This is a genomic window from Moorena producens 3L, assembly GCF_000211815.1.
Taxonomy (GTDB): domain Bacteria; phylum Cyanobacteriota; class Cyanobacteriia; order Cyanobacteriales; family Coleofasciculaceae; genus Moorena; species Moorena producens.
Genome location: NZ_GL890841.1, coordinates 13,519 through 71,189 on the forward strand (window position 1 = coordinate 13,519; position 57,671 = coordinate 71,189).

Sequence of the window (57,671 nt, forward strand, 5' to 3'; positions counted from 1 at the left end):
AATAAATTGTGATAATTTTTGCTCCCAGATCCGCTGTTCCCAGATCCGCTGTTCCCTGTTCCCTTTTGTTTTTGTAACAATACTTTACACAATAGCTATGAATCAGACATTTGAACAGTTAAAGCAGCATAACTGGACTAATTTTATGACCCATCATTTACATAATTGGTATGGGTCTTGGACAATTTATTCCCCTGAAGGTGAAGTGATGGAATCCTTTGTCGGTAGTCGATGCTCTATTAGTGATTCTGAACAAACTCACATTAACCAAACTAACGTATATATGTATGACAATGGAACTGAAGAGGAGAAGGTTTACCAGAATACTCCCAATAGTTTAATCAATGGTTTAGCTGAACAAACCGATCAAGCATCCTTTATGTATATGTTTGATCAAGGCTCGGCTATTTGGACGGTAAATCGATTTGAACCAGGAGAGTTATTTGCAGTAGAGTTCTGGTTTAGATATCAAGAATTACGTCATAGTCTGCTAGTAATGTATAACTCAGATGGGGAATTAACTAAAACAGTCAGTGTCCGAGAGGAGGATTTGCAAAAGCCCTGTGATCATTGGACACTTAACCCATATTTAATCCCCGATCGAGATATCCTTAATGGGGAAGAAGGATTAGCAATTACCCTTACCCCAGTCACTCAACTATCTCAGCCAACACCAACTCATTTAGCTTGGGAATATCCAGACTATCAAACCTTTTATTATCCAGATGGGATATCATTAAGTTATCCCCCCAAACTAAAACCAGAAATGTCTTTCGTTGTGATTGGAGATTGGCAAGTTAATCCTAATATTAGACAACAACTGCTAGTTGACTATAATTCATCCGGTGAGTTATCCGGTTTAACCTTAAAGAGTAATTAATCAGAGATGGGGAGATGGGGCATAGTTTGATTAAGGGTAATTATACAGACATTACCTAACACATTAATAATGTAACATATAAAAACCTATACTACCGATTTTTGGTGTTAAAGTCGAATATAAAATAAGTAAAATAACAGTTTTGATTGATAGCCAAAATTAAACTATATAACAACTATATAAGTAGTGATGATACAGCCTTTATTATAGATATGAGGTACACATAATTTTTTCAGTCTTGCTTCTTACCTTTTGCCTCTTGCCTCTTGCCTCTTGCCTCTTGCCTCTTGCCTGCTCCCTGCTCCCTGCTCCCTACTCCCTAAAAACCATAAATTTGTACCTCAACCAATTTCAAACTGCTATATATAACAGAATAAACCTATGGATCGAAAACTCCAAAATTGGAAGAAGTTCTGTCGATATTATTCAGGAGACTTCTATGGGATTTGGACTAGATACTCAACCACAGGAGACGTCATAGAATCTTGGCGCTGTATTAGAAGCTTTCGTCCCACAGCAGATTGTCGTGAAATACATCACCAAAATCACTATACTTATGCTAATGGCAAGACGGAGACAAAAACCTTTAAACCCTACAAGCAACCTATCACAACCGGCTTGTTTTTAGACAATGGCTTTTCCTGGGGTTCAACCACAGTAAAATCCGGCTCCACGTTTTTTTCCGATATATGTTTAAGATATGAAAATAGTCGTGCTACTGCGATTGCCAAATACGATGAAAGTGGCAGCTTAAAACGCTTTACTGTCTTTCCGGAACACCTAGGACATTTCGTGAATGTGCCTGCTCTACCTCCCGCCCATGAAATTAGTAGCGACTGGCAAGGAACAGTGCAAACAATAACCCCGGACTGGCAAATTTCAGGCCCAGTAGTAACCTCATGGCAACCGTTAGACGATTTAGCTGAAGATTACCTGAGGTTACACTTTACCAACCGTATTGCAATCAGTTGTCCGGCACAGGTAGAGAGTGGAAAAGCGTTTTTTGTGGCAGTGGATTGGCTGGTTAACCAGACTTTATTGCAACGAGGCACTCGCCACTATGATCGATCGGGCTTTACCAGTTTTACCGTAGAAGTATTTACGATTCAGTAATATCATGTCCGGTTGAATACTTATACTTTGGGGAAAGCAAGGCAGAGGGCAGAAGGCACCCACCCCTAACCCCTCCCAGGAGGGGTTAGGCAGAAGTAAAGGAGTAAGGTTTCAAGGATAATGGTGTTTTATAAATAATTATCCGAACATGATATAAAACTATGATAAAAGATATATTTAAAGATACTCTTAAGCTCCCAAAACTACTTCTTACCGATTACCGATTACCGATTACCGATTACCGATTACCGATTCCCGATTACCGATTCCCGATTCCCGATTCCCGATTCCCGATTCCCGATTCCCGATTTAACACTAATGAACTAGTTAAGTCAGCCCGGTACTCTAACTTCATAGTTTACGGTTCCTAGCCAGGACATCCCAGGTATTTGGTATGGCTTAAATAGTAAACCATCTAAGTTGCCATACTTGACTATATGCTTGATAAAATGTTGAGAACCTTTAAAAATATCAACACTATTAGGTATAGAGTTATCTTCTGAACCTAAATTTAGAGGTAATTTAGCTAAATCCTTGATAGACTTTAACGACTCATAGGCTGAAGAAAACTGGATATAAGTAGAAATAGCGCTACGCATTTTTGAATCAAGTCCAGCTGGATTCTTAAGTTTATCTTCTTGAATAACTGCGCCAAAACGCTTTTTAATAAACGTCCTAACATTTTCTGAGTAGGACTTAGAATTATACTGATAAATCGCCTGAGTAATGGAAGATTGCTTACGAGAGTTAATCATTTCTCCTACTACGTAAGCTGCAATATCCGCAGTATAATCAGAATCTCTGGCTAACCTATCCAAAGCTTCCTCGACACTGTTAACATCTATGTTGTCATTGGGGTCTCGATAGGCCACAATCGCCGAACCAATATCTCCAGCCCATGAGGTATGGTCACCAGTCCAGCTAGTAAAATCTGACCATTGGAATCCAGGCTGATCAATTTGATCAGAAAGGGAACCGATAAAATGACCAAAGTCGGTAATTTCACCACTTAATACCAATTCATTGATATTGAGTTTTCCTTCAAATTCATCTCGAATATACTCTTGGTGATACCCCGTAGCTGTACTCCATAATCTACTAGTATATGCCTTCTTAGTGTACCCACGCAAATGATTAACAATTTCATAAGCCGATTTACCAGGGTTATCACGTTCAATTTTCTCGATGAATTCCAATGCTTCTTGTAGTTTAGACATAGGTTTAAACTAGATTAATCCCTCTTAGTCATACTGTAACCTACGTCTTGAATTTGTTAGATTCCGGATTTGTTGGGCAGATTTAGGTTGAATGGTTGTTCGCGTAGCGTGGCCGTTCGCGTAGCGTGGCCAAAAGGCCAAAAGGCCAAGGTTGTTTGGTTGTTCGCGTAGCGTGGCCGTTCGCGTAGCGTGGCCAAAAGGCCAAAAGGCCAAGGTTGTTTGGTTGAACGCGATGGACAAAGTCCCGCTTTCAGCGATCGCGTGGCCTTTTGGCCAAGGTTGTCAGGTTGTTTGGTTGTCAGGTTGAAGGTTGGATGGTTGAAAGTTTGGAAGTTTAATAACCTGTAACCTGTAACCTGTAACCTGTAACCTGTAACCTGTAACCTGTAAGCTTCAACTGCGTCACCTGTAACCTGTAACCTTCAACCTTCAACCTTCAACCTTCAACCTCTAACCTTCAACCTTCAACCTTCAACCTTCAACCTCTAACCTTCAACCTTCAACCTCTAACCGCATTTCCAAATAAAATTTCTATAATCTATCGCATCGCAGCAGCAGGGGGCAAAACTAAGTTAGGGTTTGAGCCCTGGCCATGACCGTTAGCGGTGCCATTGTCAGGATTATCCTGGAGTAAAGCATCCCGAATCATCCGAGCAATTACTCGCTGTGCTAAACCACCAGCAATTTTTTGTCCCATTTCCTGGGTCTCCTGTTTGATCAACATTTGAGGAATAACTGGCAACAATTGCATTAGGTCAAAACCAGGAGTGTCTTGTAAAATTTTCCAAATCCGCTGGATATTCTCAGTAGTTTCGGGTTGATCTTCTGGCTTCTTGTCTTGATTATCTTTATTATTTATTTCTAAGCCTAGACGTTCCTGCAAGGCATAACTGACGTTATCCAATGTCCGTCTTCCAAAGCTATCGATCGCCTTGACAATTTCATTGACCAACTGCTCCCGGATGAAAGCTCCTCGATCTGAAAAAATAAAGTCTAGGGTCTGATCTAAGACTTGGTTGATATCATAATCTGGAGAATTTCCAGCATTGCGCAACAGGTTTTCCAGACGGTTCCAACGGAAACCGCCATCCTTAAACAGTAAATCCTTCAAGGATGCCCGTAATTCCGGTGATGGATCTGTCAATAAGCGCTTGGCTACATAAGGATAGGCTTTACTGAGTACTTTGAAATCTGGCTCAACATTCATGGCAATCCCTTCTAAGGTGACTAGGGAGCGAATAATCAGGGCGTAGTAAGCGGGTACCCGGAAGGGATACTCATACATCAAAGCTGATAACTGGTCAGTGATACTCTTAAAGTTGAGTTCTGCCACACTGGCTCCCAAGGCGTTGTTAAAAACCTTGCCTAGGGCAGGAATAATCGGTGTCAGGTCTGTATCTGGGGTGAGAAACTCCAGCTTCACGTAGTCCTTCGCCAAACCAGGGAAGTCACGATTGACCAGATGGACAACAGCTTCAATCAAACCATAGCGCTGATACTTCTTGACTTGGCTCATCATCCCAAAGTCAATATAAGCCAGCTTGCCGTCAGAAGTGGCTAACAGGTTTCCAGGGTGAGGGTCAGCGTGAAAGAATCCGTATTCCAGTAGCTGTCGCAAGGAACAGTTTACCCCAACTTCAATCAAGTGCTTGGCATCAATGCCTTTAGCCTTGATTGTCTCCATATCCGTCAGCTTACTACCCGTTACCCATTCCATAGTCAGGACACGACGCCCGGTGTAGTCCCAGTAAATTCGGGGAACATAAATTTCCGGTAGTTTGCCGTAAAGCTTGGCAAAGCGTTCAGCATTGCGCCCTTCATGCTGATAGTCCATCTCTTCAAAGATCCGGGCACCAAACTCATCCATGATGGCAACCAAGTCACTGCGCACCCGCTTGACATTGCTTTGTACCCACTGTGCCAGACGGCGTAGAATGTAAATATCTAGGGTAATTTTATTTGCCAATCCTGGTCGCTGTACCTTGACCGCAACAGTTTCCCCAGTTTTGAGTTTGCCCTTATAGACCTGTCCTAAGGAAGCCGCTGCCACAGGCTTTTCAGTCAGTTCAGCGAAAATATTTTCCGGGCGATCGCCTAATTCTTCCTCAATAAATTTATAAGCCACCTCATTCTCAAAGGGTGGGAGTTGGTCTTGTAGCAGCGTCAACTCATCCAAGAAAATTTGTGGGACTAAATCCGGTCGTGTGGAAAGAGCTTGTCCGATTTTAATGTAGGCTGGTCCTAGGTCGGTTAAAATTTCCCGCAGCTGAATCGCTCTGCGCTGGTTCTCGGTAACATCCCGACCCCGAAACCGATCCCACCACAGACCTAGAGCAAACGATATAAATGACGAAATGATGGTAAAAGACCGCCCTAGAACTGACAGGTATGCGTTCTGGTACTGGGCTGCGATCGCTGACGGGTCGTAGCGTGGTTTGTCTGTTTCCAAGACAGAGGATCCCGTTGTCGAGCTCAACTCTTCCTCAACTGTGATCTGAGTTCCCGACACTGGTACCACTGACTTGTCCGCATCAGCCTGTGAGTCTAGTGCTTGAACAGAAGTTGGGGAAACTGTTTTAGGATTCATAAGAAGATATTTCCGACGGACAAACAGAAGCGATTCTGTAAACTATTGTAACAAAAGGGGGATATCATTAAAACTTAATAAAGGTTCGGCAATCTTCATACCAAAATGGTGGAATAACCCATTCCTGGGTAAGAATACGTAAGCCATCAGCTATCAGCCATCAGCTAGCCATTAGCTATTAGCCAAAGGCCACGCTACTGTTCGCGCAGCGTGCCCGTAGCGCAATCGGTGCTTTTAGGTGCAACCCGTGGCAAATTTAATTCTTAATGGTAAGAGCGCACCTTTGAATAAAATAAGCTGACGGCTGACGGCTGACGGCTGACTGCTTAAAGGAATACTGATTTTTAGTGGACACTTGACGATAAACTGAATGGTGAACGGTCAACGATTACTAGAGTTAACCCTTAGACTTCAATTGGGTATTAGGGTGTGACTTTTTCTAAATTGTTACAAAATGTGTTTACTATCACAATTTTCCCAACAGTGAATTTTGCTCAATGTTAGTTTATTTGCGAATTCACAACTTTGCCTTAATTGACCACCTAGAAGTGGAATTCGGTGCTGGCCTAAATGTGTTGACTGGGGAAACCGGTGCGGGTAAGTCCATTATTTTGGATGCCATTGATATTGCCCTGGGGGGAAAAGTAACCAATCGGCTGATTCGCACAGGGACTAAACGGGCTTTGCTAGAAGCCACATTCTCGGTAGATAACCCCTTGATTGCCTGGTTGAGTGAGCAAGAGATTGACTTACTTGATCAAGCCGATTTAGTCTGTAGCCGAGAGATTACCGCAACAGAGAAAGGCATGCGATCGCGTTCTCGGGTCAATGGCACGATAGTTAATCGGCAACTGATGGAGGGACTGCGTGAGCGCTTGGTAGAAATTACTGCTCAGGGTCAAACCATACAGCTAATTATGCCAGCACGCCAAAGAGGGCTACTCGACCTTTACGGCGGTTCCCTTGTGATCCAACAGCGAGATCGAGTTGCATCTGCGTATATAGCTTTTCAAGAGGCCAAGAAAGCTCTAGAGACACAGCAAAAGTCTCAGCAAGAACGCCTACAACGTCTGGACTGGTTAGAGTATCAAATTCAAGACCTCAGTGCTGCCAACCTTAGCGCTCCTGACGAACTTGAACAGCTTGAACGTGAACACCAGCGTCTGAACCATGTTGTGGAACTCCAACAGAGGAGTTACCAAGTCTATCAAGCACTTTACCATAATGATCAGGGGACTTTAGCTAGTGCTGACTTATTGGGTCAAGCGGAAAGTACCTTACAGGATATGGTAGACTATGATAGTCAATTGCAACCTCTACTAGACTTAGTCAGTGGAGCATTGGCTCAAGTGGTGGAAGCTGCCCATCAGATTAATGCCTATGGAGATGGACTAGAGACTGATCCGGAACGTCTCCAAGTGGTGGAGGAAAGAATTGGGGTTCTTAAACAAATTTGCCGCAAATATGGACCAACCCTTGCTGAGGCAATCGCTCACTATGAGAGCCTACAGGCAGAACTGGAAGAATTAGGCAGTGAAGGTGCATCTCTAGAACAATTAGAGAGAAATTACGCATTGAGTCAGGAAAACGTGACCGATGAATGTGATCAACTGACCAAATTGCGCTATAGGGCTGGGTCAGAACTGGAAAAACAGCTGGTTAACCAGTTAAAGCCCTTGGCTATGGAGAAGGTAAAGTTTACAGTGGAAATCAGCCCCATTGTCCCCACGGCAGCTGGTGCTGATCAAGTCACCTTTTACTTCTCTCCCAACCCCGGAGAACCCTTGCAACCTCTTGCTAAGACGGCTTCCGGTGGAGAAATGAGTCGATTTTTACTGGCACTGAAAGCCTGTTTTTCCAGCAGTAACCAGCCAGGAACAACCTTAATTTTTGATGAAATTGATGCTGGGGTGTCTGGTCGGGTAGCAGGAGCGATCGCAGAACGACTCTACCAACTCAGTCAACGCCACCAAGTTCTTTGTGTGACTCACCAACCGTTAATTGCTGCGATGGCAGACCAACATTTTAGGGTGGATAAACAGGTGATTGCTCAACCGATTTCTAGCATTTTGAAACAACCATCTTCCCCTCAAGTTAACCGCTCTGGCAGGACTCAAGTAGTTACCCAAATCCCGGAATCTGGAATGCCCGAGCTTCGAACTGTAGTAAGGATTAGTCTCCTGAATCATCCCCAAAAGCGGCAGGAAGAAATCGCTCAGTTAGCTGGTGGACAGTCGGCTCAAGACGCTATGAATTTTGCGGCTTCCTTGTTGTCCCAAGCTGCTAGCTGGCGTAAGACATGCACAGTGGGAAGACAGGACTAAGGCCAAAGGCGTTGCGTCAGTCTTTGAATGAATAGGAGATTAGTGGGCATCCTGCCCGCCCCAAAAGATCGCCGAACAGGCAAGATGCCTATTCTACAAAACTCTTAAAATCATTCCATTATTAAGCAACGCCAGGCCAAACAGCTAAATGTTAAAAATTGTGAGGTTGTGATGCATTAGTTTAATAGTTGGATCGCAATTGATTAATTAAGCTACTGACAAATTAATCTAGAATGCACTATAATCCAGTCAGGCCATATTTAACTCTCAATCAGAAAAAATCTACTCAGCGGCCAGCATAGAAGGTGCTCTCTAGGTAATCAACAGATTAGCCTTAAACTCAGATCAATTCGGTTAACTGGCTCTGACGAGTCAATAAGTATCAATGTAAGAGTAAATAAGTATCAAAAACACGCCATCATTAGACCGCTTCAGCAAAACCAAAGCTTTAGCGCAGGATAATTCTATGGTAGCTGCATCTGTTGATCAACACAATTCAAATCAGGTGGAAAAGGGGAGCATATCTGAGGCAAATTCCTCAGCAGCCGGTTCGCTAGTTGCGGCGGGACAAGGGATATCTAACTTTCTGGCACCTTTAAACCGGAAAAGTTTAAAACAAGTAGTCCCAAGTGTAGAGAAGGCACTCCAGATCGTCAATCAAACCCTGTCGATGCTGGAAGCTCTACTGGAAAACCAAGATTTTGAGAAGGTTCTCCAGGAGATTTTGACTGCGATTACTATCAAGACGGCAGAGTTAATGAATGCCGACCGAGTAACAATATTTTTTCTGGATGAAGACAAGAAGGAACTTTGGTCGGTAGTGGCAAAGGGAGAGGGAAACAACACCTTAGGAGAACTGCGATTTCCAGCTGATCAGGGCATTGTTGGTGAAGTAGCTACTTTCAAACGGGTGGTTAACGTTCCCTACGATTTTTATGATGACTCTCGTTCTAACACTGCCAAAAAGTCTGACAAAAAAACTGGATATCGCACCTATACCCTGCTAGCATTGCCCCTGTTGAATCGACAGGGAGATTTAGTTGCCGTAGTCCAATTACTGAATAAGGTCAAAAATTCCTATAGACAGAACGCTTCCTTAAAGGAAAAAATTGATCAACAGGGCTTTACTGACGAAGATCAAAAACTGTTTAAGGATTTTGCCCCTTCGATGCGGCTGGTTCTAGAATCTTCGAAGTCGTTGTACCGAGCTACCCAGAGACAAAGAGCAGCAACAGCACTGATCAAAGCTACAGAATCCCTCAATCTCAGCAGTTTGGATCTAGACGAAACCCTCAAGCGGGTGATGGATGAGGCGAAAACGCTGATGAAAGCCGACCGTAGTACCCTGTGGCTCATTGACCGAGAACGTAATGAACTGTGGGCGCAAATTCCCCAAGCGGATGGTTCCTCCCAAGAAATCCGGATCCTAATGGGGGTTGGCTTTGCCGGCAAGGTAGCTCAAACAGGTGAAGCTCTAAATATTCCTTTTGACCTATATGATCATCCCAATTCATACAATTCCAAAAAAGTTGATCAGGAATCTGGTTATCGCACCTGTAGCCTCTTGTGTATGCCAGTGTATAACTCCAATCAAGAGTTAATAGGTGTCACCCAACTAGTCAACAAGAAAAAGACCGGTGACTTTGAGCCCTACAATCCGAATGATTGGCCTAAAGCTCCCGAATGCTGGCAAGCAAGTTTTAATCGCATTGATGAAGAATACATGAAAGCCTTCAATATTCAAGCTGGGGTAGCCATACAGCGAGCGAAACTTTTTGCCACCATCAAACAGCAGGAACAAATTCAGCGGGATATGCTGCGCAGTCTCAGTAATGGGGTTATTTCCACCGATAAAACCGGTAAGATTATCGCTACCAATGAAAGTGCCAAGAAATTGCTGGGGTATTACCCTGGAGACAGATTGGAGGGGTTATCGGTTAGTCAGTTGATTAACATCAAAGGGGGAAATTTTGCTCAATGGCTCCAGAACGCTTTAACTGCCAAGACAGAAAAAGACAGCCGTCAGTACTACCCCGACCAAACCCTGATCTCACAGGGGTTAGAATCAACCAAGCATTGTGTGAATCTCTCGATTAACTCTATTGCTGATGCCAGTGATCAAACCCATGTCTATGGTGCGTTGGTAGTCATGGATGACATTAGTGATGAAAAACGCCTCAAGACTACCATGTATCGCTACATGACCCAGGAGTTAGCAGAGGAATTACTTAAGCTCGATGACCATAAATTAGGAGGCGATCGCAAAGAGGTATCAGTTCTGTTCTCGGATATTCGTGGCTATACTGCTTTGAGCGAAAGTTTAAAGGCAGAAGAGGTCGTGGGTATGCTAAACGACTATTTTGAGTCGATGGTGGATGCAATTTTTGAATATAAAGGTACCCTCGACAAATACATTGGGGATGCGATTATGGCTGTTTTTGGTTCGCCCTTGCCCCAAGAGGATCATGCTTGGAGAGCAGTGCAAACAGCCTTAGAGATGCGCCAACGTCTCAAAGAGTTTAATCAGCAACGTGTTAAAGCTAATCGAAAACCTTTAAAGATCGGCATTGGCATCAACTCCGATAGCGTCATTAGTGGTAATATGGGTTCGACTAAACGAATGGAGTTTACCTCTATTGGTGATGGAGTCAATTTAGGTGCTCGCTTGGAAACGGCTAGCAAGCAATACGGTTGTGACATCCTAATTAGTGAAAATACTTACAGAGCCTGTGCTGACCAGATCTGGGCTAGGGAATTGGACAAGGTAATTGTTAAGGGCAAGACCAAGCCAGTATCCATTTATGAACTGGTGGGCCTAAAATCTGAACCGATTTCGGAGGACAAAGCACGAATCATTGAACATTACTACAAAGGCCGTCAGTATTACCTCCAGCGACAGTTCGCCCTCGCCATGGGTGAGTTTGGCACCATTCTACAAAAATATGACAAACATGACCAAGCGTCTGTATTGCACCTGAGCCGTTGTCAGCGTTTTCTTCAAGAACCTCCTAACGATGACTGGGATGGTGGCTGGAAGTTGTTAGAGAAATAGTCGTTAGTCCTTAGTGATTGGTCAAAGGATAATTGTTAAGACCATAGCGCCCATACAACAATGCCCATATCCCATACACTAGGCTTGAGCAACGGGTGCAAGCCTAAGTCTTGTTTCAATTAACTAAGGACTAATGGATTAACGATTAGAGAACCTTGTGAGTGTACTCATGCTGTTTTACATTATCTTCCTTAGTAACAACTCGCTGCATATTTAGCAACCGCTTGCGTTCTGTGGAAAAGTTGAAGTTATCAAACGTTGTGCCGAGGGGAATATGAGCGATCGCTTCTGGACAACTCTTGTAAGTGCGTGCAGCCGCGAGGGCTCGGTTAGTAAAATCATCGCAAAACTGAGCATCCTCTGGAAACTCAGCGGGTTTGACAAGGCTATCCCCTGAGATTACTTGACCTAGAGTTGTACCAAAAGCCACTGAGTAAGATGTAGGAACGCTTTTAAGCAGTGCTTCTAGGGAGGCTGAGGGGATGGGTTCAATAATTTGAACTTGATGAACTTCCCCCTCTTCTTTGATAAAGCAGGTGGCTAAGCCCACCACCAGGTAGTTATCGGTAGATAAATCGGGAGCATTAGCTAAGGGAGTTGCAGCGGTCATAAGACTATTTCAGTACAGGATTTGAAACCAAGTTGACACTCCCCCGTCTAAAGACGTGGGGATTCCTAGATCAGCGAACCACCTTAAACCGTCGTGTCTTCGGGAGAAGCAATACTTAACCAAATATCGGTAGAAAACTACCAAATACCCAGTTAATTCACGGCAGACCTAGAGGGCAGTTCTCCTTAGGCGTTCAGGTACTTTCTTGAGAGTGCCGACTCTTTTCCCCATGTTTCGGTGTGCCCCACCGTACACTACGGTGCAATCTGTGGCAAATTCAATTCGCCAACGGAAAGCGCACCGGTTTTTCTTGGAAAGTTTTCTGTTCTAGGTTCACACGTCAATTGTTGGTTGACGATTGGGTTTTTAGAGAGGATTTTCCCTACCCTCTGAGCATTACTACTTTCTAGGCGGTCAAACTTGGTTCCCTATTCCAGCTGTCCTAGCGGTTTTTCAGCCTGTACTCTATAATACTTTATTCTACACAGGCAAGGAGAAGATTAGGGAAGCTTACAATCTTTTTTTTTCACGGCGACTAAAGTCGCTCTCGAGCTTTCATCCACGCTCTGAAGAGGCGTGGTTTTCAGCTTGGTGACTCTCACATATAGCAGCAACCGAAGTATAGTTGAGGACAGAGTATTTTGGTTGAAAGGGAGCAGGGAGTAGGGACTAAGGCCGTAGGCCACGCGGGGCGCGTTCGGAGCAGAAATATGTCTTAAGCTTTACTTCGACTGTTATTAATCACGCGCCAAGATAAATCAAATCAATAGCTTTGGTGGCATTCTATCAGCAGAGCAGGTCAGCTGATACCTACCCGGTGCGCTTACAGTCGTTGAATTAAATTCGCGCTTAGGTGAGCGCCGTTTAATCCAACCGCCGCTGACCTAAGTCTTCTCTATTCTGCTGCTTTGTAAAACTGATATAACGCGGTATAATCAGCACGTTAACGTTTACTTCCTGCTTCTTCCAAAAACTTGGGTTGCGTGAGGGGTCGGCCCTACTCACTTACACAGGCTATCACCAAGAAGCCCTCGGCTAAATGCTGTAAATTCACACTTGCGTTGTAATCTCTGTCCTTGACGGCACCGCAAGCGAAGCAGCTAAAAACTCGTTGTGTTAGTGGCATTTCTTGATTGTTTCCACAACTAGAACAGGTTTTAGAGGATGGAAAAAACCGATCGGCAAACACTAATTCACAGCCGTACCATTCGGATTTATATTCCAGTTGGCGACGAATCTCATAGAAGGCAGAATCAGCAATAGCACCTGCTAGTTTATGATTTTTCAACATACCGGACACATTCAAGTCTTCTAACCCTATGACAGCGTGGTTCTTGCTAAGCCAGGAGGTTAATTTATCGATGGCATCTTTCCGGATGTTAGTGACTCGTTGGTACGTTTTGGCTAGTTTCAATCTGGCCTTATCCCTATTCTTAGAGCCTTTTTCTTTTCTAGCCAATTGTCGCTGAAGTAATGCTATCTTCTTTTGAGCCTTTTTGTACGCTCTAGGATTAGGAAATACAGTTCCATCTGAGCAAGTCGCGAGAACTTTTACCCCAACATCAACACCTAAATAGTCTCGGGTTTTAACTGTAGGTTCGGGGTCAAACTCATAAGCTACAGACAAATACCAAGAGTCCGCCACTCGACTGATGGTTATTCGTTTAGTCTGTATTTCAGGTAAAGCTTCATAAGTCCTAACCCATCCAATAAAGGGAAGCTTTAACCTTCTCCCTTCAAAAACCATAACCTTACCGCAGTTATCAATGGTAAAGCGATCATTTCGTCCTTTTTTCTTAAATTTAGGATGTTGAGCCGTACCTTTAAAAAAGCGCTTGAATGCTTCACCTAAGTGCAGAAAAGCAAACTGATAAACTCTTGAACTTAGGGTAGACTGCCAGGGATAATCAGGCTTGATGTGATTGGTATAAAACTTTTTGAGCTTGTTAGTTGACAGTTTTAGTCCCTCTTTATAAGCGGAGTTCCACATCCGAAGTGCCCAATTCCAAATCCATCTTGAATAACCGGCGTGTTGAGCCATTAAGGTTTTCTGTTTGTTATTCAGTTTTAACTTGGTTTTGAAGGCTCTTTGCATAATTCGGGATCATTATTCAACAGAGTCTTGTATTTTCTTAGTCCATACAATCGACTTGAAAAACAGTGAAGAATTGCCAGGATATCTTCTACCATTTCTGCTTGTGGTGAAAGTTCTTTTTCATTGAGAACAATCAACTCACACTTATTTTGTTCACAAAGCCAGTTAAACAAATCAAAACCAAATCGAGCCAGCCTATCTTTATGAGCAACAACTACTCGACTGACTTCACCTTTAAGAATTTGACTGAGAAGTGCTAGTAGTTTTTTTCGCTTAAAGTTTAATCCTCCACCAACTTCTTTAATAGTTCTGGCTTCTGGGTATAAAGCTTGCAATTGGGCCACTTGCCTGTTTAAATCTGGCTTCTGAGCATGACTATAAACTCGACAATAAAGCACTGTTTCTTTTTTGACACTGAAGGAGTGAGTATAGGATTCTACATCATATCTCCGTTGTCCTGATGGTGTTTTAATTGCTTGGATAATTCCGGCCTTTTCCCATCTAGCTAAAGTCCTGACGTTAACGCCTAGTAACTCAGAAGCTTCTTTAGGTTTAAGATACTTGGTCACCTGACTAACTTTGACAACATACTTATAGTAGCGTGTTGTGCCGTAAAATGTCAACTAAGTTTTGTCTCTAAGTATTTTAGTTGAGTGATGGCTTTTTGGGATTAAAGCAACCGATCCATCAGCCAAGCAGGAACCATATTTGACTGGATGTGGATGACGTATAACGGATTGAGCTGTTATTTGTAGATTTAAGGATGGCTGGGGTAAATAACTTGGAACCGTTATGATTAGGTTTCAAAAAGCAAAAGCAGCTTTTGGCTACCTGCCATTATGTGTTTTTGTTTGTTTATACCGTTGATGATATGGCGTTGGACAATATTATATAGTAAACTATAATGCTACGTGAACATCATGACATAACACTACTAAAGTTGCGCCAGCAAGTTGGCTTAACTCAGCGAGAACTTGCTGAGGCTCTTGGAGTAACCCAAAAAACCATTTCCATTTGGGAAAGGGGTAAAATGCAGCCTAAGCTCTCCTTTTGGCAGACTAAGTTAATGATGGAAAAGCTCAACTGCACCCTTGATCAGCTAATCATTGCCACTGAGCTGAAACACCAGAATCATAATGAAATTAAATCAACCAAAATTAGACCACATAATCCCAGATTTTTCTAAAACTCAAGGGTGCAATCTTGGACTTTGGCTAGGTCTGAATGATGCACCTTGGGGGGCTGGCTGCCTAGAATTGGTTGGTTAGCGTCAGCACTAGGGCACTAGTCGTTTGAATCTATGAGGATTAGCACAATCCTGGTGCCCTTTGGTAAATCCTCGTTTGGAATATAGCTGAGTCAAAACCATCATTCAATCTCCTTGGGGACTCCCGTTATACCCGTGTTAAGCAGCGTCTGGCACTGCCAGTAAGGGTTAGCGGGTTAGAAGTTACCGTAAGATCGGGTCGCCTTTATGGGTGATGCTCGCCCATAGCCGCTCCGCGAAAGGTCTTGCATAAAATAAAAGGGTTAAGTCTTTTGTAATCAGGCGACCCGATCTAAGGCGCGCGTCTCCGGGGAATTGGAGACGGAAACTCTTGCGATTATTGATAATTTTTACTAGTAGATAGAGATAATTAATCAACTATAAAGTGCCGATTTGCGCGCCAGCTGAAAAGCCTCACGGTGCCCTTGACCCGTAATTAAATTCGCCACGGGTCAAGGGCACCGCTGCTAGAAGCGTAAGCCAAAAGACAAGTAAAATCAATGATTTGATCTCAGAGTGTAGAGGCTATTTGGCGCGCGCCAGTAAGGATTTATGTTCTTAGGAATCTCTCGCTATAATATTTGATTTAGCGACGAGAGTAGTCAATTCGTTACCAAAACTGTTACGAGGACTATGCCCACAGTTAGCGTACTCTACGATCAAATGTAGTTAATGCTCCTTAGACCAGTCTAAAAGCTGTGGAACTCTTAGTCCCATGGCTTTTTGTTTGTTATCAACTTTTAGGATTTCCGGATAGCTTTTACAAAACCCCCTTAGAGCTTGGAATCATCCCTGCACGACGAGGATCAATTTCCACAGCCATGCGCATTGCTCTGGCCAATGCCTTGAATGTCGCTTCAATAATATGATGTGAATTGATGCCATCTAGTTGGCGGATATGTAGGGTGATCTGACTATGGTTAACCAGTGCAACAAAAAACTCTCGCACCAGTTGGGTATCATAGGTTCCGACACGCTGGGTAGGAATTTCCAAGCCATAGCTTAAGTGAGGACGTCCAGAAAAATCTAGAGATACCAGAATCAATGCCTCATCTAGGGGAGCCAGGAAATTACCGAAGCGGAAAATTCCTTTGCGATCGCTTAATGCTTTTGCCAAGGCTTGCCCTAGGGTAATCCCAACATCTTCGTTAGTGTGGTGATCATCAATTTCTAGGTCTCCCTTTGCCTGCACCTCCAAGTCAATCAGTCCATGGGAAGAGATTTGATGCAGCATATGGTCTAAAAATGGGATGCCTGTATTAGCGGTGCAGATACCTGTACCATCTAAATTCAGTGACACTTGTACATCAGTTTCCCCAGTAGTACGCCTGACTGAAGCTGTTCGCGCCTTTAACGTAGACTCTTGAGTGTTGAGAATTATCGGTCCGCTCTCGATCTGCGTCCGGTTATTGCTTACTTGCATTACATCTTTGCTCCTGTCTAACTTAACTTCATCCGCTCAATTGCCTCACAACGAACATGGGCAGCATGAGTGTGAGATCAATTGCGGACAGGGTTTATATCGTTTATACTAGATATAGTAGGGAAGACAAATTAAGAGCTAACCGCCACCTACGTGCTTAAAAATAGAACTTATTGTATTGTTCCGGAGGGTCGGGGCATCCCGTGTCGTTAATAAAGTAACCCGTGTATCCTAAGCAATAGCTGGAGTTGGTAAGAAGCCCACACTGAACCGATAGGTCAGTGTGGGAGTATGTCACCTACATGCCCATTATTTCGTAACCAGCGTCTACATATAAAACCTGACCAGTGATGCCACTGGCTAAATCACTACACAAGAAAGCAGCTGCTTTACCCACTTCTTCCTGAGTAACCGTGCGGCGCAGTGGTGCTACTTTCTCTACATGATGAATCATATCCATTATCCCCCCAACTGCTGAAGAGGCTAAGGTCCGGATTGGCCCTGCGGAGATAGCATTGACCCGAATCGTTTGAGGTCCGAGTTCTGCTGCCAGGTAACGAACACTCATTTCCAGTGCTGCTTTAGCAACACCCATCACATTATAATTGGGAATTACTTTAACACCCCCCAGATAGCTGAGAGTGACAATGCTACCGCCATCAGTCATCAAGTGCTTCCAAGCCGCTGTTAGTCGATTGAGGGAGTAAGTGCTAATGTCTAAGGCTAGGGAAAACCCCTCACGGGATGTCTGACTAAACTCTCCCGATAGATCTTCTTTATTGGCAAAGGCTAAACAGTGAATCAGGATGTCCAGTCTGCCCCATTGTTTTGCGATCGCATCTGCAATCGCTTCAATTTGGGCATCGTTTCGGACATCACAGGGCATGATAATGCTAGGTTCGAGGGGCTCTACCAGGTCTCGAACTTTTTTCTCATAGCGACCTTTTTCGTCAGGCAAAAAGTTCACACCTAAATTTGCCCCCGCGTTGTGCAACTGTTGGGCGATCCCCCAAGCAATGGAGCGGTTGTTGGCGATGCCAGTGACAAAAGCATTTTTTCCGTTGAGATCGAGCATGGTTTTTAGGTTGAGTCGCGCTATGAGTCAGGGTTGAAGGTTACTTAGCCGTGTATGACAGCCCAGCTATTATATCCCTGAATGCAGCAACATTGAGTTTTTCAGCTCCATGTCTTGATGCAACGCTGACCTGTGGGGTTTCCCCACAGGTCAGCGTTGCATTGCTTTTGACCTTCAGGCTTACCTCCTGAGATTTTTGGTTTTTGGTAGCAATTTTTACAAAAAATTAGCTCAGATTGATATTAAGTAGTGGGAAATAAATTTGTCTATGCCACGATGATTGCTACGAATTGCCGCTTCTACCTGACGGGGTTAAGGGAAAATCAAGTCAAGAGCTTGCTAAGATATAGACTAGCAGTTAATACTGTTGGCCTGTTGGCAAATTAGCTCAAAACTTGCCCGGTGCCCTTGACCTAGGCAAATTAAATTGGCCACCGGTCCCACCGCCGAAATTGATGGGCAAGGGGAATTGGAAACGGTTGTAGCAGTTCACAACAAACTCAAGAAAACTGTTTAAAATCCGCTAAAATAGCCTAAATATACCAGATTAATGAGGTAATCCGTGGCTTAAAATCCCCGGAAGTCTCTTAAATGTAAATAGATAGGGGCATTTGTACAAAGAAATAGATATGGATAGGGTTGTGACGCAGGATACACCACTAGCGGCTGTGTTTCGTCAGATTGGTAGAGGAGCGTTTCCACCAGTCGTAGAAACCTATGAGCGAGGTAAGACGATTTTCTTCCCAGGAGATCCAGCTGAACGGGTTTACTTTTTGCTAAAAGGTGCTGTAAAACTTTCTAGAGTATACGAAGTAGGGGAAGAAATTACTGTAGCACTGCTGCGAGAAAATACGGTTTTCGGTGTTCTGTCTCTGATTACTGGTCACCAATCTGATCGGTTCTACCATGCAGTTGCCTTTACAACTGTAGAGTTACTCTCTTCCCCGATTGACCAGGTCGAAAAAGCACTGAAGGAAAACCCGGAATTATCAATGTTGATGTTACGGGGGCTATCGTCTCGGATATTACAGACGGAAATGATGATCGAAACCCTAGCTCATCGGGATATGGAGTCTCGATTGGTTAGTTTTCTATTAATTCTCTGCCGTGACTTTGGCATACCCTGTGGGGATGGGATTACCATTGAACTGAAGTTGTCCCATCAAGCGATCGCAGAAGCTATCGGTTCGACTCGGGTTACTGTCACCCGTCTACTGGGAGACCTACGGGAAAAAGACATGATTTCGATTCACAAGAAAAAAATTACTGTCCACAAGCCAGTGGTTTTGAGTCAGCAATTTACGTGAAAATTAGCGATTGCAACAACAATACACCTGATTGCGACCATTAGATTTAGCGATCCGTAGGTTCTGGTCAGCAGATCGCAGTAGGCTTTCCCCTCTATGGTCGTCCGTATTGTTAAGGGCAGCAACACCCAAGCTAATGGTAATTGGGAGCACCAATCTTCTATCAATCTGAAACGGTTGATCGCTAATAATATGTCGCACTCGGTTAGCCACTGCTCGGGCTTCTTCACAGTCAGTGTGACTAAGAATGATCACAAACTCTTCTCCACCATAACGAAAGAGGGAATCTTGAATACGTAGGTTATGTTTGAGACGACTTGCCAGTAGCTTGAGAGCGCGATCGCCTACCGGATGTCCGTAGTTGTCGTTGATGGACTTGAAATAGTCTACATCTAGGATAATCAGACTCAGGGGCCTTGATTGACTAAACGCATTTTTGACTTGTCGGGGTAACTCCGATTCCATTGCCCGACGATTGCTCAATTCTGTCAAGGGATCAACCAATGCTATCCTTGATAGGAAATCATTAGTGTGCATTGCTTCCCGGTATAGTCGCACTCCTCGTAACCCTGCCTGAATTTGTGCCTTAAGCAACCGATTTTCTGCTACAGCTATGGCTGAGTCTTGATTACTGATTGAACTGATCCGTAAGTAGGCATCTGCACCGTTTTCTAGGGCTTGAGCACATTCTCTTAACTCCCAGTTTGGGTCTAGTCCCATTGCTGTAATCGCTATTTCGGGCAAGTCATTGATCAAAATGCAGTATATCCAACCGAGCAGCTTTTGTTCTTTAATTTGACGACATAGTTGTAAACTAGCCACCTGGGTTGCCTGCAAAATTAAAATAGCGGGTTGTCTAGTCTTGATGTGTTGTATGACATCATCAAGTTCCAAAGATACCTCGAAAGTGCTAGACCTTATATAGCAAGTCCGCTTCACAAATGTAGTGATAAACTGTTTATTTCCTACCACTAATATAGAAGCATTTATAGAAGCATCGTTTTTATTTATAGTTAGCTCTACAGAGCTAATACATTCACCCGGAATTAATAATCTTAACACTGCTACTTCTTCAAGAAAGTATTAGCTAATACGTTTTGCTCTAAATTCACCAGTAGACATCTCCAGAAACTCGGTTTTGACCCAGGCAGTGCAAGGGTTTGAGGTTAATTTTTGGAGATGTCTAGTATATGGGATTGGCTATGGAATAGATTGATGCTAGATAACTAGATAAATTGATCCTATTGCTGACTATCGTTTAGGAGCTCAAGTACAGTTGGATCAGTTACCAATTCCCCATTGCCGATTCCCCTCCCCGATATGGATTGTGAATCACGAGCTGTGGAACTTTTGATAAATTAGGTGATCTTATAACAATCATTTCTAAACTAGATTACTGTATATAGCAATTATAAATAGGTTGTGAACTATCAAGAGGCCAGGATGCCAATAATACCATGATTTTGGGTTTCTAGATTTTCACAACTCGTTTATAATTGTTATATCGTTTTTAGCTTAACGAGTTTTGTTGAATATAAACCTGAATAACAACAAAAATTAGTTTAATCCCCGATGAATCCAAAGCCAACTTAGGCACATCTTAGGCACATCTTAGGCACATAGTTAATTAGGGGTTACTCAGCAGAAGCTGAGCACAGGGATTATTCTATTTATACTTTCCTCTAATACTCTCTTGTTTTTATCACAAGTGGCAGTAGCAATTTCCTGGTATCCGGGTAATTTTTCTAAATCTTTATCGAACATGGTGAAAACACCTAACTGTTCAACTAAGTGAGAGCATTATTATTCCCACTAACCTCTATATCAAGTCAGGTTGAATACCCATAATTAGAGGGAGGGTGGGGAGACTGACAAGGGTAGGTTTTTTACTTTGGAGATAGGTAATCGGTAATGGGTAATGGCTAATCGGTAATGGCTAATCGGTAATGGGGACCGGTCCCCTAACCCCCTCACAGGGGTAGGTTTTTTACATTAGGGTCAAACATGGGGCGACCCAGAGGGAGAGGAAAAGGAAAACAACTTAGGTGCGCTTTCCGCATCTAATTATTAAATTCGCCACGGGTCGCACCTGAAGAAGGGATGCAGCTTCGGAACTGGGGGTTTCCCCCGGAGACGCGCGCCTTAGACAGGGGAGCCTTTATGGTTGGTAGGCTATGCAGATGCATGGTTAAAACTTGAGGCGCGACCCCGTAATTTAATTCTTCACGCGGAAAGCGCGCCTCCATTGATTAAGGGGCGTTGCTTAATAATCAAATGATTTCAAGAGTTTTGTGGAACTGGCATCTTGGCTAGAACTGGCATCTTGGCTAGAACTGGCATCTTGGCTAGAACTGGCATCTTGGCTAGAACTGGCATCTTGGCTAGAACTGGCATCTTGCCAGTTTCCTCCTTATTTTCGCGCGGGCAGGATGCCCACTCTACTCCTATTCATTTCTTAATTCAGCAACGCCTTTTTTATAACTGAATAATATCCAATTTAAATGCGCAACACCTAGTTAACTAATACTTAAGTAAACTAGACACTATTTAACCAAAACAATATAAATGTAAGCATTCAGCCGTCAGCCGTCAGCCGTCAGCCGTCAGCCGTCAGCCGTCAGCTAAAGTAACTCAGCATTATTCCAATGCTTACCTGTTGTCTTGATCCCAAGCGCGAGTGGTTTGAATTTACCGTAAGATCGGGTCGCCTTATTAAAAAATATTTAACCCTTTTCTGCATAACCTGCTAACTATAAAGGCGACCCTATCTAAGGTTTTGTCTCCGGGGGAAACCACGGCAGCGCGGTCATGGGGGGAACCCCCTTTGGCGGCGCTGCCTCCCCAAGACCGTAATGGTGCGTTTGACCCGTAATTAAATTCGCCACGGGTCGCACCTCTGCATCGCTTATTCAAAAGCACCATCTGTAGCACCTCAAGTAGCGTGCGCATTAGCTGATACGCGACACGCTGATACGCGACACGCTGATAGCTGATACGCGACACGCTGATAGCTGAATACTTACATATACATTAATGATGTATTGTCGAAGTGCGGCTCGTTCCAACTAGGAGCCTTTAGAAAATAAAGGGCCATTGAAATCACACTAGCTTACCAAAAAATTTGGGTAATCGCGCCCCGTCCTTATAGGAGACGCGCGCCTCAGAGTTAAGAAGCATTTATTGGGAGCAGGCTATGAGCAAAAGGGTTAAAACTTATTAATTAAGGCTTCTTAACTCTTACGGTAGGCTTTTTGTTAAATTAAGACTTGACGGTTTTTTCGCATCGTGTTAAGATAAAAACCTAACGAAAAAAACAATTAATGTTCTAGATAAACATGATATTAAAATAAGTAGATGATGTAAAAAATCAGCTAAGATATCAGCTTATTGCATCATCAAATTCTTAGATTTGGAGATCTCCGAAAACATAAGATCAAGAAAAAGTTTATCTAACTTGTTAACTAGATTAGGTACGGTGGGGTTAGAAGTTACCTTAATCAGAGGGTCGCCTTTATAGTTAGTCGGCGCTTGTGTAAAAAGTTTTAACCTTTTTTATTAAGGCGACCCTCTGATCAGGTTTCGTTTCCGGCACACCGAAACCTAGGTCATAGACCAAATACGCTTGGGTCGAATCCACCTCTATTTTTCCTGGCTCCGGCAAGGGTTTTACAAGTCACCCCGTTGAACGCGATCGCGTGGCCATAGGCCAAGCAAGAATCCCCGTCCTTCCAGGGCGGGGAGTGTCAATTGGTAGCTTACTCCACGCTGTGACCGACAGTCGTTATGATCTGTCTAATTGACTCTTCAGATGCTTCGGTTTCAACTCTAACCGTCTTTGATGTTACATCCACTGCGACTTTAGAATCTGGCTCCTGTTGGAGTATACCTTCGGTAATGGTCTTGGCACAGACATCACACGCAATACTGGGAACTTTTAACTGTACTACTGCCATAGTCAATACTCCATCAGTTTTTCTTACAGCCGTTAATCAGCTTGCCCTTAAAGCTCGCAGCCCAAGCTAGGAATGTTAATCCTTACCAATAACTTAGATCGATTGACGACAATACTCAATGGGCCTAGCCAGGATTGACTAGACCCATTCGAGTGGAAAAAGACAAATTTTCAACGAGTTAACTTTCTGACTACCAGTTTTGAATCACTACTATGGTTGGCAAACTACACAGATACACCTAATACTAAATCTCACACAGTCGTGTCTTTCCGGACTTTGGTTTGGCTTCTTCCAACTTCTGTTGGTTTCTCGCCACTTTTTGCTATGTTCGATTGGTGCCTACTGTGGCTGGGTCATAGACCGGTAGAAATCATCTTATCTATGCCCATTTAGTTTCTGGCTTCAGGTTCTTCTCTGAAGGATGACTTCCACTCTTTAAAACTAACACGGCCTTCTGGAGATTCCGAATACTTGTTGTTAAAGTTAATCAGTCTTTACAAACTGCAACGATTAGATGAAAAAGTATGAAGCATGTAGGGTCAAGGGTGAAGTGTTAATTGCTTTGTCAGCTATCAGCGTGTCGCTTATCAGCTATCAGTCATTGGCCAAGGGCTTTTCCCCAGACTTGAAATTATCATTAATCTCGAACTATGAAGCTGATGGCTGATAGCTGACGGCTGAATGCTTACATTTGATTAACTTTAATGGTACGGTACAGCAATCATTTCTAATGTGTCTGGGATTTCCCCAATACATTTCCCCAATACATTTCCCCAATACATTTCCCCAATACTCAAAGGGCCTAGCCAGGATTGACTAGACCCATTCGAGTGGAAAAAGACAAATTTTCAACGAGTTAACTTTCTGACTACCAGTTTTGAATCACTACTATGGTTGGCAAACTACACAGATACACCTAATACTTAATCTCACACAGTCGTGTCTTTCCGGACTTTGGTTTGGCTTCCTCCAACTTCTGTTGGTTTCTCGCCACTTTTTGCTATGTTCGATCGGTGCCTACTGTGGCTGGGTCATAGACCGCTAGAAATCATCTTATCTATGCCCATTTGGTTTTTCGCTTCAGGTTCTTATCTGAAGGATGACTTCCACTCTTTAAAGCTAACACGACCTTCTGGAGATTACGAATACTTGTTGTTAAAGTTCAGGAGTCTTTACACACTGCAACAATTTGATTGAGAAGTATGAAGGTTGAAGGTTGGAAGGTTGAAAGGTTGAAGGTTACAGGTTGAAGGTTACAGGTTATATGTAACAGGTTTAACGTTACAGGTTATATGTTGAAGGTTACAGGTTATATGTAACAGGTTTAACGTTACAGATTGCCAGTTATACATCGGCTTTCAGTTGTTAAGCCTCTAATCTTCAACCATCAAACCTCCAACCAACCAACCTTCAACCTACCAACCTTCAACCTACCAACCTTCAACCATCAAACCTTCAACCATCAAACCTTCAACCTGTAACCTTCAACCTTCAACTTTAAACCTTCAACCATCCAACCTTCAACCTTCAACTTTAAACCTTCAACCATCCAACCTCCAACCATCACAATGGTTTGCTCTCCTATCAAGGGTGGGCTTTCAGCTTCGCTTCTATGTCAGAATGGATCATACGTAAATTAAGAAACATAGCGATAGGGTTTTACTTCCCATAAGCCCATACCCTAAAGCTGAATTGTAGAGAACCATGCCCGATATCCCTAATTATTTGCGCGGTAACGAAATACGGCAAACTTTCCTCGATTTCTACTCCCAACGGCAACACCAGGTATTGCCAAGTGCTTCGTTAGTACCGGAAGACCCGACGGTGTTGCTGACAATTGCGGGAATGTTGCCGTTTAAACCGATTTTTCTAGGACAACGTCAGTCGGAATTCCCTCGCGCCACTACTGCCCAAAAATGTATCCGCAACAATGATATAGAGAATGTGGGACGCACGGCACGGCATCATACTTTTTTTGAGATGCTGGGGAATTTTAGTTTTGGGGATTACTTTAAGGAACAAGCGATCGCATGGGCATGGGAACTCTCTACAGAGGTATTCGGTTTGCCACCAGAACGCTTAGTAGTCAGTGTTTTTCGGGATGATGACGAAGCGTTTGGGATCTGGCGGGATAAAATTGGGATTCCAGCTCATCGCATCCAGCGCTTGGGTGAGGAGGATAATTATTGGAAATCGGGTCCGACCGGTCCGTGTGGTCCGTGTTCGGAAATTTACTACGATTTTCACCCAGAACTGGGAGACGAGAGCATTGACTTGGAAGATGATACCAGGTTTATTGAGTTCTATAACCTGGTATTCATGGAATACAACCAGGATGCGGAGGGTAATCGCACCCCGTTAGAGAAGCAAAATATTGATACGGGGATGGGACTGGAGAGGATGGCGCAAATTCTCCAGCAAGTGCCGAATAATTATGAAACTGATTTAATTTTCCCGATTGTAAAAACCGCAGCGGAAATTGCTGGGGTTAACTATAGCAAGAGTGATCAGAAGACGAAGGTTTCTCTGAAGGTTATTGGTGACCATATCCGGGCAATCGTTCATATGATCGCGGATGGGATTACGGCTTCTAACACCGGACGGGGTTATGTGTTGCGCCGTTTGCTCCGTCGAGTGGTGCGTCATGGCCGTTTGATTGGGATTGATGGGGAATTTACCTGGGAAGTGGCTCAAACAGCGATCGCATTATCTGAATCAGCTTATCCTAATGTGCGGGAACGGGAAAAGACTATCAAAGCGGAAATGCAGCGGGAAGAGTCTCAATTCCTGAAAACCCTAGAACGGGGTGAGAAGCTGCTAGCTGAGATTTTGGCTAAGAAGCCTAAACAGATTTCTGGCACAGATGCGTTTACCCTCTATGATACCTATGGTTTCCCAGTGGAATTAACTGAGGAAATTGCTGAAGAACAGGGCTTAACGGTAGACCTCGATGGCTTCGAGGTGGAAATGGAACGCCAGCGGGAACGGGCTAGAGTTGCCCATGAAACGATTGATTTAACGGTACAGGGTAGCTTAGATCAGCTAGGGGAACATATCCATAGTACGGCATTCCTTGGTTACACTGAACCCCAGTCCATGGCTAAGGTAGAGGCTTTGCTAGTTGATGGGAAGTCCGTGGAATCGGCTGGGGCTGGGAGTAAGGTCCAGGTGATTTTGGATCAGACCCCATTCTATGCGGAATCTGGAGGACAAATAGGCGATCGCGGTTATCTGTCTGGGGATTCGCTATTGGTTCGCATCGAAGATGTTCAGAAGGAATCGGATTTCTTTGTCCACTTCGGTACTGTCGAACGGGGAAATTTAGCGGTAGGCACAACAGTAACGGCTCAAATTGACCGGGCTTGTCGCCGTCGAGTTCAAGCTAACCATAGTGCGACCCATTTACTGCAAGCGGCTCTGAAAAGAATTGTTGACCCAAGCATCTCTCAGGCAGGCTCTTTGGTGGCTTTTGACCGTTTGCGCTTTGACTTCAATTGCCCTCGCGCTCTGACATCGGAAGAGTTAGAGCAAATCGAGGCTCAAGTTAATACTTGGATTAGTGAAGCCCATACTGCTGATGTGGAGGTGATGCCTTTGACAAAAGCTAAGGCTAAGGGCGCAACCGCTATGTTTGGGGAAAAGTATGGCGATGAAGTCAGGGTGATTGATTTCCCTGGTGTCTCCATGGAATTGTGTGGTGGTACCCATGTCAACAATACTGCTGAGATTGGCGTGTTTAAGATTATCTCTTCCGCAGGGGTGGCGTCCGGGATTAGGCGGATAGAAGCAGTGGCTGGACCGGCGGTGCTGGATTATCTGAATGTGCGGGATAAGGTGGTTAAGGATTTATGCGATCGCTTTAAGGCACAACCGGAAGAGTTACCTGAGCGGATTAGTAATTTACAACAGGAACTCAAGGCTACTAATAAACAGTTAGATGCCCTGAAGCAACAACTGGCTTTGGCAAAATCTGACCAGTTGTTGGCGGAAGCTAAGTCAGTAGGTGAGTTCAAGGTTCTGGTTGCCAAGATGGAGGGAGTAGAACCAGAGGGCTTAAAAAGTGTTGCGCAACAGCTACAGCAGAAGTTGGGAGAAAGTGCAGTAGTGTTGGGTTCAGTGCCTAGCCCGGACAAGGTGAGTTTAGTAGCAGCCTTTAGTAAGGGTGTTAATCAGAAAGGCTTGCAGGCTGGGAAGTTTATTGGTGCGATCGCTAAATTATGTGGTGGTGGTGGCGGTGGACGACCTAACTTGGCTCAAGCTGGTGGAAAAGATGGCAGTAAGTTAGGGGAAGCTCTCGATAGGGCGTTGGAACAGTTGTTAGAAGGGTTGCAATAGTTTTGGACTGGGGGATCCCCCCTAACCCCCCTTAACAAGGGGGGGATTTGAAGAATAGTTGTATTTGTGCGATCGCAAACTGACTGCGATCGCGTAGCGGCTCTGTAAGAGCATCGCTATTTTATGGGCTGGTGAGCAATTTAGTGTGTCAGTGCAATAGTTTTTTTAGCCACTGACACACCCATCATAATATGAGGTGTTATGCCTCGCCCTCACCTTAATCCCAGTCTATAGCATCCAGTTTTTTTAGGAGCACATCAATAAATAGGATGATTGCCCGACCAACTTCTGGAGGAGGGTCTATAAATCCGTGTGCATAAGGATTGCGAAAAACCCCCATCATACCTGCATAAAGATTACGATATGCTTGAAGATCGCTATCGTCAAGTTTGCCCTTCAATACCGACTTCTTAGGAGAAAAAATTTTGTTTACGATATCTTCACCTGTAGCATTTTTATTGCTGTTATCAATTTTTCCAAGTTTTTTCAACCGCTCTTCTAAAAATACTGTTGCTGTGCGAACATCTTTGTCCCAAGCTTTGGAATCATCTCCACAAGTATTTAATAAACAGTGACATCTTTTCAACAGTTCAGGATCTAGGTGCTTAAGTTCAGGAGGAATAGCAGACAAGTTAGGAGCACCAAAATTAGATTTAACGGCTTGATATGCTTTACTGGTTAAAGCACAATTGTATTGATGTTGAATACTTTTATTACATACTAAACAATCACTATTTTCTAGAGCATCAAGAGTTATTTTATCGACTTTAGGAACATTCCGCTGATATCCTCCTATAATTGTGCCGCTGTAAGACCAAATGAACAAGATTTCATTCTCCTTAAGCCTGTCAGCACGTACTTCTTCTACGAGCCACTGCAAAAGTTTTTTCTGGGTTTCATTTAAATTTAGATCTTGCATCTTTAAAATTTTCTATAATAATATCCATTATAGCTTTTATTTTTTAGACAGGTATCACTGTTTAAAAAATTGCTTCTCCAGTACCTTCAAAATAATCTATAGAATTTATGATAGCTATTAAAATTGGTCGTAGTGCAGTTATTTGTTACCACTTACAGTCGATTTATAACATAAGAACTACTGTCATCTGATATCTCAATCACTTGATCTGACCATCGCAAATTTATTGACTTAGGATATTCAATTTCGATCTCTTCTATGCCCTGTATTGCTGGCTTTATGTATCTTTCAATAAAAACAGAAACCACCTCTCCGGCTTCCTGCTCCATGTGCCTCCACGCTTCTTCTCCGTGATAAAAAGCGCCACCACAGGCCAGATATTTCTCTGATAACTCAGTTAACCTATTCGAGGGTGTTGGATCTAAAACCAGAAGAACTGGTATAAAACCAGCAGCTTGGCTTTCTTCAGCAAATGAAAGCTCTTCACCAAATCTCCCCTGACCACTTGCAGCAATTGTTACTCTCAGTTTAAGTTCATAGGTTCTATTATTACTTGGAACTAAACAGTCTATTTGTCGCCCTTGGTTGGTAGGATTTCCATTGGCATCAAGTCTCTTAACTGGTGAGTTTTTCGCTCCAACAGGCTTGCCACCTAAGCAACTCGCTAATAGAGGTTCAAATAAATAGCCAGTTTCCTGGGCTGACCGATTGTCGATATCATAAATCCACTTCCTCCAAACCATCCAATTCGCAAGAAGAGTGGTATTACATCCACCATACTCTAGAAGTGATCTAGGACCAATTTGATCCATGTTGGACATGGGCTGTGATGACAGAATTCTTTGATATTTAACTCTGCGCCGATGAAGAGCAGAGAGGTTTTCTATAAATAACGCAAAATCGTTATCCTGATTGAAGCAGGCTGTCAGTGCTGAGATAACATCTTCGGCACGGATATCAGATTCTGCTATGCTATCAAACCAGCTGATTGGAATATTGTAGTAGTCATCATCTGGTACATTGACTTTAATAATCTGAAGGTGATCGTGAGACCATCCAAGGTTATCAATAGCAATAGATAGTAGTGACGATAACTCTCCATCAGATATTATAACCTGAGCTTCACCTGAACCATGCATTTTACATTTAGAATACAAGTTTTTTATGAAAGCAGTATTTTTCATGGATTATCCAAACAATGTGTATTGATGGATTTTATTTTCCATCAGGCTATTAAGTAAAATTTCTGTATTTTTTAAAGCTGGGCTCATAGCCTCTGCCTTTGTCAGCAAAAAGCCAAGCATGCGACCTGGATTTTCTTGATCCCCCTCGAAGCCATAATTATCACGGATATGTTCAGCAAATACACGAGCCAAAATTGGTGGAATTGCATTGCCTATTTGCTGGATTTTCTGAGAGGCATTCCCACAAAATACAAAATCATCTGGAAAGGTTTGAATTCGTGCGGCCTCTCTTATCGTTAAAGGTCTGTTTTCCACTGGGTGTATTAACTCTCTTGTTGCAGCGCCAGTGATGGTTAAGCTCGGCTCATTCCCCATCAGTCTTTTAAGTCCGGATGGCGCTCCACCCCGCTTTTCTGTGGGCATGCCATCAGCAACGCGCCTATTTGCTCTCTTCTTAAATGACTCATGCTGTAGTTCCTCTGGCAAATCCTTCATGGTTTGACCTGGTTTTAAGGCAGTAATTCTTTGTAGCTGGATGCCGTTAATACTTGGGTAGTAATGATCGGATATTTGTGTGGCATTTCCACGAAGAAAAGAATCAAAATCATCTTGAGGAGGCGAGGTTAAAGGTGTTAGTAGGGTGCCCTTATCTTTTGTTGCTGGTGGTAAACTGTTTATTGCATGAGAAATAGTAATGTCAGAGTTACGGAATAGTTGACCGGAGACTTGAAATTTTGGTGCTGGAATTCTAAAGTCATGCCCCAACCTATTACCGATAATTAGAACTCGCTTTCGTCTTTGTGGTATACCGTATTCTTGAGAATAAATTTTCTCAATTCTAATCCAATAACCCAGCTCAATGAACGCCTTAGCGGCTTCGTATACATATTTGCCTTTGTTGGAGGTAAGTAGCCCTTCAACATTCTCCATAATGAACCATTTTGGGTTCAAAATAGTTAGTGCTTTAACGTATTGTTTAAGCAAATTATTTCTTGGATCATCCCAGAACCTTGAGCCCGCTGTGGAGAAGCCTTGACATGGAGGCCCCCCTATCAATATGTCCAGTTCCCCTGGTTTCATTACTATTTCAGAAAGAACCTGCCCAAAATCTAGGTTATCGATATCCTCATTGCTACATAACGACTCGGTAAAATTTATTCTATATGTTTCAACTGCCGCCGCATCTTTATCATTCGCATAAACAATTGAATATCCAGCTTGTTTAAACCCAAGAGAACATCCACCTGCACCGCAAAATAGACTAATAGCCGTGTGTTTCATTAATTGATCAACTTCCAAACTCGTCCTAAGACTATAAGCGTCCGCTAAATAGCTCAATAAAATTTTATTTACCATTAGGTACAAAGGGATCCCCCTAAATCCCCCTTAAAAAGGGGGACTTTGAGCTTGATAAGTGTACCTCACAACTGAAATAAACGCTAAATAAAATCCTCAATCACTGCTGTTACCGCTTCATGATACTCTTCAGAAATACCTAAAGTTCCAGCTAATCGAACGGTTTGCACCTGTCCTAACTCCGCCATCGCTATCATTTCGGCTTTTGACTTAGGTGGCGCATTTTCCGCTAATATCATTAATAAGGGCATCGGCACAGAATCTAAAAGCTGCAAAAATTCCTCCCGATTAGCTACAGGATCGATTGCGCCAGTAACAAAGGCAGCCGGGGCATATCTCCCGCCATCTTTGGAAGTGATTTTGTGTTTTTGGGCAATAAATTCGGGAGTTAGTTTGGTTTCATCCACATAGACGTGGCGTTTATACATCAAGCGCAGAAAAGAAGGGGTAGTGTTGAGATAGTATAGACTCTGACCTAACCAGGGCGATCGCACTAGGTTTTTTACTCCGTTTCTCACTCCATCGGGTAAACCCATTACTCTTAACGGTCCTTTCCAAGTGGGAGCCACTAAAATTAGTTTAGAAATACTATCTGGATTATCTTGGGTAAACTTTAAAGCGTATCCAGAAGCATGACCCGCAGCAATTACGATAATTGAGTTATTATTAAAAACAGAGTTAACAAAATCTGCTAATAACTGCTGAAATAATACGGGATTGTAATCCACAGGAGGGCATTGAGACTCGCCAAATCCTAACCAATCTAGAACGGTAACGTGATAGTTGGTAGCGAGTAGATTGGCAATACCCTTCATTTCTGTGCGACTAGAAACTGTACTAAAAGCAGGCAGTAACAGTACGGGGTTGCCTGCGCCAATGGTTTCGTAGACCACTTGATACTGTTTGTCTTGCCAATTCCAGTTGTAGAAATTTTTGGTACCGCCAATACCAGAGTTAATCTGAGTGGGATTAGTTGCTGTAGTCATAGTGATAGTTAATATAGGGTTTGTATTTGAGTTTTGAACATAGGATTGATGGGAAAAGGGAACAGGGAACAGCGGATCTGGGAACAGGGAAAAAATCCTGTTTACCTGATTACGCTAGAAATCCCTATACAGGGTGATCAAAAAACTTGGGCATGAAAACCAAGTTGAACAAGAAGCTTTGAGTCAATAAGACAATAACCACTGCTGTTGTGGCAACTGCTACAGTTTTTATTTAATATTTTGTCAAATTAAGTAACTTTTTTAAGTAAAATTTAACGTAATCAAACTTAACAGTAGCTTGTAGGGTGGGCAAAAAGAGTTTGGTGGTTTTGATTAGTCACGAAATGATGACTTTGCCCACCCTACTCTACTTAACTACGCGAACGCGCAGCGTCGGGCTCTGCCAGTAAGCGTGGCCTACGGCTAACCAAATAACCTTGGCCAATAGGCCACGGGTTCCCTGAAAGCGGGACGAAGTCCATCGCGTTCAACCTTCAACCAACAAACCTTCAACCTTCAACCAACAAACCTTAAACCTTAAACCTATGAATTAACCTTCAACTATCCAAACGTCACCACACTACGAATCGACTCACCCTTATGCATCAAATCGAAGGCATCATTAATTTGTTCCAAGGGCATGACATGGGTAATCATATCATCAATATTAATCTTACCTTCCATATACCAATCTACGATTTTAGGAACATCCGTGCGTCCTCTAGCTCCCCCAAAAGCTGTACCTCGCCAGACCCGTCCAGTTACCAGCTGAAAAGGTCGAGTATTGATTTCTTCTCCAGCACCTGCGACACCAATAATAATAGATTCACCCCAACCTTTGTGGCAGCATTCTAGAGCTTGGCGCATCATCTTCACATTACCAATACACTCGAAACTATAATCAGCGCCCCCTTTAGTTAAATCAATAATGTAAGGGACTAAATCTCCCTCTATTTCATTAGGATTTACAAAATCGGTCATCCCGAATTTTTCAGCAAGTTGTTGTTTTTTGGGATTAATATCAACACCTACAATTTGGCTAGCACCCACCATCCGTGCGCCTTGGATTACATTCAAACCAATTCCCCCGAGTCCAAATACCACGACTCTCGAACCTGGTTGAACTTTAGCGGTATTGATCACAGCACCAATACCCGTTGTAACTCCACAACCGATGTAACAAACTTTATCAAAGGGAGCATCTTTGCGGATTTTTGCTACTGCGATTTCTGGCAGTACGGTATAGTTAGCAAAGGTGGATGTCCCCATGTAATGATGGAGCATTTTGCTATCGACAGAGAAGCGACTGGTACCATCGGGCATCAAACCACGTCCTTGGGTATTCCGAATCGCCTGACAAAGATTGGTTTTACCACTTAAACAGTATTCACACTGACGGCACTCAGGGATATAGAGGGGAATCACATGGTCTCCTACCTGGACGCTAGTCACCCCTTCACCCACCTCAACGACTACACCTGCTCCCTCATGTCCTAGAATGGCTGGGAATAGTCCTTCTGGATCTGCGCCAGAGAGGGTATAGGCATCAGTATGGCATACTCCGGTTGCTTTAATTTCCACCATCACCTCACCCGCCTTAGGTTCGGCTACCTGAACCGTTTCAATGGATAAAGGCTTGCCTGCTTCAAAAGCTACTGCGGCTTTGACCTCCAAAATCGACTCCTACTTGGTTCTATCAACTGACCTATTCTATTGAAATATTCTGGCTTTGGATAGCAAGCAAAAGAGGAGGTACACAGGATTTTTACCTGTTCCCGAATCCCGAATCCCGATTCCCGAATCCCGATTCCCGTTCCCCTCCTGGGAGGGGTTAGGGGTGGGTTCCGATTCCCGAATCCCGATTCCCGATTCCCTAAAATCCAGAATGTACCTTACCTATTGCTCTCAAGCCAACCCGCGTTAATTAGGGATCATATTATTGTACAATTAAAAAAACAACAAATAGTATAATTTTTCCCAGGTTTTGGGGTAATTGACGGAATAAAAACTCATGGCAGCTGAAAGAATTGTGCTCTTATCCAGTAGAGAAATAGCTAAAATGCGTCTTGCTGGACGCTTAGCCACTGCACTGTTAGACCATTTAGAACCCATGGTTAAGCCAGGGGTAAGCACCCTAGAGATTAATGATGAAGCTGAGCGCTGGACAAAAGAGCATGGGGCAATCAGTGCTCCCTTAGGCTACCAGGGCTTTCCTAAATCTATCTGTACCAGTATCAATGAAGTTGTCTGTCACGGTATCCCTAACGGGAAGCAAATCCTTAAAGATGGGGACATCATTAATATAGACGTAACACCAAAGGTGGATGGATATCACGGGGATACCTCTAGAACCTTTTTTGTTGGTACCCCCTCACCCCTAGCAAAAAAGCTGGTGGAAGTTACTGAAGAATGTATGATGCGGGGCATTGCTGAGGTCAAGCCAGGAGCAAGGGTTGGCGATATTGGTGCTGCTATCCAAGAGTATGCCGAGTCCAACGGCTTTTCCGTAGTGCGAGACTTTGTTGGACATGGGATTAGCAAGATTTTCCATACAGCTCCCCAAATTCCTCACTATGGCACCCGAGGGAAAGGAAAACGCCTCCGGGCTGGGATGGTTTTCACTATCGAGCCCATGATTAACGAAGGTACCCACGAAGTGGAGATATTAGCTGATAAGTGGACAGCTGTAACACGCGATCGCAAACTTTCTGCCCAATTTGAACACACTATAGTTGTCACCCCTGACGGTGTAGAGATTCTGACATTGCCAGAACAAGAAATCCAGAGTAAATCTGCTTAAGTCTCAATGGACATTTAGTGAAAATCGAGCTTAAACTGTGAGATATAAGCAATAAAAGCAGGCACACTATCTGGGTAACAATTCTTAAGAGTATTTCTAAAGAAAGTTAGCCTCCTGCTCAGGAAATTAGCAAGTGGTGAACCCTCTCATGGGTGACACCGCAGTTTTGCTGTGTTCTTAAGCGTTTTGGGTAATCCTAAATTATGGCAACTCTATACGTCAATCCAGCTACTGGAAGTGATAGCGCTGATGGTAGCGAATCTACGCCCTTTAAAACTATTACTAAAGCCTTCGATTCAGCTGGATCAGGTGACCAGATTCAACTAAAACCTGGTACTTATAATACAGCCAGTGGTGAAACCTTTCCGCTGAAAGCTCCCTCCGGTGTAAAAATTATAGGGGATGAAGCCAACAAAGGCAAGGACATCTTAATTGAAGGCAACGGATTGTTCAACACCCGTTTCGGTGGTGGTCAAAACGTGACCCTTATCCTAGCTAAGGATACCGACCTCAGGGGAGTAACTATGACCAATCGTGAGCGCCGAGGCACTGGGGCCTGGATTGAGTCTGGTAGCCCTATCGTTGCTAATTGTACCTTCAAAGAGTGCAATCGTGAAGGGGTTAATGTCACTGGTGAAGCCACACCAGAAATTAAAGATAATAATTTCATTGGTAGCGGTATAGAGGGCCAAGGGATATCGATTACCAGGGATGCCAAAGGGAACATCCAAGGGAATACCTGTAAAAAAATGGGTAATGGCATTGCTGTTGATAGTAATGCAGCGCCAAGGCTGGTCGAGAACCAAACCTCTGAAAACATATTTGGGATAGTGGTTTCTGGGGACGCTCGACCGATACTGCGTAAGAATCGGATTGAAAACAACGAAAGATTTGGTCTGTCAGTTTCTGGCAAGGGTTTGCCAGATTTGGGAACCGCAGGAGACCCAGGGGAAAACGTACTGCGTAACAACGGTGAGTTTGATTTAAAAAATTACACCACGGTTAAGCTGATTTCAGTGGGCAATTTTTTAGTTGCCTCAAAAGCCAGTGGTCCGGTTCAAATTGATGACGCGATCGCTGAAGTTCCTAATCCTGTCGACCCTGTCGACCCTGTCGACCCTGTCGACCCTGTCGACCCTGTCGACCCTGTCGACCCTGTCGACCCTGTCGACCCTGTCGACCCTGTTGACCCTGTTGACCCTGTTGACCCACCTAAAAAGTTAACGGATATTGGTGGTCACTGGGCAGAGGATTTCATCGAGGGATTGTACAGTAAAGGGTATATTAGTGGCTTCCCTGATGGCACCTTTCAGCCAGAGAAAACAATGACCCGTGCTGAATATGCGGCCTTGTTGGTAAACGCTTTCAATCCTTCAAATAAAAGGGAGGCCAAGGATTTCAGTGATGTTGCTTCCAAGTATTGGGCTTACGAAAAGATTAAACAAGCCTATCGTGGTGGATTCCTCTCTGGCTACCCTGGGGGGACATTCAAACCCACAGACAAGGTTCAGCGTGCCCAAATAATTGTTTCACTGGTGAATGGGTTAGACTTAACGGCTTCCAGTCCCAATGCCTTACAAGCCTACGATGACAGCGGTTCCATTCCTACCTACGCTATTGAAGCTGTCAAAACCGCAACCAAAAAAGAAATTATCGTAAATCACAGCAATCTCAAACAACTCAACCCCACTCGCAATGCTACCCGTGCTGAAGTATCTGCCATGGTTTATCAAGCCTTGGTGGATGCTAATAAAGTCAGCGCTATTACTAATCAATATATTGTTAAATTTCCAGACGACGGGATACCCACATTCGCAGACATTCAAGACCACTGGGCGAAAGAGTTTATTCAGGAATTGTTGTCAGAAGGTATGATTTCAGGTGTTGACAACAGTAACTTTAAACCTGATGATAAGATCAACCGTGCTCAATATGCGGCCTTGATTAGCAAAGCGTTCAACCCTTCACCGAAAAGGGAAGCCAAGCAATTCAAAGATGTCAGTGATAAGTCTTGGGCTAAGGATGCGATTCAAAAAGCCTATCGCGGTGGATTCCTATCTGGTTACAGTAATGGCAACTTCGGACAGGCCGATAATGTTAAGCGAGCGGATGTGATTGTTTCCTTAGTAAATGGCTTGGGTTTAAACGAATCAGACCCCAATGCTTTGGATTTGTATGATGACAAAGACAAGATTCCCAGCTATGCCAAAGATCAAGTCATAACGGCTACTAAAAAACTGATTGTGGTGAATTCCCCTGACCAGAGGAAGCTCAATCCTGTGCGTGAGGCTACTCGTGCTGAGGTAGCTGCGATGGTTTATCAGGCTTTGCTGGATCAGGGCACACTAACCGCTGCGGTGAATAGTGAGTACATTGTCGTTGGTTGATTTATGGTTTGGACTTGACCACGGTTAGATCAACTAAATCTTTCTGAAAACATCGGTAGCCTGCTGAGTGCAGGCTTTTTTTTGTATAGCGCCATAAATGTAAGCGATTGACCTAAAGTCACGCTACGCGATGCTCCAATGGAGCCGCTAAGCGAACGCATTTGGATTTAGCTATCAGCTATCAGCTAAAGGCTGACAGCTGATAGCTTACCAGAGAAGAGGGAACAATGATTGTCAAAGAACCGATCAGAGGTACAAATCATGCAGAACAATCCTAGAGCGATGCTCTTTGAGAGCCGCTACGCGATCGCTTACAGTCAATTTTATTCCCCCTACTCTCTACTCCCTACTCCCTGCTCCCTGCTCCCTAAAACCCAGGAAGAAAGTACCTCACAGCACTTGAGAACTCCTATAGTTCACATCACTACCAATTCAGCAATTCGCTTGAGGATCCTAAGCACATTATACCAGTCATTGCCACGATAGAGGGTAAACTCATCGGAAAGAGCATACATCGGTCTACCGGATTTGGTTAGTTTGAACGCACCCCACCCAAATCGAAGATTATGGGTGGGGATTCGTGCGCTTAAAAGTAGCTAGACTCCTAAGCGTCCCCAGGACAATCGGCGTTCTCGATGTGCCGTTAGAACTTTTGCTATCGAACACCCATAAGAAATGCCTATCTCCTACAATTACGGAATACCAGTATCTGGCCCCGATATTATAACTAGCATTTAGATCGGCATGATACCGTTTTCCTGTAGAAAATTTGGCAAGTGAATAATTGATTTTACTTCTCAAGACTTTACCGCTACCATCGAAAGCTACCGCACTGGTGTATTTAGGGTTAATTGTTTGAACAACCCCACCTACTTCCGTCCACTTATCGTTAATAAGCTCGCCGATTTTGCTATGGCACCATAAATGAAACTTCTGTTTCATCAATGACCCTTTCTTACCTGCTTTAGCTTTCCAGCCAGAGAGATTTTCTAATACGATTACTTTTACTCCATGTAACAAGGCAAATTTAACAATCTCTCTGGCTACCGTTCTGCCAATCTCCAAATTTAGATTAGAAGACTTGCGTTCAAGACCTTTACAGAAACCTCTTGGTAATTTTTTCCCGGTTATGTTACTGGTTTGTTTTGCCTTTTTGGCAATTTTCATTCTCCGTCTATTGCGACAGTCTATGTCTCTGGCGGGATTGATAAATTTTCTCGCCTTTACAGTACCATCGCGACCTACGATAGCTGCTACAGCAGCGTTATTGATTCCTAAATCTACACTACATATATATTCTGCCTCCTGCCTCTCCACTTGCTTTACCTCGACTGGCATGGATAGTTGACACTTCTTATTGTCGATTACAAGAGCAGGCGAACACAGTTGATTTCCTTTTGTTAAATGTCTATTACCTCCATGTTTCTTGACTTTTATATTTTTTAGCCAGACCCAATCAGTTCCATCCCAGACCTTTATGTCTACTGTGCCATAGTTCACCCCATATTTAATTTGCTGACCTTGATATAAAGCTGGATAGCTTTTGCACATAGCCGTTAAACGAGGGGGTAATGCCTGACGATGTTTTCTAATGCCTGACTGCCACTCTCTATAACGAGTCTGAAAGCTAGAAACTATCCCAATAGCGTCAGCTATAGCTGCTCTTCTTAAATAACTAGGAAACTTTCTAAAAGAAGGATTTTTATCTAAAACTTTTTGATAATAGTTATGTTTAGGAGCTGGATTTTTTGCTGTGGCATGAATCATTTTCTCCACAGCATTTATCCGTTCTGTAGAAGACAGAGTAGCTAGTTTAGCCCATTGAGCGTTGAATATGAGAACTAGAGGCGTTAGGAAGGCACGGTACTCATTGACAGTTAGTTGCATCTGGTGCTTTTGTTCTTGTGTTGCCACAAGGCTCCAAACGTCCGTCCGCATCAGGTCAGCCTCCTTTTTCTTTTTCTTTTTAGTTCTCCTGTTACTTCTTTTTTTGCTCATGGGCTTGGGTTTAACGAACCGTCTACACTTGGTCTACCAGTTATAATCTTAGTTGTCAAGACGGTTAAGAAAATTTTTCTATGCTACCGCTAAAAACCCTCAGCAACAGTGCGTTTCGGCTTATATATCACTTTAATCAGAATCGAGCTTATACTCAAACAACTTCTTGGGAAGTGGGAGTGCGATCTAGTAGAGTTTGTTGGTGTTGCTGACCATGTACATATTCTCTTTGAAGCACACCCGTCAGTAGGATTGTCGAAGCTAGTTAATAATGTTTTGACGGTTACTTCTCCTAGGCTACGCTTCAAGTTCGCGGAGCATTTATCTAAGTTCTATTGGGGATCATTACCTCAATTCTGGTCTGGCAGTTATGCAATCATTAGTGTAGGAACACAAGGGCCTATGACCGTTTGATTGCTGATTGAGTACGTAAAAAACCAAGAGACCCCTGAATAAGGACGCTGCGCGATGTTTGTTGGTTTCGCTTACCCCACCCAAATCATAGATTATGGGTGAGGACTGCGCGAAACATTTTGTTCAAAAACCGGAAATTAGTGCCATTAGTCACCAATCCAAAACTAGGGCGCAACTGATTAGGATTAGCCATCATGTAGGTCAATGCCTGAGGAATTGCTGACTTGAGAGAGAAACCAGCTTGTTTCGATTCAATCGCTAATACCCAACTAAACAGGTAAGGGGTCTCCCGTTATACCCGCGCTTCATGGGCGGGAGGGGAATTACCTGACGGGGTCTCTTGGTTTTGGTATGATAGATTGATGGCGGTTGGACTGCCGCTCAATGGCTGTGGTAAATCGATACAGGATATCGAGGAACAGTAAGTCTCATTCGTGAGTAAGAGCGCGCCTACATCATAATCTTTGATTTGATGTAGGAGTAGTCACAACTGCTCTTGTAGCACCAACACATCAATACGTCCCCGCAGGATTTCGTGCTCCTCAACAGCGGCAATTTCTATTGCGGCCTCTGTCTTGAGGTGAAAGGGAGAACCATAAAAACCCGCTAGTCCTAACAAGGGAGACAGCACTACCATTTTGACAATGTCTTCCACCATCGGGTACTGTTCCAGGTATAGCATGTGAGCCTTAACTTGCTCTAAGGACTGCCTTTCAGTGTCGGTAAGTTCTGGTAACTCGTCCTGCCACTCTCGGAAAAATTCGTCATCCTCTGCTGGGGTCAGGTCAAATTTGACCTTCACGTCATGCAAGCTAAGTTCTGTGACTGGAATCGTCTTCACCATCAGGATTGAGCCAAGGTCTGTCTTAACCTCTCGGGAAACCTATGATCGTGCGCCGCGAAACTTAGGTGAGCTTACCACTAGCCTATCAATCAAACTGCCGATAGCTCCAGGCTCGACCTACTAATGCGATCGCTAAAATCACCGTTGGAGCCAGGATCCCGATCATCCCATTAACGGATGTAGCGGCAATGGGTACACTGGGGGCAACGTATTTAATAATAACAGAAATTATCGTGGAGAGGATGACGAGTTTGAGAATGAAGCTTAGTTGATTATCCATGTTGCCATTGCCCTATTGCTATTACTATATTATTGCCATTGGTGAATAACCACTAGGTAATGTCATGATAAGAGGTAAAACCACCAAGTCATGGGGTTTGAGGGATTCTTAAGGCAAGCTGCGGATGGAACATAATGTGAAAAAGACTAATTCTACCGACAATCACGATAATCAGCGCTTACAGCTATTTATTTACCTTGTCCCCATCTTTGGCTTGTTTCCAGCACTGTGGACATTGTACCACTCTCAGGGAAACCGACAGGAAAAAACGGTGAGTCGCTTGTCCGTCACCTTGGCCTTTGGTTGGTTGCTAGGGTACAGTTTATTATCAGCAGGAGCACAATTGTCGGAATTTTGGACATTACGCTTGCTGTTTCTCAATGCTATGCTGACATCTGGCTATTTTCTGGTCAGTTTCGCTGTGATGGTGCGCTTATGGCAGCGCCAGTCACCACGCCTGCCTTGGATTAGCCGGATCTCTGAAGGAATCCTGGGCAAGTATTTGTCCTAGTCTAGGGGTTTACTTAAATAAATGATGTACTCTAATGATGGTTTTGACTGACGGATTGGGCAAGCTTGATCGAAAATTTACCTGATCAGGCAGCAACCTGTTAAAAAACCTGCTATAGAGTATTAATACTAAACCTTAAGATGGAAGCTCCAGGTCAAGCATGTGAAACCGGTCAGCAGTGAATAGTCTTCTTCTGTCAATACCATCCCTATTGCCTGTGTGTGAGGAAGCCCAGTGCCAGTTCAAAGAACTTATCGAAAACGCCGTGTAGTGAGAAGACCTACTCGCCCCGTTCGCAGAAAAAAGGTAAAAGTCAAGGGAGGGAATTTGCTCTGGCTTTGGCTAGGTTTTACCGCAGTGGCCATGTCATCTGCGGCAGCAGGTGCAATCCTAGCTGTATCCCTGGCAAGTACCCCTTTGCTGCAAAATGAACTGACTCCGGACGAGAAATCTGTATTTAACCAAGAAGAAACCATCTCCAGCAACAGCATGCACTTGCCGGAGTTGACTCGACCAGTTAATATCTTATTTCTTGGTATTAAAGTCCTAACCTCTGATCTCAAGCAACCCCCAGAAGTAGACCTGGGATACCACGCTCTGGTCAATTCCTTAGAGGGTTTGTCAGATACCATGCTCCTGCTACGGTTTGACCCAAATGGGGAAAAAGTCAAAGTGCTGTCGATGCCTCGTGATACTCAAACTCGTATTGAGAAACATGGTAAAATCAAGCTCAATGCTGCCAATTATTTTGGCGGACCTGCCCTCACAGCAAAGGCGGTCAGTGATCTTCTCGATGATGTGCCCATTGACCGTTATATCCGAGTAAACGTTCAGGGTGTGGAAAAACTGGTGGATGCCTTGGGAGGAGTTACGGTCTATATTCCCAAGGATATGAAGTACACTGACCACTCTCAACACCTTTATATCAACCTCAAAAAAGGCAGACAGCACCTGGATGGTAATAAAGCGATGCAGTTCCTGCGGTTTCGCTACGACAAGTATGGGGATATTGGTCGAGTTCAGCGGCAACAAATGCTGATGAGGGCATTGGTAGAACAGGCACTAAAACCTAGTACTATCGCACGAATCCCACAAATCCTCTCAGTTATTCAGTCCCACATTGACACCAACTTAAGTGTAGAAGAGCTAGTGGCATTAGCGGGTTTTGCCACCAAGACTAAACGAGCCAATGTCCAAATGCTAATGCTGCCTGGTCGATTTAGCAACGATGGCAAGAAACAAGCCAGTTACTGGTTGCCAAACCACCGCCGCATCCAGCAGATGGTGGGTCAGCACTTTGGTCAAGGCTATAGCTATTACTCCAATGCCAACTCCACATCCCTGCGGATTGCGATTCAATACACTACAGATTCTTCTGAAGTCGCTAAAGCTATGCTCCGGAAACTTAACCAAGCTGGCTACCAGAATGTTCGTATTGATCAGAAATTGTCTAGGGAACCATTGCGCACCACTCGCATTATTGCCCAACAGGGAGACGATGAAAGTGCTGCCACTATCCGTAACTATTTGGGATTTGGGGAAGTGCGGGTGGAAAGCACCGGTGCTTTTTCCTCAGATATTACCATTCAGTTGGGTCAAGACTGGCTACAGAAACTGGGTTCTCAATAATAAGATAGGTTTTCCAGCTTCTAGCAAGGGCAATTATAGCAGTTTTCCATTGGGTGAGGTACTTTGCTTATCCTTTTAAGGCAGAGGGCAGAAGGCAGAGGGCAGAAAGGTAAGAAGGTCTTAAAGGCAATTAGCGCCAATAAAGACTGTACCTCATCTACTTGAAAAACCCTGTAACCATGTTCAATTAACTAATGACTCGACAAAAGCCTTAACTTGCAAATCAATACCAGTAATCGCAGTGCCGACAACAACTGCATAGGCTCCCAATTCTAGCGCAGTTTGAGCCATCTTGGGGCTGGCAATACCCCCTTCGCAAATGGCTGGGATATCTAAATGCTTCACCAACTGGCTGAGTAGGCCAAAGCCGGGAGGACAAAGATGGCTGGTTTGAGCGGTGTAGCCATAGAGGGTGGTACCAACTAAATCAACACCAGCGGCTTGTGCTGCGATCGCACTCTCAAGGGTATCCACATCTGCCATCACCGGTTTACCCAGTGTATCGTGAATCTGCTTAATTAAATCTTGAACTGTTTCCCCTCCAGGACGTTCCCGTAAGGTGGCATCAATGGCAATAATATCAGCACCAGCGGATGCGATCGCTTTGGCATGGTGAAACTGGGGAGTAATATAAACCTCAGACTCCGGTAACTGTTGCTTCCACAAGCCAATAATTGGAGCAGTGGGACATTGACTACGGACAGCTGCCACATGGTCAGGTGTATCAATACGCACACCCGATGCCCCCTGATTCATCGAAGCCTGTGCCATGGCGGCAATCACTAGGGGGTGGTGCAGGGGTGAGTCAGGGGGTGCCTGACAAGACACAATTAGACTATGACGAATTGAATGGAGAGAATTAGCTGCCATGTTGTTGGTGGTTACAGTAAGTGATTATCGATATATAGAGGTTCCACAGCATTTATAAAATAGGTGAGGTACAGAAGTTTTGGATTTTAGGGAATAGGGAATAGGGAATAGGGAATAGGGAATAGGGAATAGGGAATATAAAAAAAATTATGTTTACCTCATAAATATAATAACCGTTATATATTTATTGGTTTAAGCACTGTGGTTATTGTATTATACTATCTCCAGATAATTACCCTTAATAAAAATCTTACTATCTCACCATCTCCCCGCGCCACCGCCTCTTCCGGTGATATGCTTGGTAGTTGTGTGTGTTGTATTTTGACTTTATCGCTTTTTTTGTTCAGGTCAGTTTAAGGTAAATTTTAGCAGGTCATTAAGTCTAAATTTAGGCTGATTTTTAGTCTTTATATTTCCAGCTTTAGCTAATTAATAAAGCTTTGTTTGCCAAGGATAATATCCACCAGTTTTTCGTTGATAAATTGGCGCGATTCCTCATCCCAAAGAGGTAGAATTGCTTTACTCATCAATGGCTACTTTAAATTTTCGGCTTTTGTCAACCCCTCTACCTAAATCCTTACACTATATTTATCTACAATCAAGATTTATTGGCTTGACAAGATATTGATTTATTGTGCGTCTCTATCCAGATAATCTTTAATTAAAGAATTAAAGATTCTGTAAAACTATATTTTTTTTGCGGTAGATATCCGAAATCCAGCTATCTTAAAATTAGCAAGCAGTAATTTTTAATCTTGACTATGGGGTAAATACGGAATAAATTATGTAGCCAAAAGAAATACGTAATCGTTATTATAGCCCGTGTTAAAAATTATTTACTGGCGATAAATGAGGGACTTACGTGAAGACTTACTTTAGAGGATATCTCCCAAGTTTTTTGATACTGAATTTTGCCCCCCTGACCCCCCAACTTTGGGGGGAACAAGAGTCAATTTGCTTCTAAAAGTCCCCCAGAATTGGGGGACCAACGGGGGCTTGGATGTAGCAAATGAGACTTCTCAGACAACCTCTTAGACGAAAACCCGTGAATCTTGGGGATAACTAAAGTAAATTACCCGGTTTTAGCAAACCATGTAGCTACTTTCCAAACACCTTATTAGAAGAGATAGAGTATTTTACTGCATCTACCACATTAGCGGTTGGGATGCAATCTTAACCTAAGTACTAACCTGATGAAAAATCACTTATCTAACTTGGAAGTGGTTAGAAACTTCAAGCCTCGTAAGCTTGGTTTAGCAATAACCACTTTCGCTGCCCTAGGATTTTCCATGTCTGTGCCTGCTGCTGCAGGAGAATTTCGCACTATTAACGGATTTGGCAACAACCCCAATGACCCGACATTGGGTGAAGCCGAAACACCACTACTTCGGCTCACGGAGCCTGATTACGAAGATGGCTTCAACGCACCAAGAATAACCGATCCGGCTGGCAATCTTCTGCCTAACGCCCGTGACATTAGCAATACCATTGTCCGCCAGACTGAATTCGTGCCTAATTTCCTCAACGCCAGCGACTGGATCTGGCAGTGGGGGCAGTTCATTGATCACGACTTGGATCTCAATGAGGGAGAGGCAGCTCCTCCACCAGAGGATTTCACCCCTATCCCAATTAATCCCTTTGACATTACCACTGGTCTTCCAGATCCACTCGCCCCATCTATACCCTTTGTTAGGGTTCCTGCAGCTGAAGGGACTGGCACTGACCTTGGCAATCCGCGCCAGCAGATCAACCAGCTGACTTCTTTTATTGATGGTTCACAGGTCTACGGATCTGATCAAGAGCGGGCGGAATTTTTGCGTACTAATGATGGTACTGGAAAGCTCAAGAGCCAGATTATCAATGATGAAGAGCTACTGCCTTTCAACACTGGCGGATTGCCTAATGCCAACACTGACCGCTCTGGAGCATTAGCACCAGAAGAGTTGTTCATCGGTGGCGATGTTCGTGTCAACGAACAGATTGGGTTAACCGCAGCTCACACCTTGTTCGTGCGGGAGCACAATCGCCTGGCTGAAACACTTGCTGAAAAAATTGACGCTGGTGACCCGGTTCTTTTGGAGAAGTTAGAAGAGTCAGGACTTGATAAAGGCGACTTTATCTACGAATCAGCCCGTAAGGTGGTCGGCGCTGAGATTCAGGTAATCACATACAATGAATTCCTACCGCTGTTCATTGGCGATAGCCTTTTGGAGGATTACTCTGGCTACGATTCCAGCGTTGACCCACGTGTCAGCGTGGAATTTGCCAATGGTACCTTCCGCGTTGGCCACACTTTTCTGTCCCCAGAGATTCAGCGCATTAACAATGACGGTACTTCCCCCGGAGGGGTATCCCTTTCCGATGCCTTCTTCACTCCCCAACAGGTGATTGATAACGGCGTCGATTCACTGTTTTTCGGTTTAGCTTCCCAGGTGGCTCAAGAGTTTGACAATCAGATAGTGGACGACGTGCGGAATTTCCTTGCCTCGATTCCCACCGGTGGATTTGACCTTGCTACACTAAATATTGAGCGGGCAAGGGAATCTGGCGTTACCGGTTACAATCAGGCTCGTGTGGAACTCGGTCTAGATCCAGTCACTGCCTTCTTGACCACCGATACCGAACTGGGCATTACTTCTGACCCAGAACTAGCAGCTCTATTTGAACAAATCTACGGCTCTGTAGATCAGGTGGATTTCTGGATTGGAGGAATATCTGAGGACTCGGTCAACGGTGGATTGGTCGGTGAACTATTCAATACGGTGATCTCAGACCAGTTCAGGCGGGCACGGGATGGTGACCGGTTCTTTTTCCTCAACGATCTCGATCATCTGCTGGCCTTGGCTCCAGATCTAGAAAGCACTCGCCTCTCGGACATTATTCGTCGGAACTCAACGATTAGCAACATCCAGGATAATGCTTTTGTTGTCCCAGAAGATGTGCCGGAACCTAGCAGCATCCTTGGCTTAGTTACACTTCTAGGTTTAGCAGCTATAGCGCAGCGCTATAACTTTCCACCAACGCCATAACCCTGTACAATAATTCCATCGGTTCAATCGGTTTATATAAGTAATCATCCACTACTTCCATCATCTCTTGTTGCTCTATGTTTGGCAGGCTCGGAATCGTCAAAGCCAGAATTTTTACCTCACTAGTTGTGGAGGATTGACGCAGCCATTGAGTCATTTCGTAACCCTCCCTAGTTGGTAACTGCCAATCGATAATGATAGTATGGGGCTTAAGCAATGCAATTTGTTTGATGGCAGTGGAAGCATCGATCAGCCAAATTACTTTATAGCCTGCTGCGGTCAAAATCTCGCAAATTAGGGTAGCAATCTCTTCTTGGTTTTCCACTAGGGCCACAGTGCCTTGAGCTTTGAGAGTTAGGTTGGACTTTGGCAGGACTTTTCCTGAAGTAGCTGGTGCTATGGGTTGATTGGGTAACCAAACTGTAAAACAAGACCCCTCTGCCACTACCGATTCCACCTCAATTTTGCCCCTATGGAGTTCGATTAGCTGTTTGGTTAAGGCTAACCCCAAGCCAGTTCCTTCATACTTGCGACGGTAGGGGGTTTCTAGCTGCTGAAACTTTTGAAACAGTAATGGTAACTGGTCTTGGGCAATACCAATGCCTGTATCTTCCACTTGAAACACTACTAAGTGGTTTTCTGGCCAGACCCGTAGGATTACTTTACCCCCCTCTGGGGTAAATTTAATCCCATTACTTAAAAGGTTAAACAAAATCTGTTTAACCCGCCGTTGGTCTGCAGAAAAACAGTCCCTTTCTGGTGGCACTCGCCAATCTAGCTGTAGAGTCACCTGCTGTTGGTAGGCTTGTTCGTTTAGGCTACTCAACAGCTGATTGGCTAGCTTACTTAAGGAAAATTTGCTGATAGTCAGGACTAACTTTCCTGCCTCAACCTGAGACAAATCTAGAATATCGTTGATCAGTTCTAGCAGGTGTTGCCCATTTTCCTGGATAGTTTTTAAATAGCGCTGTTGCTTTTCTACAGGTAATCTTTGGGAACTGTCCTGACCAAAACACCAGCGCAAGAGTGTAGCTGCCATCCCAATTACGCAGGTCAGAGGGGTGCGCAATTCATGGCTCATGGTAGCTAGAAACTCACTCTTAGCAAGATTGGCTGCTTGAGCAGCTTGCAAGGCATCCCGGAGTGCTTGGGTACGCTCAATTACCCGTTGTTCAAGGGTGTTGTTTTGCTGCTGCACTTGGGCGTATAACTTCGCTTGATAGATTGCAACGGCTAGGTGTTCAGCAATTGCTTGGAGAAAGTTTTTTTCACTGTCCTGCCATCGTCTTGGCTCCAAACACTGATGGGCAATTAGTAGCCCCCACAGGTTGTTTTCGACAATAATTGGTGCGACTAACTTGGCTCGTACTTGATGTCGATGCAACAGTTTAAGTAAGCAATTATGGGTATTATAGGTTCGATCAACATCATCAACAGCAACCGTTGACCCTCGCTGATATTTATGTGTAGAGTTCGGTACATGGGTTAAGCATTCCTCCTGCTCAATCACATTCAGCACTGATGGGATAGCATCGGAGGCTTTAGCTTCGTAGGTAATACAACCCCAGCCTAATTCAGTGGCAGCAGCAGGTGCTGGCTCTACTGGTGTGAGACTAGAGGTGTAAGGGAAATCAAATTGATAGATTACTAATCGGTCTACTTCTAGGAAGTGTCGTACCCGTTCAACTGCTGTGGTGAGGATAAGGGGTAACTCTTGACTTTGACGGATTTGACTGGTCACCTGATTGAGCAATCGCTCTTGCTCAACCTGCTGGTGTAGTGCTTCTGCTACGGGTTGACAAATAGACCCATAGGGATAAGCTGGCTCTACTAATGGTGGAACATCGGTGTTGTAGTTATCCGTGTTGTAGTCACACAGAATATCAATTAATGATAGGGTAAATTCGCTCTGGATAGCTGGATTATTGGGTTTGAGGGAGGCCCCGGCCCTATTGATTAGGTTGAGAACATCCTCAGAGGTTTCAAATTTTGATGGTGAGGTTAGGTAGGAGTCTTTGAGATTGGTCAGAAAGTTTGCGATCGCATCCGGAGCGAAGGTCAATCCCACTTGGTACAGTCTCATCAGAGAGTCATACCCAGTTAAGGTCTCCGGTTGGGCTTCCCCCCACAGTAGACAACTGAACTGTTCTGATCCGATCAGGGTAAACCTCTGGCTCTGAGCCTCAGTAATCACCCTCTGATTCACCAAAAGATCAGACTTTAGGAGTATTGCCTCTTCCCCCAAGCTTGACTCCATCTCGTCTAATCGCTGATCCAGACGCTCGAAAACAGCCAAGGGCAAAATTCTGAGGAATTTTGGATTACTAAATAATTTTGTAGGTGGAATTAACGATAACACCTGCTGCCTGGTGGGCTAACTTGCCTAAATGGTGTGGATAGTAGCTTCTTTGATGGTAGTTTATTTTTGTCCACCTGCTGATAATTATTTACCTATTATACCACATTTTAGCTTTGAATGCAGCGTGTTAAATGTGTTAAATGCATTAAATGTGATAAAAATAGTAAATATGGTAAGTGTGGTTAACAGGCGCAGGGAGAGGGTAGAAGTAATTGGTTTGGTAGGTTAATAACGCACCAAACTAGATTGCGATGTTCCGTTCGCGAACGCACTAAATTTTTAGTAATCTTTAACATCGGTAATAAGGAGTAAAAATCTAATAGAATAGAATAGATAAATATATCAGATTAATATTAATCAAACATGACACCAGAAGAAAGATTAACTCAAGTAGAAAACTTGTTAGAGACAGCAGCACGATACATTAATCGTCACTCTCAGACCATTGAGCAAAATCAAGCAGACATCACTCAATTACGAGTTTCTCTGAATGAGACCCTAAGATTGTTTTCTGATTTAGCAACCTATCAACGTCAAAGTCAAGAGGAGATTCGTCAAAATCAAGAAGAAATACGACGGATTTGGGAATATTTATTAAATCAAAGCGGTAATGGACGCTCCGGAAATTAAACCTCTAATCCTTGGGTTCTGATCCCCAATAATTTCACCTGACTGTAACTGATCAATAATCGGCTGGAAATTAGAGCGGATATTACGATACTGTTTAGCTAGATTGCGTAGGCTTCTCTTAAACTCAGGTGTAACGGTGATTTCGATTTTGACTGGTTCATTCTGCATCAATCCCATCCCACAGCTGTGAAACAGGAAGTGTATTCCCTGTCATGGCTTCTTGCCATCCCTGACGAAAGCTTTCTTCTGCCGTATCCTGTGTAACACTCTCACGAAACAGACGAACTATCTGCAACAAATTGGGTAAGTATTCTTGGGGAGTTTGCTGTATTTCCTCAATAACTTGTTCCAGTATTTCTGTGGTAGTAGCGTTATCAGCTACAAAATTTTTTTCTGTCATTATCCTACCTTAAAGTTAGCAATACTCTGATTACTATAGCAGTTATCAATTGGGTTAGGTACTTTCGTTATCGGGAGTAGCCAGTAGCCAGTAGCGTGAATAGTTTGGGGAGAGGGGATAGTGTGGGAACAAGCGGGAGAGGGTAGATAGAAGAAGTAGTTGATAGGGTGGGTTAATAACGGACCAAAATTAAACGCTATGTTCCGTTCGCGATCGCACTATTTTTTTAGTAATACTTGACTTCAGTAATAATGATAAAAAAAAGAATATAATATATAAATATATCAAATCAAAAGTGATCAGACATGACACCAGAAGAAAGATTAACTCAAGTAGAGAACTTGTTAGAGACAGCAGCAAGATACATTAATCGCCATAGTCAGAATATCGAGCAAAATCAAGCAGAAATTACTCAATTAAGAGTTTCTCTCAATGAGACCTTAAAATTGTTTTCCGATTTAGCAACCTATCAACGTCAAAGTCAAGAAGAGATTATTCAAAATCAAGAGGAGATTCGTCAAAGTCAAGCAGATATTCGTCAAAATCAACAGGAAATACGACGGATTTGGGAATATTTATTAAATCAAAGTGGTAATGGACGCTCCGGGAATTAAACCTGTAGAGGTTTGGGAGTGTAGACAGAAAATTGATGGATAAAGGGCACCATCCCCCTGTCGTGATCATAAAACGTGAATTTTTATTGCATTCGAGAGCAATAATTTGATCACCTAGATAGAATTTAGACTGACAAAGTGAAAAATGTGCTGGCTACTCGACCTGGGTAGCTAGAAAAAGTCAATCAGGGAATCTCTATCTCATTTCTTTGTTGACGTTCGAGTAGAAACCTCGATGATAAACAATAGCTGTTCTGTGCTTGATTCCCTTTGCAATCTACAAGCAAATCCAAACCAAGGAAACCAAACTGGTGCTACTAGTCAAGGGATTGTAGTGATTTCTCCCCTAGATGACCTTGAAACTGGTGAAGATTTGGCTACTACTGGTGATTTGGACATCACCGATGGCCCGATTAACATCGATTTTGATGACATTGATTTTGATGACATTGACCAAGTGTTTGATGTCGAAATTCAGCCTCAAGATCCAAAAACGGCGACTATCACCAAGATTGAAATTAGTAGTAATCGATGCTCCTTGGCCTTTGGGCCACGCTACGCGAAGGTCGCCGCTACGCGAACAGTAGACTCAGATGACCCTCTAGTCAAGGTCAGTAGCAGGGCGACGGCTACTAACAGGATTAGTCGCAATCCCTTGGGCGACTCTGTTGGCGGTATAGTCATCGTCAGCAGTACCAGCATGGCTACCAGCACCATTAGTGACAATACCTCAGCGGATTTAAGCGATCGCGTAGCGTGGCCAAAGGCCAATCGCATTTTCAGTATCCATGGCACAGCCATGGTTTCCAGCACCATGAGTACCCCTAACACCAATAATCATCAGATTAGTGGTGCCGCCAGTTTCAGCATTGGTGACGACAACCAGATTAGTAATCCGGATGGTGTTACCGATGGACCTGACAGTCTGCTGGAGGATATCGTTGGTACTATTACCAATCCCATTGATTCCCTACTTGATTCCTTCCTGACTCCATCTGTGTTCACTCCATCCCTGTTGACTTCATCTCTAGGTTTTCCTAGTTCTGGGATTGATCTTGACCAGAGTCGTTCGCGCAGCGTCGGGCTTTGACCGAATCACTGATTTGATCAATTTGTGGGCATCACTCCTAATATTGGTGCCTCTGTAGCTCAACCCGAAAGAGGACTTGACCTCTTCAAGGACTAAAAATAATTTCGACCTTTGCCCTAGTAATCAGTCGTAAGTATTCAGCTATCAGCTATCAGCTGTCAGCTTATGGGCTACGCGCACGGTACGGAAATGGCTGACCGCTGACGGCTGACGGCTGAATGCTTACTATCAGTCAATATAGTGTTGAGGCTTAGGTGTTAGGTGTTAGGTGTTAAGTGTTAGGTATTAGGTGTTAGTTAGTAGTTAACGCCTAATACCTAGTGCTTAGAGTCTAATCGAGAAAAGTACAGGTCAACGTAAGCTATCAGCTATCAGCGTGTCGCGTATCAGCGTGTCGCGTATCAGCTATCAGTTTTGAGCCTGTGGCCACGCTACACCGAACAGTTTATGCCCATAGCGCATGCTACACCAAACAGCTTTTGAATAAAATAAGCTGACCGCTGAATGCTTAGAGGTCAAGTTTCTCTAAAATACTGGGTTAGGTTGTTGAGCGCCTCTGTAGCACTTTCAATCGCTGAAGATAATTCTTCAATGCGGTCAGAGTGAGCTTTACCTTCAATTTCTTTTTTCAGCAGTTCCTGTAATTTCAGAATCAATTCTTTTTGGTAGCTGACTGAATGGGTAAAATCTGTGGATTCCATCATCGGACTTAACTGAATTGCCTTACCTGATACCTGTTCGCGTAGCGTGCGCGTAGCGCATTAGCACCTCAATTAGCTTGCGCCTAGCGCATTAGCTGACCATTGAATTCGAGTTTACCGAACTCAATTGTGTTTAGTTTACCGTAATTTAGATCAAAGTTAACTATAGCAGTTCTAAATAGTTCATGAAACCCAAGGCTACATTGCTTTCTCCTAACCAAAAAAAATCCTCATATCTCTTTATTACTATTCCCTATTCCCTTTTGCCTGTTTCCGATTCCCGATTCCCGATTCCCGATTCCCGATTCCCGATTGAACACTTATTCATAACGGCAATCCCTATAAAATTAGTGATAAAAACCGAATTGTCATAGCTAATTTCAAGTCCTACCATAATAATCAAAGGCCAGAAAACAAGGCTAAATCAATTAAGCAATTACAACTTGGAGGAAAAGCTATGACTCTAGTTCGTTGGAACCCCTGGAAAGACATCAACACCCTACAACGGGAAATTGACCAGCTATTTGACCATAGTTTTGTGCCTACTACTTTGCGAGAGTTTGGTCATTTCAAAAATGTTCCAGCTGCTGAAATTACCCAAACTGAAGATGCTATTACTCTGAAATTAGAAGTTCCAGGAATGGAAGCCAAAGACTTGAATGTAGAAGTCACAGATACTGTTGTTTCTATCAGTGGAGAACGTAAAGAAGAAACCAATACTGACGAAAAAGGCGTCAAGCGGTCTGAATTCCGTTATGGTAAATTCCAGCGGGTAATTCCTTTACCAGTTCGGATTCAAAATACCAAAGTTGAGGCTGAGTACAAAGACGGTATCTTAAATCTGACCTTGCCTAAAGCGGAAGAGGAAAAAAACAAAGTTGTCAAGGTTAACTTGAACTAACTCCCTGGTTAGCTCAGTGGCTGGCTAACTAGACTTGGGACAATCAGTTAGCTACTTGAGTTTAGTAAGCATTCAGCTATCAGCTATCAGCGTATCGCGTATCAGCTAATAGACTACCTGAGGTGCTATCAGCCATTCGCGTAGCGTGGCCTTTGGCCAAGGCTTGTGACCAGGCTACGCGAATGGCTGACGGCTGAGGGCTGAATGCTTACGCAGTTTAGACTAAATCGTGACCTCAAAAAGCGATCGCTACCTCAACAAGCGATCGCTTTTTGTTTACATATACCAGTTCTCAATGGGGTGGCGACAAAATTATCCCATCATTAAGCAACGCCATCTCTGGAGTCAATCGGATATTTTTATTGAGACTTATCCGGATAACTCAACTCGGCTGAGAAATAGAAAAATAGTAGATGCACCTTGATAGCCATCCCCCTGCAATCAAAGCGGGGGGTTTTCTAATTATAACCATGAAACCGATGAAACCCATACTCAAATCTGCCGCAACTTCCCTAATCTTAATGATTGCTATGGTTCTATGTGCTAGCCCTGCCTCTGCTCAACCTGAAGGATTAAAGGGTAGCTACGTCGGAATTAGTAACGATGGCAGCACAATAAGTAATGATATCCTCAATCCCTTTGAGAATTTGCTGGGAATTGGCTCAAACTCAAGCGATGAAAGGATTGGTAGCATGTATCAAGGTCGTATTGATGTGCCCAATTTACCAATTTCAGTGCGTGGTGCAGCATTTCTCTCTGGCAAAGGTCGTGCTGTCGAGCCAACAATTACCTACGATCTACCGGTTGCCAGCAATACTAACATTTACGTTGGTGGAGGCTATACCTTTGTGAACAACGAGGAGATCACCACTCCTTTAGGTAATCAAAATTCAGCCGTATTGACTGCTGGTGTAGAAGCAGCAGTCAATGACTACACCATAATCTACGGCAGTGGCAGATTAAGCCTTAGTGATGAAAACAACGATACTTCTCCGGTTAAATTCCAATTTGGTGCAGGCTATCGTTTCTGAAATCAATAGCGCTGTTGCCTGTTCCGGACAACTGCGGCGAAGTCTATTGTAGGGGCGCTTTCCTTGAGCTTTCATTTTAACCAAGGGCGAGTCACTTGTTCCAACTGACTAACATCCTCCTGACTCAAAGCCCAACCCAAAGCCCCTGCATTGTCTTGCACCTGCTGTGCGGTCTTAGCACCGGGAATCGGGATTACTCCATCTTGAGCAATCAGCCAGTTAAGGGCAACTTGAGCTGGTTTTCGCTCATACTTTTCCCCTAACTGACTCAGTAGCTTTAGCACAGGGGCAATTTTTTCTAAACCACTTTTGCTAAAGCGGGGGTCAATAGCCCTAGCTCCAGTGGGTTTGATATATTTCTCTACCGTATACTTGCCAGTGAGTAACCCTTGAGCTAAGGGACTGTAAGCGAGAATAGTCACACCTAACTGACGCGCTTTATCAAGAATACCGTTGCTCTCAATTTTCCGATGCAACAGAGAATATTGCACCTGATTCACCGCTAGGGGTATGCCACGGGCTGCTAAGTAACTGTGAGCTTCTGCCATTTGCTTAGCGGAATAGTTACTGACACCAACTGCTCCAATCCGACCACGCTTCACTTCATCAGCTAGAGCATTCATCAAGGTCTGTTGGCTGATCAAGAAACTAAAAGGCATATGTACTTGGTACAGTTCCACTTGCTCGACTTGCAAACGTTTCAAACTGTCACTCAAGGCATCAGAAACTGACTGAGCGGTAAATCGCCAGGGTAAGGGAAAATACTTAGTGGCAATCTGGGCTTTCCGTCCCAGCTGCTTCATAAACCGTCCGATCAGGGATTCGGATTCTCCTAGTCCATATACCTCAGCGGTGTCAAAAAAGGTAATTCCAGCATCCAAGGTTGCCTCGAAGGCTTCTTTTACCTGAGTAGTGCCGTAGTCACTGCCATAGTTCCAAAACAGCTTGTCTCCCCATGACCACGTCCCAATTCCCAAGGCTGTAACCATCGGACCATCCTGACCTAACTTGATCGTCTGCATGATAAAAACTCCTTATATTAACATTTCTTAATATTATTTCAGTTTATCGTGGCTTAGTCAGCTATCAGCTTGGTTGAAAGTTGAAAGTTAAAAGTTGAAAGTTGAAAGTTGAAAGTTAAAAGTTAAAAGTTGACGGTTTATAACTTAAGTTTAAACATTAACGATAAACTAGACTGAGCACTGACTCCCTGACGCATTCAGCTATTAAGAAAACTAAGCTAGGAAGAAATTGCGGCTGTTGAAGGCTTGATTTGGGAGCCTGAAAACCTTTATTGTGCTGTGGTGGTGTAATCTGGTTAGTCCTGTGTGGCGTCATTCCCAACAGCACTCTCAAACCCTTGACCAGGGGAAAGGTATGAATATAGACTCATACATCAACATTGAGCAAGAACAAATTACACGCTCCCGCGTGCTGTTTCATAGCATTCGCTTTGATTTAAATCAAGACATTCTTACAAAAATTAAACAAGCACAAGAGACTGGTCACGGCCTTGATATTTCCGGAGAGTTGCTTAGTGATTTACGCCATTTAGCTCTGCTGGATTGGGAAAACCGCCTCCAGTCTGGATTGACCTTTTCTACCTACTATCTACCAGTTGATCGAGCACAGGCACTGATGCGGAGTGTGATTGCCCTTGATGGAGAAATCCTTCACCAGATCAAGAGAGACTGTCTGGAGAATCCCGACTTTTGTTGTCAAATTGCTGACGCTCATTACTGGCTGATCACTCAAATCTTGGCTCAGCTACGCCTGAAACCATCACCAAACTTGCCTAAGCTGGCTTGGGGACTATCAGCGCTGATGATAATCCTGGTGATTGTGGCAGTGCTGGTAATTCCTGGTGTATTACAGCTAATACTTGCTCAACCCTGGAGATGGTTGATTATTATAGTGGGCATAGTCACCTGTGGTCTACTTCTAGTAATACTACAATCGCTGCTACGTTCATGTTTAATCAGGATTGCGCCTTGGATGTTGCGTCAGCTATTGTCCGGTTTGCTCTCGGCCAAGCCTGGTCCTAAGAAAATTGCTAAACGTATTCTGGCATGGCTATTGCCATGATTAATGATTAGTGACGTAGGGTGCGTTAAGGGCGGGCTCATCCTCATTTTCCGCTATAGCGCCAGGGTTGGCACAGCCCGCCCTGTAACGCACCACCGGGTCAAACATCTGCCTTTTGCCTTTTGGCTGGGATTATTCGCTAAGGGCAGAATTTAACCGATAATATAAAGGTGAAGTCAGATGGAAACTATGTCAACAGAAGCGATCGCATCAGTCATCAATGTCTATTTTGCTAACATGGCAGCCATGAATCCAGGTGGCTGGGTAGAGATTTTTGCTGAAGATGCAGTGATTTATGACCCAGTGGGAAAGCCACCAATCAACGTCTCTGAGGACTCGGAGAAGTTCTTTGCACTACTGTCTAGCTTCTTTAACAGCTTTGACATCTCACAAGAGCAAATTTTTATTGCTGGCAATGGAGCAGCGGTAAAGTGGAGGATGCAGGTGTCTGCTAAGAATGGTCGTGAGGCTACTGCTGAAGGCATCAGTGTTTTTGAAATTAATGATGACGGTAAGATTCAAAAGGTTTTGTCCTACTGGAATGAAGCAGAAATGATGGGTAAACTTAAGGGTTAATTCCTAAATGGTGTTGGCTCTTCCTCCATCAGCAAATCAGCTACTTTTTCGGCAATCATTATGGTTGGGGCATTCGTGTTACCACCAACGATAGTGGGCATGATTGAGGCATCTACAACTCGTAACCCCTCTATACTATGTACCTGCAGGCGGGAGTTAACCACTGCCATTGGGTCATTCCCCATCTTGCAAGTTCCAACTGGGTGATACAATGTGCCAGCGGTATCGCGGATGTAGGCAGCAATTTCATCGAGTTGCTCGACTTGAGTTCCAGGGAAAAGTTCCTCCCCCCGAAAGGTCTCAAATGCTGACGCCTGAAGTATTTGACGACACAGCTTGATGCCAGTAAGCAAAACCTGTAAATCTGTTTGATCAGTTAGATAATTGGGCGGCAGGGTTTTAAGTAAGCAGCAGCGGTACTATGACGTTTACCGTTTTTCTGAGTTACCTGATAAAATCCTACTCCTTCTGGTTCCCGACAGTTGAAGTCCTTGGTGTTTTCCAAGCCTATTTCTGTAGCTGCTTCGACAAACACCTGAGATAGGGGGTTGGTGTAGCGCAAATTGGCGACATTGAGCGGACAATCAGTGCCATGGTATTCAGACGCTCCCCTTTCCTGGTTTTCGGCTTTCTTAAAATAGGGCAGCACCTCAGAAAAACTCCACCCCTTATTCCCTAATTCGTGCCAGTGGTCATAGTTCCAGCGGTGACCTCGAATATATATCATGGCGTTGATAGAGCTACAGCCACCTAGAACCTTGCCACGGGGCCAGAACAATTTGCGGTTGTTCAGATTGCTTTGGGGTTGTGTATAGTAACTCCAATCGTATTCAGTTCTG

The 57,671-nt window shown here is 43.8% G+C and carries 50 protein-coding genes and 1 pseudogene (1 of these 51 running past the window's edge); 27 read left to right on the plus strand and 24 right to left on the minus strand.

Going from position 1 to position 57,671, the window contains the following annotated elements:
* Positions 1–97 precede the first annotated feature (97 nt).
* From LYNGBM3L_RS08890 to LYNGBM3L_RS43090, 3 genes are all read left to right on the plus strand, one after another.
* The gene (locus LYNGBM3L_RS08890; protein ID WP_008181571.1) at positions 98–880 is read left to right on the plus strand and encodes a DUF3598 family protein; all 783 of its coding nucleotides are present in this window, start codon (positions 98–100) and stop codon (positions 878–880) included.
* A 381-nt stretch (positions 881–1,261) separates the two neighbouring features.
* The gene (locus LYNGBM3L_RS08895; RefSeq protein ID WP_008181574.1) at positions 1,262–1,993 is read left to right on the plus strand and encodes a DUF3598 family protein; all 732 of its coding nucleotides are present in this window, start codon (positions 1,262–1,264) and stop codon (positions 1,991–1,993) included.
* A 161-nt stretch (positions 1,994–2,154) separates the two neighbouring features.
* A complete protein-coding gene (locus LYNGBM3L_RS43090) occupies positions 2,155–2,364 on the plus strand; it encodes a hypothetical protein (RefSeq protein WP_154659718.1) in 210 nt (69 codons plus the stop codon).
* On the opposite strand, the gene LYNGBM3L_RS08900 is transcribed toward LYNGBM3L_RS43090, so the two are convergent.
* The 3 genes from LYNGBM3L_RS08900 to LYNGBM3L_RS08905 form a co-directional block, all read right to left on the minus strand.
* Positions 2,326–3,210 carry a hypothetical protein gene (locus tag LYNGBM3L_RS08900; RefSeq protein ID WP_008181576.1) on the minus strand — a complete coding sequence of 295 codons (885 nt, stop codon included), beginning with the start codon at positions 3,208–3,210 and terminating at the stop codon, positions 2,326–2,328. The two genes, LYNGBM3L_RS43090 and LYNGBM3L_RS08900, sit on opposite strands and share 39 nt — an antisense overlap.
* Before the next feature lie 24 nt (positions 3,211–3,234).
* Positions 3,235–3,450: a hypothetical protein gene (locus tag LYNGBM3L_RS40140; RefSeq protein WP_161603138.1), complete on the minus strand. Its 216-nt coding sequence runs from the start codon at positions 3,448–3,450 to the stop codon at positions 3,235–3,237.
* Positions 3,451–3,748: 298 nt separating this feature from the next.
* Entirely contained in the window at positions 3,749–5,797 is a 2,049-nt protein-coding gene (locus LYNGBM3L_RS08905; protein WP_008181577.1) for an ABC1 kinase family protein, read from the minus strand.
* A gap of 497 nt (positions 5,798–6,294) precedes the next feature.
* On the opposite strand from LYNGBM3L_RS08905, the gene recN reads away from it, so the two are divergent.
* Both recN and LYNGBM3L_RS08915 read left to right on the plus strand, forming a co-directional pair.
* Complete coding sequence (gene recN, locus LYNGBM3L_RS08910) at positions 6,295–8,121, plus strand: DNA repair protein RecN (protein ID WP_008181578.1); 1,827 nt, start codon at positions 6,295–6,297, stop codon at positions 8,119–8,121.
* 466 nt (positions 8,122–8,587) lie between these two features.
* A complete protein-coding gene (locus LYNGBM3L_RS08915; RefSeq protein WP_008181579.1) occupies positions 8,588–11,173 on the plus strand; it encodes a GAF domain-containing protein in 2,586 nt (861 codons plus the stop codon).
* A 145-nt stretch (positions 11,174–11,318) separates the two neighbouring features.
* On the opposite strand, the gene LYNGBM3L_RS08920 is transcribed toward LYNGBM3L_RS08915, so the two are convergent.
* The 3 genes from LYNGBM3L_RS08920 to LYNGBM3L_RS08930 form a co-directional block, all read right to left on the minus strand.
* Positions 11,319–11,783, minus strand: coding sequence for a hypothetical protein (locus LYNGBM3L_RS08920; RefSeq protein WP_008181580.1), 465 nt, complete (start codon positions 11,781–11,783; stop codon positions 11,319–11,321).
* Positions 11,784–12,780: 997 nt separating this feature from the next.
* Positions 12,781–13,878 (minus strand): RNA-guided endonuclease InsQ/TnpB family protein, encoded by a 1,098-nt coding sequence (locus LYNGBM3L_RS08925; protein ID WP_008181581.1) that lies wholly within the window; start codon positions 13,876–13,878, stop codon positions 12,781–12,783.
* Positions 13,851–14,447 carry an IS607 family transposase gene (locus LYNGBM3L_RS08930; RefSeq protein ID WP_044492524.1) on the minus strand — a complete coding sequence of 199 codons (597 nt, stop codon included), beginning with the start codon at positions 14,445–14,447 and terminating at the stop codon, positions 13,851–13,853. The genes LYNGBM3L_RS08925 and LYNGBM3L_RS08930 overlap by 28 nt, the downstream gene beginning before the upstream one ends.
* Before the next feature lie 335 nt (positions 14,448–14,782).
* Between LYNGBM3L_RS08930 and LYNGBM3L_RS08935 the strand changes: the two genes are divergently transcribed.
* Positions 14,783–15,064 carry a helix-turn-helix domain-containing protein gene (locus tag LYNGBM3L_RS08935; protein ID WP_008181583.1) on the plus strand — a complete coding sequence of 94 codons (282 nt, stop codon included), beginning with the start codon at positions 14,783–14,785 and terminating at the stop codon, positions 15,062–15,064.
* Between the two features lie 841 nt (positions 15,065–15,905).
* Here LYNGBM3L_RS08935 and hisB read toward each other — a convergent pair.
* Together hisB and fabI are read right to left on the minus strand one after the other, a co-directional pair.
* Positions 15,906–16,568: an imidazoleglycerol-phosphate dehydratase HisB gene (gene hisB / locus LYNGBM3L_RS08940; RefSeq protein WP_008181585.1), complete on the minus strand. Its 663-nt coding sequence runs from the start codon at positions 16,566–16,568 to the stop codon at positions 15,906–15,908.
* Positions 16,569–16,866: 298 nt separating this feature from the next.
* Positions 16,867–17,643, minus strand: coding sequence for an enoyl-ACP reductase FabI (gene fabI, locus LYNGBM3L_RS08945; RefSeq protein ID WP_008181587.1), 777 nt, complete (start codon positions 17,641–17,643; stop codon positions 16,867–16,869).
* 629 nt (positions 17,644–18,272) lie between these two features.
* On the opposite strand from fabI, the gene ntcA reads away from it, so the two are divergent.
* Positions 18,273–18,950, plus strand: a complete 678-nt coding sequence (ntcA, locus tag LYNGBM3L_RS08950) for a global nitrogen regulator NtcA (protein WP_008181591.1) — start codon at positions 18,273–18,275, stop codon at positions 18,948–18,950.
* Between the two features lie 3 nt (positions 18,951–18,953).
* On the opposite strand, the gene LYNGBM3L_RS08955 is transcribed toward ntcA, so the two are convergent.
* Positions 18,954–20,012 carry a GGDEF domain-containing protein gene (locus tag LYNGBM3L_RS08955; RefSeq protein ID WP_229414399.1) on the minus strand — a complete coding sequence of 353 codons (1,059 nt, stop codon included), beginning with the start codon at positions 20,010–20,012 and terminating at the stop codon, positions 18,954–18,956.
* 1,229 nt (positions 20,013–21,241) lie between these two features.
* On the opposite strand from LYNGBM3L_RS08955, the gene LYNGBM3L_RS43095 reads away from it, so the two are divergent.
* A complete protein-coding gene (locus tag LYNGBM3L_RS43095; protein WP_154659719.1) occupies positions 21,242–21,409 on the plus strand; it encodes a hypothetical protein in 168 nt (55 codons plus the stop codon).
* A gap of 1,296 nt (positions 21,410–22,705) precedes the next feature.
* Here the strand turns inward: LYNGBM3L_RS43095 and LYNGBM3L_RS08960 are convergent.
* Positions 22,706–22,903 carry a heavy-metal-associated domain-containing protein gene (locus LYNGBM3L_RS08960; RefSeq protein ID WP_008181598.1) on the minus strand — a complete coding sequence of 66 codons (198 nt, stop codon included), beginning with the start codon at positions 22,901–22,903 and terminating at the stop codon, positions 22,706–22,708.
* 1,337 nt (positions 22,904–24,240) lie between these two features.
* Between LYNGBM3L_RS08960 and LYNGBM3L_RS48490 the strand changes: the two genes are divergently transcribed.
* Together LYNGBM3L_RS48490 and alaS are read left to right on the plus strand one after the other, a co-directional pair.
* A complete protein-coding gene (locus LYNGBM3L_RS48490; protein ID WP_154659720.1) occupies positions 24,241–24,384 on the plus strand; it encodes a hypothetical protein in 144 nt (47 codons plus the stop codon).
* Positions 24,385–24,607: 223 nt separating this feature from the next.
* A complete protein-coding gene (gene alaS / locus LYNGBM3L_RS08965; protein WP_008181601.1) occupies positions 24,608–27,238 on the plus strand; it encodes an alanine--tRNA ligase in 2,631 nt (876 codons plus the stop codon).
* A gap of 217 nt (positions 27,239–27,455) precedes the next feature.
* Here alaS and LYNGBM3L_RS08970 read toward each other — a convergent pair whose 3' ends face one another.
* The 5 genes from LYNGBM3L_RS08970 to LYNGBM3L_RS08990 form a co-directional block, all read right to left on the minus strand.
* Positions 27,456–28,157, minus strand: a complete 702-nt coding sequence (locus tag LYNGBM3L_RS08970) for a TIGR02391 family protein (RefSeq protein WP_008181602.1) — start codon at positions 28,155–28,157, stop codon at positions 27,456–27,458.
* A 152-nt stretch (positions 28,158–28,309) separates the two neighbouring features.
* Complete coding sequence (locus LYNGBM3L_RS08975) at positions 28,310–29,341, minus strand: ApaLI family restriction endonuclease (RefSeq protein ID WP_202799173.1); 1,032 nt, start codon at positions 29,339–29,341, stop codon at positions 28,310–28,312.
* 3 nt (positions 29,342–29,344) lie between these two features.
* Entirely contained in the window at positions 29,345–30,697 is a 1,353-nt protein-coding gene (locus LYNGBM3L_RS08980; RefSeq protein ID WP_008181606.1) for a DNA cytosine methyltransferase, read from the minus strand.
* An 83-nt stretch (positions 30,698–30,780) separates the two neighbouring features.
* Entirely contained in the window at positions 30,781–31,683 is a 903-nt protein-coding gene (locus LYNGBM3L_RS08985) for an alpha/beta fold hydrolase (RefSeq protein WP_008181608.1), read from the minus strand.
* Between the two features lie 561 nt (positions 31,684–32,244).
* A complete protein-coding gene (locus LYNGBM3L_RS08990; protein ID WP_008181611.1) occupies positions 32,245–33,357 on the minus strand; it encodes an S-(hydroxymethyl)glutathione dehydrogenase/class III alcohol dehydrogenase in 1,113 nt (370 codons plus the stop codon).
* Between the two features lie 55 nt (positions 33,358–33,412).
* Between LYNGBM3L_RS08990 and LYNGBM3L_RS45575 the strand changes: the two genes are divergently transcribed.
* From LYNGBM3L_RS45575 to LYNGBM3L_RS40160, 4 genes are all read left to right on the plus strand, one after another.
* Positions 33,413–33,607 carry a hypothetical protein gene (locus LYNGBM3L_RS45575; protein ID WP_131826883.1) on the plus strand — a complete coding sequence of 65 codons (195 nt, stop codon included), beginning with the start codon at positions 33,413–33,415 and terminating at the stop codon, positions 33,605–33,607.
* An 87-nt stretch (positions 33,608–33,694) separates the two neighbouring features.
* The gene (gene map, locus LYNGBM3L_RS08995) at positions 33,695–34,483 is read left to right on the plus strand and encodes a type I methionyl aminopeptidase (RefSeq protein WP_008181613.1); all 789 of its coding nucleotides are present in this window, start codon (positions 33,695–33,697) and stop codon (positions 34,481–34,483) included.
* 203 nt (positions 34,484–34,686) lie between these two features.
* The gene (locus tag LYNGBM3L_RS45580) at positions 34,687–36,870 is read left to right on the plus strand and encodes an S-layer homology domain-containing protein (protein WP_008181615.1); all 2,184 of its coding nucleotides are present in this window, start codon (positions 34,687–34,689) and stop codon (positions 36,868–36,870) included.
* A gap of 261 nt (positions 36,871–37,131) precedes the next feature.
* Positions 37,132–37,356, plus strand: a complete 225-nt coding sequence (locus tag LYNGBM3L_RS40160; protein ID WP_131826884.1) for a hypothetical protein — start codon at positions 37,132–37,134, stop codon at positions 37,354–37,356.
* A gap of 78 nt (positions 37,357–37,434) precedes the next feature.
* Here the strand turns inward: LYNGBM3L_RS40160 and LYNGBM3L_RS09005 are convergent, their stop codons facing one another.
* A complete protein-coding gene (locus LYNGBM3L_RS09005) occupies positions 37,435–38,868 on the minus strand; it encodes an IS200/IS605 family accessory protein TnpB-related protein (RefSeq protein WP_008181619.1) in 1,434 nt (477 codons plus the stop codon).
* Between the two features lie 108 nt (positions 38,869–38,976).
* Here LYNGBM3L_RS09005 and tnpA point away from each other — a divergent pair, with 108 nt between their 5' ends.
* Positions 38,977–39,282: an IS200/IS605 family transposase gene (gene tnpA, locus LYNGBM3L_RS49745; protein WP_008181621.1), complete on the plus strand. Its 306-nt coding sequence runs from the start codon at positions 38,977–38,979 to the stop codon at positions 39,280–39,282.
* Positions 39,283–39,766: 484 nt separating this feature from the next.
* Here tnpA and LYNGBM3L_RS09015 read toward each other — a convergent pair whose 3' ends face one another.
* Both LYNGBM3L_RS09015 and LYNGBM3L_RS09020 read right to left on the minus strand, forming a co-directional pair.
* Positions 39,767–40,126, minus strand: coding sequence for a hypothetical protein (locus tag LYNGBM3L_RS09015; RefSeq protein WP_008181623.1), 360 nt, complete (start codon positions 40,124–40,126; stop codon positions 39,767–39,769).
* 85 nt (positions 40,127–40,211) lie between these two features.
* Positions 40,212–40,406, minus strand: a complete 195-nt coding sequence (locus LYNGBM3L_RS09020; protein WP_008181624.1) for a hypothetical protein — start codon at positions 40,404–40,406, stop codon at positions 40,212–40,214.
* 124 nt (positions 40,407–40,530) lie between these two features.
* On the opposite strand from LYNGBM3L_RS09020, the gene LYNGBM3L_RS09025 reads away from it, so the two are divergent.
* Complete coding sequence (locus LYNGBM3L_RS09025; protein WP_008181625.1) at positions 40,531–40,917, plus strand: hypothetical protein; 387 nt, start codon at positions 40,531–40,533, stop codon at positions 40,915–40,917.
* A gap of 234 nt (positions 40,918–41,151) precedes the next feature.
* Complete coding sequence (locus LYNGBM3L_RS09030; protein WP_052308417.1) at positions 41,152–42,546, plus strand: LCP family protein; 1,395 nt, start codon at positions 41,152–41,154, stop codon at positions 42,544–42,546.
* 183 nt (positions 42,547–42,729) lie between these two features.
* Here LYNGBM3L_RS09030 and LYNGBM3L_RS09035 read toward each other — a convergent pair whose 3' ends face one another.
* The gene (locus LYNGBM3L_RS09035) at positions 42,730–43,416 is read right to left on the minus strand and encodes an N-acetylmannosamine-6-phosphate 2-epimerase (RefSeq protein WP_008181627.1); all 687 of its coding nucleotides are present in this window, start codon (positions 43,414–43,416) and stop codon (positions 42,730–42,732) included.
* A gap of 1,193 nt (positions 43,417–44,609) precedes the next feature.
* Here LYNGBM3L_RS09035 and LYNGBM3L_RS09040 point away from each other — a divergent pair.
* Entirely contained in the window at positions 44,610–46,445 is a 1,836-nt protein-coding gene (locus tag LYNGBM3L_RS09040; protein ID WP_008181629.1) for a peroxidase family protein, read from the plus strand.
* Here LYNGBM3L_RS09040 and LYNGBM3L_RS09045 read toward each other — a convergent pair.
* Positions 46,408–48,747, minus strand: a complete 2,340-nt coding sequence (locus LYNGBM3L_RS09045) for a hybrid sensor histidine kinase/response regulator (protein WP_008181631.1) — start codon at positions 48,745–48,747, stop codon at positions 46,408–46,410. The genes LYNGBM3L_RS09040 and LYNGBM3L_RS09045 overlap by 38 nt on opposite strands.
* A gap of 420 nt (positions 48,748–49,167) precedes the next feature.
* Between LYNGBM3L_RS09045 and LYNGBM3L_RS09050 the strand changes: the two genes are divergently transcribed.
* A complete protein-coding gene (locus tag LYNGBM3L_RS09050; protein ID WP_008181633.1) occupies positions 49,168–49,434 on the plus strand; it encodes a hypothetical protein in 267 nt (88 codons plus the stop codon).
* A 157-nt stretch (positions 49,435–49,591) separates the two neighbouring features.
* On the opposite strand, the gene LYNGBM3L_RS09060 is transcribed toward LYNGBM3L_RS09050, so the two are convergent.
* Positions 49,592–49,834 (minus strand): hypothetical protein, encoded by a 243-nt coding sequence (locus LYNGBM3L_RS09060; protein ID WP_008181637.1) that lies wholly within the window; start codon positions 49,832–49,834, stop codon positions 49,592–49,594.
* 305 nt (positions 49,835–50,139) lie between these two features.
* Between LYNGBM3L_RS09060 and LYNGBM3L_RS09065 the strand changes: the two genes are divergently transcribed.
* Both LYNGBM3L_RS09065 and LYNGBM3L_RS09070 read left to right on the plus strand, forming a co-directional pair.
* Positions 50,140–50,448, plus strand: coding sequence for a hypothetical protein (locus LYNGBM3L_RS09065; RefSeq protein ID WP_008181639.1), 309 nt, complete (start codon positions 50,140–50,142; stop codon positions 50,446–50,448).
* A 235-nt stretch (positions 50,449–50,683) separates the two neighbouring features.
* Positions 50,684–51,538: a hypothetical protein gene (locus LYNGBM3L_RS09070; RefSeq protein ID WP_008181641.1), complete on the plus strand. Its 855-nt coding sequence runs from the start codon at positions 50,684–50,686 to the stop codon at positions 51,536–51,538.
* Between the two features lie 515 nt (positions 51,539–52,053).
* Here the strand turns inward: LYNGBM3L_RS09070 and LYNGBM3L_RS09075 are convergent.
* Entirely contained in the window at positions 52,054–52,242 is a 189-nt protein-coding gene (locus tag LYNGBM3L_RS09075; RefSeq protein WP_008181643.1) for a hypothetical protein, read from the minus strand.
* Positions 52,243–52,424: 182 nt separating this feature from the next.
* On the opposite strand from LYNGBM3L_RS09075, the gene LYNGBM3L_RS43105 reads away from it, so the two are divergent.
* The 4 genes from LYNGBM3L_RS43105 (at position 52,425) to LYNGBM3L_RS09085 (ending at position 54,171) form a co-directional block, all read left to right on the plus strand.
* Positions 52,425–52,613, plus strand: a complete 189-nt coding sequence (locus LYNGBM3L_RS43105) for a hypothetical protein (RefSeq protein WP_154659721.1) — start codon at positions 52,425–52,427, stop codon at positions 52,611–52,613.
* An 83-nt stretch (positions 52,614–52,696) separates the two neighbouring features.
* The gene (locus LYNGBM3L_RS09080) at positions 52,697–53,140 is read left to right on the plus strand and encodes an Hsp20/alpha crystallin family protein (RefSeq protein WP_008181645.1); all 444 of its coding nucleotides are present in this window, start codon (positions 52,697–52,699) and stop codon (positions 53,138–53,140) included.
* A 229-nt stretch (positions 53,141–53,369) separates the two neighbouring features.
* Positions 53,370–53,564 carry a hypothetical protein gene (locus tag LYNGBM3L_RS40165; RefSeq protein ID WP_131826885.1) on the plus strand — a complete coding sequence of 65 codons (195 nt, stop codon included), beginning with the start codon at positions 53,370–53,372 and terminating at the stop codon, positions 53,562–53,564.
* A gap of 55 nt (positions 53,565–53,619) precedes the next feature.
* Positions 53,620–54,171, plus strand: a complete 552-nt coding sequence (locus LYNGBM3L_RS09085; protein WP_044492531.1) for a putative outer membrane beta-barrel protein — start codon at positions 53,620–53,622, stop codon at positions 54,169–54,171.
* A gap of 71 nt (positions 54,172–54,242) precedes the next feature.
* Here LYNGBM3L_RS09085 and LYNGBM3L_RS09090 read toward each other — a convergent pair whose 3' ends face one another.
* Positions 54,243–55,193: an aldo/keto reductase gene (locus tag LYNGBM3L_RS09090; RefSeq protein WP_008181647.1), complete on the minus strand. Its 951-nt coding sequence runs from the start codon at positions 55,191–55,193 to the stop codon at positions 54,243–54,245.
* Positions 55,194–55,497: 304 nt separating this feature from the next.
* On the opposite strand from LYNGBM3L_RS09090, the gene LYNGBM3L_RS09095 reads away from it, so the two are divergent.
* Together LYNGBM3L_RS09095 and LYNGBM3L_RS09100 are read left to right on the plus strand one after the other, a co-directional pair.
* A complete protein-coding gene (locus LYNGBM3L_RS09095) occupies positions 55,498–56,256 on the plus strand; it encodes a hypothetical protein (protein WP_044492508.1) in 759 nt (252 codons plus the stop codon).
* A 180-nt stretch (positions 56,257–56,436) separates the two neighbouring features.
* On the plus strand, positions 56,437–56,832 hold the full coding sequence (locus LYNGBM3L_RS09100; protein ID WP_008181649.1) for a nuclear transport factor 2 family protein: 396 nt from the start codon (positions 56,437–56,439) through the stop codon (positions 56,830–56,832).
* Here the strand turns inward: LYNGBM3L_RS09100 and LYNGBM3L_RS50200 are convergent.
* Positions 56,829–57,671, minus strand: a pseudogene (locus tag LYNGBM3L_RS50200) (GMC family oxidoreductase) (it continues 137 nt past the right edge of the window). The gene LYNGBM3L_RS09100 and the pseudogene LYNGBM3L_RS50200 overlap by 4 nt on opposite strands.

Coding starts and splice junctions, on each gene's coding strand:
- LYNGBM3L_RS08890 (WP_008181571.1), top strand. CDS start 98: ATGAATCAGACATTTGAACAGTTAAAGCAGCATAACTGGACTAATTTT.
- LYNGBM3L_RS08895 (WP_008181574.1), top strand. CDS start 1,262: ATGGATCGAAAACTCCAAAATTGGAAGAAGTTCTGTCGATATTATTCA.
- LYNGBM3L_RS43090 (WP_154659718.1), top strand. CDS start 2,155: ATGATAAAAGATATATTTAAAGATACTCTTAAGCTCCCAAAACTACTT.
- LYNGBM3L_RS08900 (WP_008181576.1), bottom strand. CDS start 3,210: ATGTCTAAACTACAAGAAGCATTGGAATTCATCGAGAAAATTGAACGT.
- LYNGBM3L_RS08905 (WP_008181577.1), bottom strand. CDS start 5,797: ATGAATCCTAAAACAGTTTCCCCAACTTCTGTTCAAGCACTAGACTCA.
- recN (WP_008181578.1), top strand. CDS start 6,295: ATGTTAGTTTATTTGCGAATTCACAACTTTGCCTTAATTGACCACCTA.
- LYNGBM3L_RS08915 (WP_008181579.1), top strand. CDS start 8,588: ATGGTAGCTGCATCTGTTGATCAACACAATTCAAATCAGGTGGAAAAG.
- LYNGBM3L_RS08920 (WP_008181580.1), bottom strand. CDS start 11,783: ATGACCGCTGCAACTCCCTTAGCTAATGCTCCCGATTTATCTACCGAT.
- LYNGBM3L_RS08925 (WP_008181581.1), bottom strand. CDS start 13,878: ATGCAAAGAGCCTTCAAAACCAAGTTAAAACTGAATAACAAACAGAAA.
- LYNGBM3L_RS08935 (WP_008181583.1), top strand. CDS start 14,783: ATGCTACGTGAACATCATGACATAACACTACTAAAGTTGCGCCAGCAA.
- hisB (WP_008181585.1), bottom strand. CDS start 16,568: ATGCAAGTAAGCAATAACCGGACGCAGATCGAGAGCGGACCGATAATT.
- fabI (WP_008181587.1), bottom strand. CDS start 17,643: ATGCTCGATCTCAACGGAAAAAATGCTTTTGTCACTGGCATCGCCAAC.
- ntcA (WP_008181591.1), top strand. CDS start 18,273: ATGGATAGGGTTGTGACGCAGGATACACCACTAGCGGCTGTGTTTCGT.
- LYNGBM3L_RS08960 (WP_008181598.1), bottom strand. CDS start 22,903: ATGGCAGTAGTACAGTTAAAAGTTCCCAGTATTGCGTGTGATGTCTGT.
- alaS (WP_008181601.1), top strand. CDS start 24,608: ATGCCCGATATCCCTAATTATTTGCGCGGTAACGAAATACGGCAAACT.
- LYNGBM3L_RS08970 (WP_008181602.1), bottom strand. CDS start 28,157: ATGCAAGATCTAAATTTAAATGAAACCCAGAAAAAACTTTTGCAGTGG.
- LYNGBM3L_RS08975 (WP_202799173.1), bottom strand. CDS start 29,341: ATGAAAAATACTGCTTTCATAAAAAACTTGTATTCTAAATGTAAAATG.
- LYNGBM3L_RS08980 (WP_008181606.1), bottom strand. CDS start 30,697: ATGGTAAATAAAATTTTATTGAGCTATTTAGCGGACGCTTATAGTCTT.
- LYNGBM3L_RS08985 (WP_008181608.1), bottom strand. CDS start 31,683: ATGACTACAGCAACTAATCCCACTCAGATTAACTCTGGTATTGGCGGT.
- map (WP_008181613.1), top strand. CDS start 33,695: ATGGCAGCTGAAAGAATTGTGCTCTTATCCAGTAGAGAAATAGCTAAA.
- LYNGBM3L_RS45580 (WP_008181615.1), top strand. CDS start 34,687: ATGGCAACTCTATACGTCAATCCAGCTACTGGAAGTGATAGCGCTGAT.
- LYNGBM3L_RS40160 (WP_131826884.1), top strand. CDS start 37,132: ATGCAGAACAATCCTAGAGCGATGCTCTTTGAGAGCCGCTACGCGATC.
- LYNGBM3L_RS09005 (WP_008181619.1), bottom strand. CDS start 38,868: ATGAGCAAAAAAAGAAGTAACAGGAGAACTAAAAAGAAAAAGAAAAAG.
- LYNGBM3L_RS09015 (WP_008181623.1), bottom strand. CDS start 40,126: ATGGTGAAGACGATTCCAGTCACAGAACTTAGCTTGCATGACGTGAAG.
- LYNGBM3L_RS09020 (WP_008181624.1), bottom strand. CDS start 40,406: ATGGATAATCAACTAAGCTTCATTCTCAAACTCGTCATCCTCTCCACG.
- LYNGBM3L_RS09025 (WP_008181625.1), top strand. CDS start 40,531: ATGGAACATAATGTGAAAAAGACTAATTCTACCGACAATCACGATAAT.
- LYNGBM3L_RS09035 (WP_008181627.1), bottom strand. CDS start 43,416: ATGGCAGCTAATTCTCTCCATTCAATTCGTCATAGTCTAATTGTGTCT.
- LYNGBM3L_RS09040 (WP_008181629.1), top strand. CDS start 44,610: ATGAAAAATCACTTATCTAACTTGGAAGTGGTTAGAAACTTCAAGCCT.
- LYNGBM3L_RS09050 (WP_008181633.1), top strand. CDS start 49,168: ATGACACCAGAAGAAAGATTAACTCAAGTAGAAAACTTGTTAGAGACA.
- LYNGBM3L_RS09060 (WP_008181637.1), bottom strand. CDS start 49,834: ATGACAGAAAAAAATTTTGTAGCTGATAACGCTACTACCACAGAAATA.
- LYNGBM3L_RS09065 (WP_008181639.1), top strand. CDS start 50,140: ATGACACCAGAAGAAAGATTAACTCAAGTAGAGAACTTGTTAGAGACA.
- LYNGBM3L_RS09070 (WP_008181641.1), top strand. CDS start 50,684: ATGATAAACAATAGCTGTTCTGTGCTTGATTCCCTTTGCAATCTACAA.
- LYNGBM3L_RS09075 (WP_008181643.1), bottom strand. CDS start 52,242: ATGATGGAATCCACAGATTTTACCCATTCAGTCAGCTACCAAAAAGAA.
- LYNGBM3L_RS43105 (WP_154659721.1), top strand. CDS start 52,425: ATGAAACCCAAGGCTACATTGCTTTCTCCTAACCAAAAAAAATCCTCA.
- LYNGBM3L_RS09080 (WP_008181645.1), top strand. CDS start 52,697: ATGACTCTAGTTCGTTGGAACCCCTGGAAAGACATCAACACCCTACAA.
- LYNGBM3L_RS09085 (WP_044492531.1), top strand. CDS start 53,620: ATGAAACCCATACTCAAATCTGCCGCAACTTCCCTAATCTTAATGATT.
- LYNGBM3L_RS09090 (WP_008181647.1), bottom strand. CDS start 55,193: ATGCAGACGATCAAGTTAGGTCAGGATGGTCCGATGGTTACAGCCTTG.
- LYNGBM3L_RS09100 (WP_008181649.1), top strand. CDS start 56,437: ATGGAAACTATGTCAACAGAAGCGATCGCATCAGTCATCAATGTCTAT.